The following is a 56,515-nucleotide window of genomic DNA, read 5'->3' on the forward strand; positions in this document are numbered from 1 at the left end:
AAGCGCCAGCCCATGCGGATGAAGCGCTGACCGTTGTTCTCTTCCATGTCCAGCTGGACTTCCTTGTCCTTCAGGTACTTCGCCAGGGTGTCCAGGGTCAGCAGCGCCGTTTCCATCGTCATTGAAACCATCCTCCTCGGTGGGTGAAGCACATCAGCAAATCGTCTGTCTGTGGTTGAAACCCGGCGCGATTCTAACACCCGCCCGGGTCAGGCTGGGGCTCAGGGCCGGCTCAGGACCGTCAGGGTCACGGGCGCCACCCCTTCGCTCAGAATTCCCAGGGCGGCGGCGGCCTCGTTCGACAGGTCAATGATCCGCGCGCCGTTGCCAAAAGGCCCCCGGTCGTTGATCAGCACGTCTACACTGCGCCCGGTGCGCGCGTGCGTCACCCGCACCCAGGTCCCAAAGGGCAGCGTGAGGTGTGCGGCTGTCATCACCGTGCGGCTGTCGCGCCGGCCTCCGTAGTACACCGCCTGCCCGCGCTGAAACACACTGGGCGCCGGCGCACTCATGGCCCGCACGGTGGCGGGCCGGGCCGGAATGGCCGCCACCGCCCCGCCCCCGCTGGCCGGCAGCTGCACCGTGGCCCCAGCGCGCAGCAGCCCGCCGCCCCCGTTCATGGCCTGCAGGGCCGCCACGCTCACCCCGCTGCGCCGTGCGAGGCTCCACCACGTGTCGCCCGGCTGTACCCGGTAGGGCGCGGCGCTCGCGGCGCCCAGCAGCGCGCAGGCCAGCAGCAGCGCCGCTCTCAAAGGCGCTCCTTTTCGCTGTGGCTCAGAACCTCAGCGCCGTCCTCGGTCACCAGCACCAGATCCTCAATGCGCACGCCGCCCACGCCGGGCAGATACGCGCCGGGCTCAATGGTAATGACCATGCCTGAGCGCAGGACATCCTCGCTGACCTTGCGCAGCCCCGGGCCCTCGTGCACATTCAGCCCAATGCCGTGGCCCAGCGAGTGCGCAAAGGCCTCGCCCAGCCCGTGCCCGGTGAGCAGGTCGCGCGCCAGCTTGTCCAGGTCGGCCGCCCGCACGCCGGGCCGCACCGCCGCCACCGCCGCTTCCTCGGCCTCCAGCACTGCACGGTACACCCGGCGCAGCTCCTCGCCGGGCTCGCCCACCGCCACCGTGCGCGTCATATCGCTGTTGTAGCCGCGCAGCTGCGCGCCCATGTCCACGGTCACCAGTTCGCCGTCCTCAATCACCCGCTCCGAGGCCACCCCGTGCGGCATCGCCCCGCGCGGCCCGCTGGCCACGATCACGTCAAACGCCACCGTCGCCCCCGCCCGGCGCAGGCGCGTTTCAATCTCAATGGCAATGTCCAGCTCGCGCACCCCTGCCCGGATCAGCGGGCGCACCTCGGCAAACACCTGATCGGTCAGCGTCTGCGCGTCGCGGATGGCCTCAATTTCCACCGCCGTCTTCACCATGCGCAGCTCGCGCAGCACCGGCCCCAGCGGCTCCAGCGCCGCGCCGGGCCAGTATTCGCGCAGCTCGTCCAGGGCCGCCACGGTCAGGTGCTCGGCCTCAAAGCCAATTCGCAGTCCCGCCACCTGCGCGGCGGCGTGCTCCAGGGTCTCGGGCGGGCGTGCAATAAAGGTGGGCACGCGCGTTTCCTCGCCCGCCTGCACCTCGTAGCGGGCGTCGGTGTACAGCGTCACGCCGCCCGGGGTGATCAGCAGCTTGGCGTCGGCGCCGCTCGTAAAGCCGCTCAGGAGCCGGATATGGGCCGGGTCACTGATCCACGCGCCGTCAAGGCCAGCCCCGCTCAGCGCCGCGCGCATCTGTTCCAGTTGAGTCATGACCGGCCCACGGTAACACGGCCGGCCCGCGCGCCCCCCACCTTGTCCCCGGTCTGGGGACAGCCGGGACGGGGCAATCCCTGGTGCGCTTATACTCATCTCTTGGGACAAACGAATCAGGGCTCACAGTCTGGGCCCCCACGCCCCCAAGGAGGGATCAGTCGTGAAACTTCACGAATACCAGGGTAAGGAAATCCTGCGCCAGTTCGGCGTGAACGTTCAGGAAGGCAAAGTCGCCCGCACCCCCGACGAGGTGCGCCAGATCGCGCGCGAATACGGTCAGCCGGTGGTCGTCAAGGCCCAGGTGCACGTGGGCGGGCGCGGCAAGGCGGGCGGCGTGAAGTTCAGCCCCACCGAAGACAAGGCCTATGAAAACGGCGAGAAGATCCTGGGCATGGACATCAAGGGCCTCACCGTCAACAAGGTCCTGGTCACCAAGGCCGTGGACATTGACGCCGGCACCGAGTACTACGTGGGCATGATCGTGGACCGCAATGTCCAGAGCTACACCCTGATGGCCAGCGCCGAGGGCGGCATGGAAATCGAGGAAGTGGCCGAAGCCACCCCCGAGAAGATCATCAAGCACCGCGTGGACCCCGTCACCGGCCTGCGCCCCTACGAAGCGCGCGAAGTGGCCCTCAAGGCCGGCTTCAAGGGCAACCTCAACAAGATTGCCGACATGATGGTCAAGATGAGCGAGGCCGCGCTGAAGCGCGACGCCGTGCTGGTCGAAATCAACCCCCTGTTCGTGGGCCCTGACGGCACCCCGCTGGCGCTCGACACCAAGTTCGAGATTGACGACAACGCCATGTACCGCCACAAGGACCTGGCCGACTGGCGCGAACTGGAAGCCGAGCACCCCCTGGAAATCGAAGCCAGCAAGTACGGCTTTGCCTACGTGAAGCTCGACGGCAACGTGGGCGTGCTGGGCAACGGCGCGGGCATCGTGATGACCTCGCTGGACGTGGTGAACCGCGCCGGCGCCAAGCCCGCCAACTTCCTGGACATCGGCGGCGGCGCCAAGGCCGAAGTCGTGTACAACGCCGTGAAGCTGGTCAGCAAGGACAGCGACGTCAAGGCCATTTTCATCAACATCTTCGGCGGCATCACCCGCGCCGACGAGGTGGCCAAGGGCGTGATTCAGGCGCTGAACGAGGGCATCCTGACCAAGCCCGTGCGCATGCGCATCGCCGGCACGGCCGAGGACGAAGCCAAGGCGCTGCTGGCCGAAGTCAACAGCCCCCTGATCCAGATGTACCCCACCATGTTTGAGGCCGCCGACGAGGCCGCCAAGGAGGCGAACAAGTAATGGGTATTCTCGTTGGCAAGGACAGCAAGGTCATCGTGCAGGGCATGACCGGCCGCGAAGGCGCCAGCCACTCCCGCGCCATGCGCGACTTCGGCACCCAGGTCGTGGCGGGCGTAACCCCCGGCAAGGGCGGCACCGACTTCGAAGGCTGGCCGATCTACAACTCCGTGGCCGAGGCCAAAGAGAAGCACGGCGCCAACGTGTCGATCATCTTCGTGCCCCCGGCCGGCGCCGCTGACGCCGTGCTGGAAGCCGCCCACGCCGGCATGCCCCTGATCGTGCTGATCACCGAGGGCGTGCCCACCGTGGACATGATGAAGGCCGTGCAGGAAGTCAAGGCCCTGGACGCCGACAACCGCGCCGCTGGCGGCGAAGGCATCCGCCTGATCGGCGGCAACTGCCCCGGCCTCGTGACCAACGGCGAAGCCAAGGTGGGCATCATGCCCAACAAGATCTACGCCAACCCCGGCCGCATCGGCCTGATCAGCCGCTCCGGCACGCTGACCTACGAAGCCGCCAAGCTGCTGAACGACGCCGGTATGGGCACCAGCACCACCGTGGGCATCGGCGGCGACCCCGTGATCGGCACCACCTTCGCCGACGTGCTGCCCCTGTTCGAGGCCGACCCGGACACCGACGCCGTGGTGGTCATCGGTGAAATCGGCGGCGCCGACGAGGAAGCCGCCGCCGAGTACATCGCTGCCAACATGAAAAAGCCCGTCGTGGCCTTTATCTCTGGCCGCAGCGCGCCCGCCGGCAAGCGCATGGGCCACGCCGGCGCCATCATCATGGGCAACGTGGGGACCCCTGAAAGCAAGCTCGCCGCCTTCAAGGCCGCGAACGTGCCGGTGGCTGACACCATGCCCGAGATCGTGGATCTGGTCAAGCAGGCGCTGAACAAGTAAGCGCACCTTCTGGAGGGGGGCGAGCTGGAGTTTATCCTCGGCTCGCCCCCCTCCAGTCTCCCCCCACCCACCGGTGAAGACGCCGTCAGCTTGCGTCACCCACCCGTCAGCGCGGCGCGTAGACTGAAGGCATGACCCCGCGTGCTCTTTTGCCCCTCACCCTTCTGCTCGCGGCCCAGGCCTCGGCCCTGACCATTCAGGGCACCGTGGAGGGCGCCGCCAGCAGCGACCTGCGCGTCGCGGCGGTGGTGGTCAACCCCTTTGGCCAGGCCGTGCAGGAGGTTTCCAGCGTGCCCGTCGAAGGTGGCCGTTTCCGCCTGGAACTGCCCACCACGGCGCCCACCGCCCGCGCCCAGGTGACCCTCACCCCGCAAAACGTCAACTGGCCCGGCGTCATTGACCCCATTCAGGTCAGCACCCAGGCCCAGGTGGCGGAGCTGAAGTTCTTCACCTACCGCGACCTGAACAACAATGGCCGCCGCGACGAGAACGAAGCCCTGCGCGACGTGACCCCAGAGACCACCCGGGGCAACCTTTTCGTGGCCTGGGTCAATACCGACGTGACGGTGAAAGCGAACCGTGGCTACGAGGCGATGTTCAAGCGCGGCTGGAACGCTTTCCTGGTGGATGTTGGCCGCGCTGTGAAGGTGCAGCCCTTTACCGACACCACCGTGGTGACGGTCCGCTTGGCCCGATAAGACGATTTCAACAGGGGCGGCCAATTGACGGCCGCCCCTTGCTGCTCACCGAACAAAAGCTTCACGAATTAGCATAATCGTGAATAGATTCACTAGCGATCAGTGAGGCTGGGATGTTTAGAGGGCGGGGGCTGGCTGGACCATCGAATCCAGCCAGCCCCCGCCCTTATCCCACCGTTTTCTCGTAGGCCCGCAGGTATTGCGGCACGATCAAGCGCGGGTGAAAGCGGTGGACAGCAGCGTGTCGCCCGGCCGCCCCCAGCTGCTGGTACAGGTCGCGGTTGCGCAGCACGCGCAGCGCGGCGTCGGCCATGTGGTCCACGTCGCCCACGTCTGCCAGGAAGCCAGTCACGCCTTCGTCCACGACCTCAGGAATCCCTCCGGCCCGCGCGGCGACCACCGGCACCTCGCAGCTCATGGCTTCCAGCGCCGCCAGCCCGAAGCTCTCCTGCTGGCTGGGCAGGAGAAAGAGGTCACTGATGCCCAGCACCGTCTCCACATCTGGAAAAGAGCCCAGAAAGTGCGTGCGGCCAATGACTCCCAACTGCTGGGCCAGCTCAAAGGCGCGCGGGCGCTCTGGGCCGTCCCCGATCATCAGCAGGCGGGCTGGGATCTCGCTGGCCACGCGGGCAAACACCTGCACCACATCCGCCGCGCGTTTGACCGGGCGGAAGTTGCTGACATGCACCAGCAGGGCTTCATCTGGGTGGGCGAAGCGGGCGCGGACCGCTGGATCGGTCACCCGCACGAAGCGCTCGCTGTCCACGAAGTTGTGAATCACCTCGATCTCGCGCTCCACCCCAAAGACCTCGCGGGTGTGTTCGGCCAGATAGTGCGACACGGCCGTCACATGGTCGCTGCGCTCAATGGCGTGGCGCGTGGTGTGCCGGAACGCCGGTTCCAGGCCCACCAGGGTCACGTCGGTGCCGTGCAGTGTGGTCATCACGCGCGAGCGACCCGTGATGGCCCGCGCATGAATCGCCGCCGTGGCATGCGGAATGGCGTAGTGCGCGTGGGCCAGCTCCACGCCGTGTTCCAGAATCACCTCGGTCAGGGTGTTCGCGGCGGCCAGCTCGGGGTAAGGCTGATCGAACAGGGCGTAGGCGTAGCCGCTGACCTGATGAAAGTAGGGGCCCCGCATCCCGCCGTGGCCGGAGAGCCGGAACGGCTGGGCCGAGCCCACGAAATGCACCTCGTGGCCAGCGCGCGCCACCTGCAGGCCCAGTTCGGTAGCGACCACCCCGGAGCCCCCAGCACTGGCGTGGCACAGCACCGCCACTTTCATGTCGGCTCCAGAAGCGGGTGGGAACAGGGGAGAGCTGACGCCTTCATGAGTGCGAAGTATAGTCGCCTGCTCCCAGCCCAACCGTCTGAGGCCATCCCATCCGGACAGCGGGGCGGTCTGAAAAATGCCCTCTGACACAACTCTGACAGACTTGGCGCAGCGCGTTAAGACGCGGGGGGCAATCAGGGGCAAAGGGAGATACTTCACAACGGCGCGGGTGTGAAGCGCCTAAAAAGTGGTTCATGATTGCCGTCGTCACCGATTCCACCTGCGATCTGCACCCCGACCAGGCCAAGGGGCTTGGCATCCATGTGGTGCCGCTGCAGGTCACCATGCAGGGCCGCACACTGCTCGACTGGCAGGAGGTGGACCCGGACGCGGTGTACGACCACATGCGCGCCGGTGGCGAGGCCACCACAGCCCCGGTTCCCGCTGCCACCTTTGCCGACCTGTACCGCTCGTTGCTCAAGACCTACGATTCGGTACTTAGTGTGCATCTGTCCTCACAGCTCTCCGAAACGTTCAAGCACGCCCAGCAGGCCGCCGCCAGCCTGGGCGAAGGCGGGCGCGTGCTGGTGATGGACAGCGAGGTGGCCGGCGCGCCCCTCGCTGAAATCGCCATGGCCGCCAGCGCCGTGGCCCAGCAGGGTGCCGACCTGAAAACGGCAGCGGCCCGCGCCCAGGCGGTGGGGCAGGCCCTGTACGCCGAAATGAGCGTGCCCTCGCTGGAATACCTGCGCCGGGGCGGGCGCATCAGCCGCGCGCAGGCGTTTTTTGGGAACATGCTGGGAGTGCGGCCGATCCTGGAATTCGATCATGGCAAGCTCAAACCCGCCCGCCGCGCCAAGGTGGATCAGGCGGCCGGCGACATGCTCGCCAGCCTCAAGGCCCGCTTTGGCGACACCCCCGTGAGCGCCACCATCATGCACGCGGGGCGCGACACCGCCCGCATCAGCGCCCTGCGCAATGCCATGAACGCCAGCGGCCTGAACGTGCAAAAAGGCCGCGTGCAGCTCATGGGCCCGGTGATCGGGGCCCACGTGGGCCCCGGCACCTTCGGCTTTCTGGCCGTGCCCATTGAATAAGTAGACGGAGGCTTGAACGCCGCGCTTGCTGCCGCTCAAGGCGGGCCCAGCGCGGCGCGCTGTGTTGGGGTGTGGTGAACAGGCGCCAGAGACCTCCGTGGCCTTGCTCGCCGCTGGCTCTGAAACTCTGGCGGTTGAGGGGAGTCAGAACGGCTTCTCCCTCTTCTGTTCGCTCCAGGGCAACCTTGCCAGCCGAAGCAGGTGGCACGACTGCTGCCGCAAAAGCTCCTGAGCAATGCGGCGAACCGTTCCCGTACCCCGGCTGGCGCGACTCCATGAACACGAGGATTCCTCCCGTGTCCTTTGTGGCGGACTCGCCGAGCTGCTCTGCAGACGTTCAGTTTCGGAAGGCGGCGGAGCAGCGGGCGGTAAGCGGGTCTGCTGTTCCTTGCGCTTCTTCCGCAGCCTCCGCTTCCACCGTCCTGAACATCACTGCGGACCGTGACCCTGCCCCCTTGCACCAACCCACCCATACAAAGAGAGCAGGCCGGGTCACCCCGGCCTGTCCCCTGTCTCACCTCAACGCCCAGCCTCAGTTGTGACTGACGACCTCCAGCCGTTCCAGATACGCGGTGCCGCCTTCCAGCTCGGCCGCGAAGCCGTCGGCGGGGCCAAACACCAGCGTCTCGGCCAGCGTTTCGCTCATCAGGTACTCCTGCCACGCCTCGGCGGCTTCCCGCGCGTCGCCGCTCAGGTTCAGGTGCAGGGCGATGCGGTCTTGCACCTCAAAGCCCGCCTTCTTGCGCGCGTCCTGAACCCCGCGCACGAGGTCACGCGCCAGGCCCTCCAGCTCCAACTCGCGCGTCAGCGTGGTATCGAAAGCCACCAGATAGCCGGCCTCCTCCTGGGCGGCAAAACCCTCGGGCGACTGGGCGTCCACCAGCACCTCGTCGGGCCCCAGCTCAAAGCGCTCGCCTGTGGGGGCCACCACCTCAAACTGCTTGCCGTCGCGCACAAACCGGGCCACCTCACTGGCGTCGGCCGCCCCCAGGGCCGCGCGCACCTGCGGCACCGCCTTGCCAAACTTCTTGCCCAGCACTGGCAGGTTCGGACGCAGCTGATAGCGCACCAGTTCGGTGAACTGGTCCATCAGCTCCACCTCCTTGACGTTCAGCTCCTCTTTGAGCTGCTCGGCAAAGCGCCCCAGGGCCTGGGTCTGCTCGGCGGTGCGCGCCCGCACCATCACCTTGGGCAGCGGCTGACGCTGGCGTAGGCTGGTCTTGCCCCGCACCGCGCGCCCCAGGCTGACCACCCGCAGCACCGCGTCCATCTCGCCCACCAGGGTGGGGGCCGCCAGGGCCTCATCTACCACTGGCCAGGTGGTCAGGTGCACGCTCTCCGGGGCGCCCGGGTCCACGGACCGCACGAGGTTCCCGTACAGCGTCTCGGCCAGAAACGGCGTGAACGGCGCCGTGAGCTTGGTAACCGTCACCAGGGCAAAGTGCAGCGTGGCGTAGGCGTTGTGATCCGCGCCTTCCTCGCCGCCCCAGAAGCGGCGGCGGTTGCGCCGCACGTACCAGTTGCTCAGGTCCTCCACCACGAAGTCCTGCAGCGCGCGGCTGGCCCCGGTGGGATCGTAGTTCTCCAGGCGCTCGGTGACGGTGCCGATCAGGGCCTGCACCTTGGCCACCAGCCAGCGGTCCACCTCCGGGCGCTGGGCCACCGGGGCGGCGGCCTGCAGGTCCGGCCGGTCCAGGTTGGCGTACAGCACGAAGAAGGAATAGGTGTTCCACAGCGTCAGGAAGTACGAGCGGAACGCCTCGCCCACCAAGTTCATGCCAAAGCGGCGGCTGAGCTCGGGCGGCGCCGAGACGTACATGTACCAGCGGGCGGCGTCGGCGCCGTACTGCTCGAACACGTCCCAGGGATTCACCACGTTCCCCTTGCTCTTGGACATCTTCGCACCCTTCTCGTCCAGGATGTGTCCCGAGCAGATCACGGACTTATAGGCCACCGAGTCAAAGACCATCGTGCCGATCTGGTGCAGCGAGTTGAACCACCCACGCGTCTGGTCAATGGCCTCGGCGATGAAGTCGGCGGGAAAGCCACCCGCCTCGAACCTGTCCTTGTTCTCGAACGGGTAGTGGTGCTGCGCAAAGGGCATGGCGCCCGAGTCGTACCACACGTCCATCACGTACGGCACGCGCCGGAAGGTCTTGCCGCCCACCTCGAAGGTGATGTCGTCCACGAACGGGCGGTGCGGATCAAAGTCCGGCCCCGTCAGCTCCGGGCGCCCACTCAGTTCCGCCAACTCGGCGTAGCTGCCCACCACGCGGTATTCGCCGTCCTCGGCCTCCCACACCGGCAGCGGCGTGCCCCAGTAGCGGCTGCGTGACACGTTCCAGTCAATCAGGTTTTCCAGCCAGCCCCCGTAGCGCCCATTCTTGATGTGCGGCGGGTGCCAGCCAATGGTCTGGTTCAGTTCGATCAGGCGCGCCTTGAGGCGGGTGTTGTTCAGGTACCAGCTCTCGGTGGCGTAGTACATCAGCGGGGTGCCGCAGCGCCAGCAGTGCGGGTAGGCGTGCAGAAAGTTCTTCTCGCGCCACATCAGCCCCCGGGCGCGCAGGTCGCGCACGATCTCGGTGTTCGCGTCGCGGAAGAACACGCCCTGCCACGGCCCAAAGCGGTGCTTGCCCTCGCTGTCCACGCCCACGATCACCGGGAAGCCGTAATTCCGCGCCAGCCGCATGTCGTCCTCACCAAACGCCGGCGCCGTGTGCACGATGCCCGTGCCGTCGCTGTCCGAGACATAGGTGTCCAGCCCGCTCAGCCACACCGGCTTGCCCTCGCCTTCGGCCTCGTACGCCTCGGTGAACAGCGGCTCGTAGGCCACGCGCTCCAGCTCGGCGCCCCTGAACGTCCTGACCACCTCGGCTTCTTCGCCCAGCACAGCGTCTTTCAGGCTCTGGGCCAGGATCATCACCTGCCCGTCCTTGTCCCGGGCGGCCACGTACGTAAAATCCGGGTGGATCGCCACGCCCACGTTGTAGGGCAGCGTCCACGGCGTGGTCGTCCACACCAGGAACGCCGCGCCTTCCGGCAGCTCCAGTGCCCCCGGGTCCTTCAGCCGGAACGGCACATACACGCTGGGGTCCTGGATGTCCTTGTAACCCTCGCTGACTTCGGCATTGGAGAGCGTGGTGCCGTCCTTGGGGCAGTACGGCGCCACCCGGAAGCCCTTGTACAGCAGTCCCTTTTCATCCAGCCCCTTGACGCTCCACCAGATGCTCTCGATGTAATCCTTGTGCAGCGTCAGGTACGCGTCGTCCAGGTCCACCCAGTAGCCCATGCGCTCGGTAAAGCGCCGCCACTCGGCCTCGTACTCGAACACGCTGGCGCGGCACTCGGCATTGAAGCGGTCAATGCCGTAGGCCTCAACCTCGCGCTTGGAATTCAGGCCCAGCTTCTTTTCCACGCCCAGTTCCACCGGCAGGCCGTGGGTGTCCCAGCCCGCCTTGCGCGGCACGTGGTAGCCCTGCATGGTGCGGAAGCGCGGAAACAGATCCTTGAAGCTGCGCGCCTGCACGTGGTGCACGCCCGGCTGCCCGTTGGCGGTGGGCGGCCCCTCGTAGAAGGTAAAGACCGGTCCATCCTTGGTCTGCGCCAGCGAGCGCTCGAAGATGCCCTTTTCCTTCCAGAAGGCCAGGATGTCCCCCTCCAGGGCAGGAAAGTTGGGGTTTTGCGGCACGGGTTTAAAGGTGGTCATAGGAACTCCGGGGAACAGGGAAGAGGCGAAGGGACATGGGGGGCCAGGGCAGCGGGGATCACCCGCCTCCGAATCGGGCCTCGAATTTGCACGGTGCTCATGCCTTCACCTCCAGAACCAAACAAAGCGGCGCGTCTCAGCTGATCTGCTGGGACGCGCCGCATGGAAGCGTGTGCGTGGTACCACCCAACTTCGCCGCGTGCACGCGGCCTCGTTGCAGCCCTCTGCCGGAGGGTGTCCGGGCGGGTCTAATCGGCGCCCCTGATGGTCTCAGGATGGGCCTTTCTTCCGCCGGCGCGGGAGGTGATCTTCCGTGGGTGCGGCTGGCTGGCCAGGCTCTCACCGTCCCTGGCTCGCTCTGTGCTGCCCTGCGCCCCGTACTGTCCTCTCGGTCGCCTGTGTGTTGTCTCCACCCCACACCGGGGTGGCTTCTCATGGTAGGACGCCCGGGGGCGAGCGGTCAATCTGACCTGCCTGCTGGGCCCGGACAGGGTATGCTCGGGGCCTGCGCCCCTTCTGACCCAGCCACCTTTCTCACCCCGCGCATGTGTTTTTCGCCCGCAGGTGTATACAATCGCTTTCAGGGAGAACGGTTTATGGAATTCTTTATCGATACGGCCATCACGGATGAGATCCGCGAAATCAATGAATGGGGCGTCCTGGCGGGCGTCACCACCAACCCCAGCCTGATCGTGGCCTCCGGGCGCGACTTCCGCGAAGTGGTGCAGGAAATTGCGGCCCTGGTGGGCGGCGCCATCAGCGCCGAAGTCACGGCCCTGGACGCCGAGGGCATGATCAAGGAAGGCCGCGAGGTGGCCGCCTGGAGCGAGCACGTCGTGGTGAAGCTGCCCCTCACGCCCGCCGGCCTGAAAGCCTGCAAGGTGCTGACGGGCGAGGGCATCCGCACCAACGTCACCCTGTGCTTCAGCGTGCCGCAGGCCCTGCTGGCCGCCCGCGCGGGCGCCACCTACATCAGCCCCTTCGCCGGGCGTGTAGACGACATCGGCTGGGACGGCACCGAACTGATCCGCCAGATCAAGGAAGCCTACGTCCTGGGCGGCATTGAGACCAAGGTGCTGGCCGCCAGCATCCGCCACCCCATGCATGTGGTGCAGGCCGCCCTGGCCGGCGCCGACGTGGCGACCATTCCGTACAAGGTCTTTACCCAGATGATCAAGCACCCCCTGACCCAGGCGGGCCTGGACGGCTTTATGAAGGACTGGGCCAAGCGGGCCGGCGCCAGCCCGGAAACCCCGGCCAGCGAAGCCGGCACGAACCCCACGAGTGGGGGCGTGACCGAGCAGGGAGGCAGCAAGCAGTGACGGAGCCGAGCGGCGCCCTGCCCTTTCACGAACTGCAGCAGAAAATTCTGCCCGAACTGCACCTGCTGGCCGCCGGGTACGGCATTGAAAACTACCGCAAGCTGAAAAAAGACGCCCTGGCCTTTGCCATCATGGAGCGCCAGGCCGACGCCGAGGGCCAGCTGCTGGCGCGCGGCTACCTGGACATCAGCGCCGACGGCTACGGCTTCTTGCAGGCGGACCTGCTGGACCCCGCCAGCCGCACGGTGCTGGTGACCGCCGGCATCATCAAGCAGTTTCACCTGCGCACCGGCGACGAGATCATTGGCCGGGCCCGCAAGCCGCGCGAGAACGAACGCTACGGCTCGCTGGTGCAGGTTGAAGCCGTCAATGGCCTGGACCCCGACACCGCCCGGCGCCGCCCCCGCTTTGACGACCTGACCCCCACCTTTCCCGAAGCCCAGCTGGTGCTGGAAGACCCCGGGATGGGCGAGGGCCTGTCACTGCGCGTGGTGGACCTGCTGGTGCCCATCGGGCGCGGGCAGCGCGCGCTGATCGTGGCGCCGCCCAAAGCCGGCAAGACCACCCTGCTCAAGAAAATCGCCAACTCCATCGTCAAGAACTACCCCGATGTGACGGTGATGGTGCTGCTGGTGGACGAGCGCCCCGAGGAAGTGACCGACTTCCGCGAAAGTGTGCAGGGCGCGCAGGTGATTGCCAGCACCTTCGACGAGCCCCCGCAGCACCACGTCCGCGTGGCCGAATTCGTGCACGAGCGCGCCCGCCGCATCGTGGAAGAGGGCGGCCATGTGGTGATTCTGCTCGACTCGATCACCCGTCTGGCCCGCGCAAACAACCTCGTGACCCCCCCGACCGGGCGCACCCTGTCCGGCGGTCTGGATTCCAACGCGCTGCACTGGCCCAAGCGCTTTCTGGGCGCGGCGCGTAACATCCGCGAGGGCGGCTCGCTGACCATCCTGGCCACGGCCCTGGTGGAAACCGGCAGCCGCATGGACGACGTGATCTTCGAGGAGTTCAAGGGCACCGGCAACGCTGAACTGGTGCTCTCGCGCCGCCTGGAAGAGCGCCGCATCTTCCCGGCCCTGGACATCCTGAAATCCGGCACCCGCCGCGAGGAACTGCTGCTGCAGCCCGAAGTCCTGAAGAAAATGTGGCTGCTGCGCAAGGTGATCAGCGACATGGATCCGGCCGACGCCATGGAAATGTTGCTCTCGCGCATGGGCAAAACCCGCAACAACGTTGAATTCCTGCAGGGTCTGGCGGGCGGGTAAAAACCCGCCGCGCCCCCCTTCCATTTTCGGAGTCTGCTCTTGTCTCGATCCCGCTTTCGCGGCCTGTCCCGTCTGGCCGCCCTCTGTGCCCTGCTGGGCGCTGCGTCTACACAGGCCACGCCTTTGCTGTCCTGGCTCGCCGAGCCCTCGCCCCAGGCCCTGGCGGCCAGCCCCGACGTGGTGCTGACCCGCGACACCGGCGAGCGTGCCCTGCAACTGGTGACCGACGGCCGCACCACCCCCGCCCAGCTGGCGCGGCGCTACGGCGTGCCCAGCGCCCACCTGACCCTGGTTGACCGCCAGCCCGGCGTGCGCACCTGGCAGCTGGCCCTGCCCGGCGCCGTGACCGAGCGCGCCCCGGAGCGCCCGGATTCGGTGCTGTCCTACCGCGTGCGCCCCGGCGACACCATGGCGGGCGTGGCGGCCCGTTTTGGCCTGCCGCTGGTGGACCTGCTGGGCATGAACCTGGACCGCACCAGCCTGGACCGCCTGCAGCCCGGCAGCCGCCTGAACGTCCCCACCGGGCCCCGGGGCCTGCTCGTGCGCATCAAGCCCGGCCAGAGTGCGCTGTCCCTGATCGCAGGCTACGGTGCCGACCTCGTCGAGACCGCCCGCGCCAACGACGTGCTGCCCACCGAACTGCAGGTGGGTGACGAGCTGCTGCTGCCCGGCATCCGCGCCACCGGCTTTGCCCAGCAGCTGGCCGACCGCCGCGAGGCCGAGCGCCGCGCCGCCCTGGCTGCGCAGCGTCAGGTTCAGTACGAGCGCTTCCTGGCCTGGAAGAAGGGCCGTGAGCGCGCCCGCCTGGAAGCCAGGTACGCCGCCCAGGCCAAGTATGAAGAGTACCTCGCCTGGAAAAGCAGCCCCGAGCGCCAGGCCCGCATCCAGGCCTACGAGCGCCAGGCCCAGTACGAGGCCGCGCAGGCGGCCGCTCAGGCCCGGGCTCGCGCGGCCGCCACCGCCCGCGCCATCACGGCCGCGCCCAGCACCCGCGCCGCCGCCACTGGTAGCCGCTCGCTGGTGTGGCCCATGCGCAACTACCGCCTGACCAGCCGCTACGGCGAGCGCGACATTGAATTCCACCGCCAGGTGTTCCACGGCGGCATTGACCTCGCCGCGCCCTACGGCACGCCCATCTACGCGGCGGCCGACGGCACCGTCTCCGAAAGCGGGTACGGCGACTACGGCCTGAACGTGTACACCCGCAGCGGCAACAGCCTGCTTATTTACGGCCACATGAGCCGTACGGCGGTGGTCGCCGGGCAGCAGGTGCGTCAGGGTGATCTGCTGGGCTATATCGGCTGCACTGGCATCTGCACGGGGCCCCACCTGCACTTTGAGGTGCGTCTCTCCGGGCAGACGGTGGACCCGCTGGCGATGCTGCCATGACCACCCCCGAAGCAGCTCCCCTGCGCCTGCTGGTCGTGGACGACGAGGCACAGATTCTGGAACTGCTTGAACTGACCCTGAGTCTTCAGGGTTTCGATGTCACCACCGCCCCCAACGGCCCGGCGGCCCTGGAGGCCTTGCCGGGCTGCGCCCCCGACGTCATCGTGATGGACGTGCTGATGACCCCCTGGGACGGCTTTGAGACGGTGCGCCGGATGCTGGCGGCGGTGGGTTCGTCGCTGCCCCCCGTGGTGTTTCTATCCGGTCTTGCCCGGCCCACCCCACCCGAACTGGGCCCGCGCATTCAGGAGCACTACCTCCTTAAGCCCTTCCGGCCCTCGCAACTGGTGGAAGCCATCCGCCGCGCGCACGCCGACGGCGCGGCCTGGACCCAAAACTGACCCCATCCATCTGGCTCGACTGGCCCTGGCGATGGGGTCAGTTTTTCGCCATACTGCCCCCATGAGCGACGTGCAGACTGGAACCCCCGCCCTGAAGCAGGGCTTTGCCGAGATGTTCAAGGGCGGCGTGATCATGGACGTGGTCACCGCCGATCAGGCCCGCATTGCCGAGGCCGCTGGCGCCACCGCTGTGATGGCCCTCGAGCGCGTGCCCGCCGACATCCGCAAGGACGGCGGCGTGGCCCGCATGAGCGACCCCAAGATGATCAAGGAGATCATCGCCGCCGTGTCCATCCCCGTGATGGCCAAGGTGCGCATTGGGCATATCGTCGAAGCCCAGATTCTGCAGGCCATCGGCGTGGATTTCATTGACGAGTCCGAGGTGCTGACCCCCGCCGACGACCAGTACCACATCCTGAAAACGGACTTCAAAGTGCCTTTCGTGTGCGGTGCCAAGAACCTGGGCGAGGCCCTGCGCCGCGTGGGCGAGGGCGCCAGCATGATTCGCACCAAGGGCGAGGCTGGCACCGGCAACGTCATTGAGGCTGTGCGCCACGCCCGCACCGTGCTGGGCGAAATCCGCGCCATTCAGGCCCGCCCCGCCGAGGAACTGATGACCGTGGCCCGCGACCTGCAGGCCCCCTACGAACTGGTAAAGTACGTGCACGCCAACGGCAAGCTGCCGGTCGTGAACTTCGCTGCCGGCGGCGTGGCCACCCCCGCCGACGCTGCACTGATGATGGCCCTGGGCCTGGACGGCGTGTTCGTGGGCAGCGGCATCTTCAAGAGCGACAACCCCGAGCGCCGCGCGCAGGCCATCGTGAAGGCCGTGACCCACTTCCAGAACCCCGAGGTGCTGGCCGAGATCAGCGAGGACCTGGGCGCCCCCATGACCGGCATCAACATTGACGACCTGATTCCCGCCGAGCGGCTGGCCACCCGGGGCTGGTAAGCATGTCTGCCGCTGGCCCCCGCGTGGGCGTCCTGGCTCTGCAGGGTGCGTTCCGCGAACACCGTGCGCGCCTGGAAGCCCTGGGCGCCGCCGTGGCCGAGGTGCGCCTGCCGGGTGATCTCGCCGGGCTCTCCGGCCTGATCCTGCCCGGCGGCGAGAGCACCACCATGGCCCGCCTGATGGGGGAGTTCGGCCTCTGGGCCCCCGTGCGTGATTTCCATGCGGCGGGCGGCCACCTCTGGGGCACCTGCGCCGGCGCCATCCTGCTGGCCCGCGAGGTGCAGGGCGCCCCCCCCCAGTTCGGGCACCAGGACAGCCTTGCCCTGCTGGACGTCACCGTGCAGCGCAACGCCTTTGGCCGCCAGATTGATTCCTTCACCACCGACCTGAAGCTTGAGGGCCTGGACGCCCCGTTGCCGGCCGTGTTTATCCGCGCGCCCGCCTTTGCCCGGGTGGGGGAGGGGGTCCAGGTGCTCGCGACCCACGAGGGCCAGACCGTGGCGGTACAGCAGGGCCGGGTGCTGGCCACCGCCTTCCACCCCGAGCTGACCGGCGACCTGCGCCTGCACGAGCTGTTCCTGAACCGTCTGAGGACACTGACCCCAGCCTGAACAACAACGAAGAGGTGAAGTTGCTCCCTACATTCCCTTTCCAGCCCCAAAAGAACGCCCGCAGCTCTGCTGGATGGCAACAGGGCACGCGGGGTTCACCTGGCAGTTGGGGGCTGGTCCTGCTGGCCGGCGGCGCCTACGCGGCCTACCGCTTTGTGCCCGCTGTCTAGGAGCAGGTCCGTGACCTGATGGGCCGGGTGAACCCGGGCGCCGAAGGCAACCTGCACCGCGCCAATGACGCCGCAAAAGACGCGGTACACGATATCTCCCAGGGCCGCAACCCCAGTGACGCGCTGGGTCAGGCGGGTGGTGAACTGCGCCGCGCTGGCGAGAAGACCGCCGACGCCCTGCGCGACGATGTTCGGCAGAACCTGCGGAGGAACGAAGCATGACCCTCGTTGATCACGGCACGGTCCTGACGCGCATCAACTGGACAGGCATCCTCGCCGGTCTGGCCGTGGGCGTGGTGACCCAGCTCGCCCTCAGTGCTCTGGGTGTGGCCTTTGGCGCCGCCTACGCTGACACGGCCGGCGGCCTCGCCATGGGCACGATTCTCTGGCTGGCGGTCTCACTGCTGATCTCCTCGTGGCTGGCGGGTCTGACGGCCGCCCGCGCTGCAGGTTACCTGACCCCGGCCCAGGGGCGTTTTAACGGCCTGCTGACGGGCGCCCTGCTCTCGCTGCTGACGACGCTGTTCCTGAGCAACGCCCTGACCGCTGGCTACCGCACGGCCAGCAACATCCTGGGCAGCGCTGCCGGGGCCGTGGGTGCGGCTGGCAACGCGGCCGTCAACGGCGGCGCCGGGCAGAGCGATGTTGTCCAGAGCGTGCTGAACGGCCTGGATGAGCAGGAAATCGGCCAGATTATTGGTGACAGCGCGCCCGAACTGAGCCAGGAGCAGGCCACGGCCGCCACCCGCGTGGTCAGCGGCATCATCCAGCGCGCCAGCCGTGATCTGGGGCGCAACCTGGGTGACATCAGCAACCTGGGCGACTTCGTGAAAAACCGCTTGGACAACATCAGCAGCGCCCTGCAGGGCCAGGACTTCGTGAACCGTCTGCAGCGCCAGGGCCTGAGCGCGCCCGAAGCGCAGGCCACCGCGCAAGCCATCAGCAAGCGGGCCACAGAAGTGTGCCAGCAGGCCGAAGAAGCTGCCGCCGCCACCGAACGCATTGTGCGCAAGACCGCCAACACGGCGGAGTGGGGCTTCCTGCTGGCCCTGGGCGTCATTCTGGGCTTTGCGACCCTCGGCGGTGGCATGGGCGCCGATGTGCCCAAACACACCGCTGTGACCACCGGCCGCGACCCCGAAACCCGCTTGTAAGCAAAAGTCCCCTCTTGAGGCCCCGTTCTGGGGCCTTTTCTGTTGTCGCAGGTTCAGGAAAGCCAGCGCCTGAACAGACTGGTCAGGGAAGAGACGGCATCATTCCAGAGAGCTGGCAGATAGGAGGTAGGCTCCTCCACGAGGATGGGCGCAAAATAATGTGCTGAAGATTGAAGGAGCAGGATCAGAAGACAGCCCTAATAGAAAATTCACGATCAGGCAAAATCGTGAATCTATTCACTTTTTAAGGCGGATTCCCACTCTCTTCCTCAACCTTCGCTGAGAGCCGATTCACTTCGCCTGCCCTATGCTGCAGCGATGGCGCAGAGCGTTTTCGAGCATCAGGGCGCGCGGCTCCATGTGGAGCACAGCGGCACAGGAGAGAGGCCGGTGGTCCTGATTCACGGCCTCAGCGGCTCGGGGCGCTGGTGGCGCTTCAATGTCAGCGCCCTCAAGGCCCACCACCACGTGTACACCCTGGAGCTCAGCGGCTATGGCCGAGCCCGGCGCCAGCGGGCCCTCGGCGTGCGCGAGGCCGCCGCCCTGGTCACCGCGTGGCTGGAGCACGAGAACCTGCAGGACGCGGCGCTGGTGGGCCACTCCATGGGCGGGCACGTCAGCATGCATGTGGCCGCGCGCTGCCCGGACCGCGTGAGCCGGCTGGTGCTGGTGTGCGCCAGCGGCCTGCTGCGGGCCAGTGCCGCCCGCACCGCTCTACACCTACCACGTGCCGCGCTGCTGGGTGACCGGCGCTTTCTGTCCACCATCCTGCTGGACGCCGCTCTGGCCGGGCCCATAAACCTGTGGCGCAACGCGGTAAACCTGCTGAACGACTCGGTGCAGGACGCTCTGCCCGGCATTCGCGCCCGCACGCTGATCATCTGGGGCGAGCGCGACGTGCTGGTGCCGCTGCCCCTGGGCCAGCTGCTGCATGAGGCGCTCCCTGGCTCGCGCCTGGAAGTGATCCCGCGCGCCGGGCATATTGTGATGGTGGACGCCCCCCGCGCCTTTAACCGCCTGCTACGCACCTTTCTCGACGAGCCGCTCGACCCGCAACCCGCTCCCCCTGGACCGGCGTGAGGGGAACGCCGGTTTTCTGTACCGTCAATGGCCTGCGCACCCACGCGCGGCGTCTGGGCCAGGGCCCACCACTGGTCTTGGTCCCCGGCCTGGGCTGCGCCGCCTGGATGTACCACCGGGTCGCCCACGAACTGGCCCGTGAGCGCACGGTCTATCTGTACGATCCACCCGGCCACGGTCTCAGTGAGGGCCGCGCGGACTTTCCCCTGTGCATTGAGCATCTCACGGACCACCTCGCTGCGTGGCTGGCGGCAATGGACCTGCGCGGCGTGCCGGTGTTCGGCCATTCGCTGGGGGGAGAGGTGATGTTCGACCTCGCCGCCCGTTACCCAGGGGCCACCTGCGCCCTGATCGCCTGCGCCCCCACCGGCATCCCGGAAAACCCTAGCGTGCGCGTGCAGTTCCTGCGCCTGCTGCTGGACCTGCCCCGCGAACGCTGGGGGCTGCTGCTGCCCGGCCTACGTGCCTACACCCGCTGCGGCGCCCGCCGCATGTACCATCTGGCCCGTGATCAGGAAGCGCACATGACCGGCCCGCTGCTGGGCCGCGTGGAAGTGCCCACCCTCCTGCTGGACGGCCTGGCCGACCCGGTGGTGCAGTCGTGGACCATCTGGCAGATCCATGAGGCCATTCCCCACACGGTGATCCGCCAGATCCCCGGCGCCACCCACGCCATGACCGACAGCTTTCCCCGTGCGGTGGCCCGTTACACGCTGGATTTCTTAAAGATCGTGGGGCAATGAAACGAAACATTCACGATCTGATATAATCGTGAATGTTTTCACTTATCTCTCAATAGACAAGAGGGCATCCGAGCCCTCTTCCCTTATTCGTCCTTTGCCACCTGCAGCCCCACCTCGGCCAGCTGCGCGCCCTCGACAGGGGAGGGCGCCAGGGCCAGCAGGTCCACACCCCGGTTGTTCTTCGGGAACGCAATCACCTCGCGGATGCTCGCCGCGCCGCTGAGCACCATCACCAGGCGATCAAAGCCCCAGGCGATGCCGCCGTGGGGGGGCGTGCCATATTCCAGGGCGTCGAGGAAGAAGCCGAACTTCTCGCGCGCCTGTTCAGGGCTCAGGCCAATGGCGGTGAACATCTGCCCCTGCACCGCCGGGTCGTGAATGCGGATGCTGCCGCCACCGATCTCGAAGCCGTTGAGCACGAGGTCATACGCCTGGGCGCGGATCTCACCCTGCCGCTCGGTGCCGAACAGGAGCAGATCGTCCGGGTGCGGCGCGGTGAAGGGGTGGTGCATGTAGGTCCAGGTGCCGGACTCTTCGTCGAATTCCAGCTGCGGGAAGTCGGTCACCCAGCTCACGTGGAACTGGGGCCCCGTTGCCGCGAGGTCCAACAGGTCACGCAGCGCCAGCCGCACTGCCCCCAGCGCCGAGACGGCCTTTTTCCACTCACCTGCCGCGAACAGCAGCGTGCCGCCCTGCTCGACCCCCGTGCGCTCGATCAGCGCCGCCGCCTGCGCGCCCACGAATTTGCTGATGCCGCCGGTAAAGCCCTCGCCGTCGCGCTTGAGCCACGCCAGCCCCCGCGCGCCGTTCTGCTTGGCCACGCGCTCCAGTTCGTCAATCTGCTTGCGGGTGAGTTCTGGGGCCGAAAGTACCTTCACGGTCTGCGCCTCGGCAAAGGCCTTGAACTCGCCGCCCTGAAACAGATCGGTGACGTCCACGAATTCCAGGCCAAAGCGCTGGTCCGGCTTGTCGGAGCCGAAGCGGTTCATGGCGTCCATGTACGGCAGGCGGGGAAAGGGGAGAGGCAACTGCACGCCCACCGTCTCGCGCACCACATGGGCCAGCAGCTCTTCTTGCGTGGAGAGCACGTCGTCCTGGTCCACAAAGGACATTTCCATGTCCAGCTGCGTGAAGTCCGGCTGGCGGTCGGCGCGCAGGTCCTCGTCGCGGAAGCAGCGCGCCAGCTGGTAGTAGCGGTCAAAGCCCGCGATCATCAGCATCTGCTTGAACAGCTGCGGGCTCTGCGGCAGCGCGTAGAATTCACCGGGGTTCTGGCGGCTGGGCACCAGAAAGTCGCGCGCGCCTTCGGGCGTGGACTTGGTGAGCATGGGCGTTTCCACCTGCACGAAGCCGGCCGCGTCCAGAAAGGCCGTCACAGCGGTCACTGCCTTGGAGCGCAGCAGCAGGCCGCGCTGCATCTCCGGGCGCCGCAGGTCCAGGTAGCGGTACTTTAGGCGGATGTCCTCTGACACCTGATCGCCCTTGTCCAGCTCGAACGGCGGAGTTTTGGCCGCGTTCAGCACCTTTACCCGCGTGGCGAGCACCTCGTAGTCGCCCAGGCCGCCCTTGCGCTGGCTTTCGGGGCGCAGTTGAAAGCGGCCCTCCACCTCAGCCACGTACTCGGCGCGCAGGCGGTCAGCGTCGGCAAACGCAGGCGAATCCGGCTCCACCTGCACCTGCACCGTGCCGCTCCGGTCGCGCAGTTCGGCGAAAATCAGCCCGCCCAGGTCGCGGCGGCGGCTGACCCAGCCCTGCAGGGTGACGGTCTGCCCGGCGTGCGTGTCGTTGAGGTGGCCCATCATGGCGGTGCGTTTCATGCGTGCTCCTGCGGGTGCTGGGCAAGTTGCCCCTGTAAGAAGGTGTGCAGGTCGCGGGTGTGCACGCTCGTCTGCGTGCCCGTGACCAGGTTTTTGATGCTGAGGGTGTCCCCCTCGACTTCCTGCGAACCGATGAGGGCCACGAGGCGCGCGCCCCGGCGTTCGGCGTCGCGGAAGGCCGTGCCCGGCTTCAGCGCGCGGTAGGCAAATTCTGCCCGGCCCACCCGGCGGGCGCCTAACGCCACCGTGGCGGCGTAGCCCACGTTCTGTTCGTCCAGCGCGGCCACGTACAGCAGTGGGCCTTCGGGGGCCGGCAGCGCGCGGCCTTCGGCCTCCAGCGCCAGTAGCAGCCGCTCCACGCCAAACGCCCAGCCGATTCCCGGGACCGTCTCCTTGCTGCCCAGTTCCTGCGCCAGACCGTCGTAGCGGCCCCCGCCCCCCAGCGCGGACTTGGCCCCTACGCCCTCGTGGTGCAGTTCCCAGGCCGTGCGCCGGTAATAGTCCAGCCCGCGCACGATGCTGGGGTCAAGGTCGTACGCCACGTCCCAGGTGTCCAGGTACCGCTGCACCGCCTCAAAGTGGGTTCTTGCCTCCTGGCCCAGGAAATCCAGCATGGGCCGCACGCCCAGCCGGGCAATCAGGGCCTGATCGTCCTCGCTCTTGGAATCCAGAATGCGCATGGGATTGCGGCCCAGGCGGTCTTTGGACGGCTCAGATAGAGCATCAATATGCGGCGTGAACACCCCGCGCAGATACTCGTTGTAGGCCTCGCGGTCTTCCGGGTCGCCAATGCTGCCCAGCTTGACCCGCACGCCCTTCAAGCCCAGGGCCTGCACCACCTGCACCATCAGGGCAATCGCCTCGGCGTCCACCAGGGCGTCCGCGCTGCCCAGCACCTCGTAATCCACCTGGTGAAACTGGCGCAGCCGCCCTGCCTGTACATTTTCAGCGCGGAACATAGGGCCGTGGGTCCAGAGCTTCAGCGGACTGGGCAGCTGCTTGAGCCCATTTTGCAGATACGCCCGGACAATCCCCGCCGTGCCTTCCGGGCGCAGGATGTACCCGCCGTGGTCCCCGAAGTAATAGACGGTGAACATCTCCTTGCGCACGATGTCGGTGGAGCCGCCCACGCCGCGCTTCACCAGTTCGGCTTCTTCAAACAGCGGCGTATCGATGCGCTGCGCGCCGGCGCGCTCCAGCACGCCGCGCGCGGTCTGCACCAGCCAGGCATGGGTTTGCGCCGAAACATCAAGCGTGAGTTTCGGGCTGCCGGCTGGCAGGTGGTCTTCGGTGCCCTTGGGGCGTTTGATCGCCATAACAGAGCGGAGCATAGCGCGGGGCGCCGGGGCAGATGGAGGCCAGGGGAGAGGTGAGGCCCCTTTCCACTCAGGCCGGCGCCGGCTCCAGCTCAAACACCACCACCTCGGCCGGGCAGGCCCAGCGCAGCGGCACGCCGGTCACCCCCAGCCCCTGCGACACAAAGCCCAGTGCCTCACCCGCCGGGGCCTGGGTGGGCTGGCCCTCGGCGGGCGACTGCACAATGCGGGTGCCCCGCACCCAGCCGCGCAGCACGTTCAGCAGTGTGGAGTGCTTCTTCAGCGCCCCGAACAGCGGCAGCCGCACCTGCCCGCCATGCGTATGCCCGCTGAGGGTCAGGCCCACCCAGGCCGGCACCTGGGTGAGGTAATCGGGGTTGTGCGCCAGCAGCACCACCGCGCCGCCCGCCCTGCCGCGCAGCGCCGCGTCCAGGTCCTGGGTGCCAAACCACCAGTCGTCCACGCCTGCCACGTACAGGTCGTCGCGCAGCTGCACGCCCGCGTTGTTGATCAGCCTGACCCCCGCCAGCCGCAGCCGCTCGGCAAAGGTGGTGCGCGCGGCGTTGGTGTTCAGGCTGGTCCAGTCGTGGTTGCCCCACACCCCGTAGACCCCCAGCGGCGCCTGCAGGCGCGAAAGTTCATCCAGCAGTTTGCGGTGACGCCGGGTGCCCACCCCACTGTCCAGAAAATCGCCGGTAATCACGATCACGTCTGGCTGCGTCTCCATGACCGCCGCAACCCAGCGCCGCACCGAGCGGTGCCCCACGAACAGGCCGTAATGCAGGTCGCTGAGCTGCGCCACGCGCACTGGGCGCGTGAGGCCGGGCAGCGCGACCCGTTGCCGGTTGACCACGAAGCGGTAGGAATTGGACACGGACGCGGCGCCCAGGGCCAGGGACCCCAGACCAGCAGCGCGCAGCACACGGGAAGCAGCCATGTCCCAGAGCTTATGCCCAAAGGGCAAAGGACCGCCGGCGCGAACACCAGCGGTCCCCAAAGAACGGTCCTTACTGCCGAACGCTGAAGGGCAGCCCCGTGGACTGCCGGCCCGCCACTTCCACGAACAGCCAGCTGCCGCCCACCGGGGCGTCGGCCGGCACGGTGAGCACGATTTCGCTGTCGGTCCACGAGCGCACCGCGCTGGCAGGGAAGAGGTAGCCACCCTGGCCGCGCTCGTCGGCGCCCAGGCGCACCCGGCCGGTGCTGGGCCCGCCCAGGTAGCGGCCCTGAATGGTGACGGTGCCGCCGCGCGCCGCCGCTTCGGACACCTTGATGAGCATGGGGGTCACCGTCACCATGGCGGTCTGCTGCGCAGGCGCGCAGGCCACCAGGGGCGCGGTCAACACTAAAGAAGCAACCAAGAAACGCAGCATGCTTAAGCCTCCGTGCCCGCAGTGTAATACATGCGATGACCGCCCCTGTGCCCCCCCTTGCCCCCCAGGGCCCCCTGCGCGGCCAGCGCGTGCTCGTGGTGTTCAACCCCAAGAGCGGCAGCGGCGACAGCCAGTTGCCCCTCTTTCTGTCCCTGTTGCGTGCCGAGGGCGCCGAGGTGACCGAGCGCGAGCTGAAGCCAGACACCCCCATGCACGAGTATGTGGGCGACCTCAAAGATTTTGACGTGGTCGTGGCCGCCGGCGGCGACGGCACCGTGAGCAGCCTCGCCTACGCTGCCCGGCACACCGACATTCCCCTGCTGGCCTTTCCGGCCGGCACCGCCAACCTGATCGCCCTGAACCTGGAGCTGCCCCATGACGCCGCCGCCCTGGTGGAGATCATGGCCCAGGGCCACACCCTGCGCCTGGACATGGGCGAGGTGAACGTCAAGGGTGAGACCAGCGGCTTTTGCATGCTGGCCGGTGCCGGCGCCGATGCCAGCATGATCCGCGACAGCGAGGACCTGAAAGCCCGCTACGGCGAACTGGCCTATGTGATCAGCGCCATGAAGCAGCTGAACCCCAAGAAGACCACCTTTCACCTGGAAATTGACGGGGAAAAACGCGATTTTGAAGGCATTGGCGTGATGGTGGCGAACTTCGGCATGGCGAACTACCGCCTGCCCATCACCAGTGCCATCAGCCCCGCCGACGGCCGCTTTACCGTCATTCTGATGAAGGCCGGGAATATCCTGCGCCTGCTGCCCAACATCATTGACTCGGTGCGCGTAAAGCTGAACTTAGGCGACCCCATCTTCAGCGGCAACCTCGAAACCCTGGAAGCCCGCACGGTGAAGGTGGACGCCGATGATCCTTTCCCGCTGCAGTACGACGGCGAACTGCACGTGGAAACCACCCCCTTTGAGGCCCGCATTCTCCCCGGCGCCGTGCGTTTTCTGACCCCCGCCCAGCGCACTGACTTGGAGACCTGAGCAAAGCCCGTCTGGGACGGCAAAAAACAGGCGGCCTCACAGGAGGGCCAGGAAGGGGCCTCGGCGCGCGGCTGAGGGGTAAAGTACGGGCATGGGCGCCGAGTTTCGCACCTGCCGTGTTTGTCAGCAACTCCTTTCGGTGGCGGCATTTCCCAAAAATCGCCCTGACGGGAGTCGGCACTATCGTTGCCTCAATTGTCAGGCAGCAGCCTACCGTCAGCGCTATGCCCAGGATGATCGGCGTCGCGTTTTTCAGATTGCCTACACTATGAATGGCAGTGTGCTCAGACGTTTTCCCCACTTCAGTCCTCTTGCACCGGAGATGTTGGTGGCATTGCTCTGCGAAACGCCAGCTTGTGCCTATTGCGGCCTGCCGAATGATCGATGTGGTCTGGGCTTCCAGATTGATCACATTCATCCTCTAAGTCGGGGCGGGCGTCACGAGATGGACAACCTCGCGCTCGCCTGCGCGCAATGCAACCGGGCCAAATGGGACCTCACCCGAGACGAGTTTGAGCGCTGGCTGGCGCGAGCTGCCCAGCGTCTCGCTGCCTCTCAATTCAATGTTCTATAATTCCACTTATGAAACATAAGGGATGGGGATGACGGGTGCCGCCCTGGTCCTGGCCTCACGTTGGGCCAGTGCTGCCAACCGCCGTCGTGAGGGCCTTCGGGCAGCCCACACTCAGGACGCCGCCGCCCTAACTGAGCTGCTCTATACCTATATGCGTCTGAAATCCAGCCGGGGTGGGCGGATCAGCGAACTCACGCTGGCGCACTACGCCGAGAGCGTGAGGCGCTTCCTAACCTTCACGGGGCCTCCCGAAGCCCCCGCGCACGCGCTGAACCAGTTGTCCAGCGAGGCGTTCGACCTGTGGCTGCTGCACCTGCAGGCCGAAGGGCTCGCGGCGGCCAGCGTGAAACGTCACCTCTATGGCGTCCGCAATCTGATGAAGGCCCTGGTGTGGGCGAACGTGCTGGATCATGACCCCAGCGCTGGGGTTCGCCCGCCTGCCGACGTCACGCCCGCCCACGCCCGCAAACGCGCCATAGAAGGAGCGCAATACCGCCAGTTGCTGGAGCTGCCAGAAGCGCTGCATCCCGCTCACCCCACGCGGGCCACCCGCGACCGGTTGCTGCTGCTGCTGGGCGGCAATCTGGGCCTGCGGGCCGCTGAAATCGTGGGGCTCAATATCGGGGACGCTGATCTGACGACCAGTTCCCTCCAGGTGCGGGGCAAGGGCAGCAAGTTGCGGCGGGTGCCTCTCACGGCGGGCATGAAGGCGGCCTTGCAGGCGTGGCTGACCTACCGGGTCGCCGTAACAGCCCCCAGCGGGCCCGACGCACCGCTGCTGGTCTCCCTGACACCCAGGAATCTGGGCGGACGCCTGACCACCAAAGGCGGGCGGGATATCGCGGCCCAGTACTATCAGGCGCTGGGCCTCCCGGCGGAGATGTGGGGCCTGCATACCCTGCGCCGGACAGCCGGTACCCAGCTCTACCGCGCCACCCGTGATCTGCACGTGGTCGCCGATGTGCTGGGGCACGCCTCAGTCAATACCTCGGCGATCTACGCCAAGATGGACACAGAGCTGCGCCGCGAAGCGCTGGAGGCTATGGAAGCGCTGCGGGAGAAGCCAAAGCCCTAAAGCCACGCCACCCGCCGCCGCCAGCCATACAGCACCATCAGCAGTGCCAGCCCCAGCGCCGGCAGGTCACCCACCTGCATGAACACGGTGGTGCCGCTCAGCAGCCTGGGGCGCACATCCAGCACCTGCACGGCCTGACCCGTGCTCACGGTCTGCACCGGCTGACCCAGGTCATTCACCGCGCCGGCCACGCCCAGGTTCACGCTGCGCACCAGCCAGCGCCGGGTTTCGATGGCGCGCACCCGGCCCATCTGGAAATGTTGCTGCACGCCCCAGCCCTTGTACCAGCCATCGTTGCTGGGGTTGACCAGCACCTGCGCGCCCCGGAGGGCCAGCGTGCGCGCCACCCAGGGGAACACGCTGTCATAGCAGACATAGGTGCCGTACTGGACCCCGTTCAGGGTCAGGGGCTCCAGGGTCTGGGCCGGCTGAATATCGCCCAGACCCAGGCCCAGCACCCGCTCCAGCAACCCATACAGGGGCGACAGAACGGCGTCGAAGGGCCGGGTTTCTCCAAACGGCACCGGCCGGGCCTTGAGATTGGCACTCTGTACCCGCCCCTGGGCATCGAGACTGGCGACCTGATTGAAGCGCCGCGCCGTGAGGCCGCCATTGGCGGTTGGCACGAACTCGGTGCCGCCTATGCCGCTGATACCGGGGCCGGGAAAGGTCGGCACCGGCAGGCCGGGCGTGGGCGCTGGGCCCCCTGGGAGTTCAATGGCGCCCTCGCTCCAGACCACCACGCTGCCGGGTGGGCGCTGCAGGCTGGCTTCACGCTGCACCCGCAACTGCGCATCTGCCGTGAGGGTGCCCGACGCGCGCTCAAACGCTGGAAACGCCATCCGCAGCACCCGCATGGGCTGTTCAGGCCCTTCACCGGGAAGGCGAGTCAGGCCGTAGCCCAGGGCGCCGCCCCAGGCCAGGGCGGCCAGCAGGACCGGCCGCAGAGCCCCTCTCCCCCGCCGCTCCAGCACCGCATGGGCCAGTGCCGCCGCCGTCAAGGCCACCAGCACGCTGCCCAGCAGCACACCGCCCAGGTCCGCGATCTGGATAGCGGGCGTGGGCAGCAGGGTGTACCCCAGGGTGGGCCAGGGAAAGGCCAGCGGGCCCAGAAAGCGCAGCCATTCCAGCAGCACCCAGCCGCCTGCCAGGGTCCAGACCCGACCGGTGGGCGAAGGGGTCAGGCGGGTGGCGATCAGGGCCATGCCCGCCAGGAAGGCCCCCTCCAGGGCGAACAGCAGCCCGGCCAGGGCGCCCATAGGCACGAAGCCCCGGAACAGGTCCACCAGAAAGGCCCCCAGCCACCACAGGTGCAGCCCCATGTAGCCGAAGCCTGCCCAGAACAGACGCCCGGCGGCCTGCCGGGGGGCTTCGGCGCGGGCGGTGAACGCCAGAATGGCCGCCAGCGGCAGGGCGCTCAGCGCACTCCAGGGCAGCGGCAGACCGCAGGCGGCCAGGGCCAGGCCCAGCAGCAGGGCGGTGACGGGAACAGGCATGGGGGCCATGATAGGGCCGCGCCCGGCCCATGTTTCGGCAGCAGGTGGCGAAGCCGCCGCACGACCTGCCCAGGCCACGAGGCTAAAGAGTGCCACAGGGGTCCCCCGTGGGTGGCATGGCGGCCACGCACCACAGATAAGGGCGGAATGTTCTAGGATACGTGCACCTTGCGAGTGGCCTTTATCAGTGACATACACGGCAACATTCACGCCCTGACGGCGGTGAAACGCTTCCTGAGCGAGAACATCGTCAATCAGGTGATCGTGGTGGGCGACCTCGTGGGCTACGGCGCCAGCCCCGGGCCGGTGATTGACTTCGTGCGGCGTGAGGGCTGGGTGACCGGCCTGGGGTCCAGCGACATGCGCGTGGCCATTGACCTGGGCGACCGCGCCGACCGGAAGGGCGTGGCCGATCAGGTGCTGACCTGGACGAAGAAGATCCTGACCCCCGAGCAGCTGGACTTTCTGCGCCGATTGCCGCCGGGCGGGCGCATTACCACGCCGATTGGCCGCGTGCGCTTCTTTCACGGCAGCCCCTACGCCCCGGACCAGCGCCTGGACCTGATGGCCCCCGAGCGCGAACTCGAAGAACTGGCCGATTCGCTGGGCGCCCGCGTGATCGTGGTGGGCGGCTCGCACGTGCCCTTTGTGCGTGTGCTGGGTGACACGACCTTCGTGGACCCCGGCAGCGTGGGCTTGACCCTGAACCACGAACCCGGCGCCGACGTGGCGATTGTGGACTGCGTGGGCCGCAAGCCCAAGGTGTCCCTGCACAAGGTGACCTATGACTTTGCGTCCAGCGCCTTTGACATCATGGCCTGGAACCTGCCGCCGGTGATTGCCGATGTGATTCGCACCGGGCGAATGGGGTAAAGGACAAAAGCAGAGGCGCGGCGGACCCAGTTACAGGTCCGCCGCGCTTTTCTGGGCTTTCTGGTCTTCAGGCCGGCACCGGGGCCAGCGCATCCAGAAAGCGCCCAGCGAGGCCGCGTTCGCCCAGCAGGTCTTCCAGCGCGCGCATCAGGGTCAGGTACGGCGCGGGGCGGGCGGTTTCGCCCATCAGGCCCAGGCGCCAGATCTGGCCGGCGGTGGGGCCCAGGCCGCCCGTCACGCTGATGCCGCGCTCGCGCAGGCGGCGGCGCACGTCAGCGTCATTCAGGTCCGTGGGGAGGCGCAGGGCCAGCACAGTGGGCAGCCGGGCTTCGGGGCGGGCTACGTACGGCGTAAAGCCCAGGGGCGCCAAGGCCCGTTGCACCGCCTGCCCAATCTCCGCGGCGCGCGCCTGGCGCACGGTCAGGCCTTCGTCCAGGGCGGCCCGCAGCGCCGCGTGCAGGGCGTAGTGGAGGTTCACCGGCACAGTGTGGTGGTAGCTCTGGCGGTCCCAGTAGTCGCGCAGGCCTTCAAAGTCGCAGTACCACAGCGGGGTGGGGGTCCGCCGCGCGGCAAAGCGTTCAAAGGCCCGGGCGCTGATCGCCACCGGGGCCAGCCCGGGGGGGGCCGAGAGGCACTTCTGCGCCCCGGTGTAGGCGTAGTCCACGCCCCATTCGTGCATGGCGAAGGGCTCCATGCCCGCCGTGGTCACCGCGTCCACCGTCAGCAGGGCGCCGCTGTTCCGCACCAGGGCCGCCAGGGCGGGTACCGGGTTCAGCACGCCGGTGCTGGTTTCGCCGTGCACCACCGCCACCAGCCGCACGCCGTCCAGCTGCGCGGCCACCGCTGCCGGGTCAATGGGCTCGCCGTGCGGGGCCTGCACCACGCGCACGCGGGCGCCATAGCGGGTGGCCATCTCGGCCATGCGCGCGCCGAACGAACCGTTGACACACACCAGCACCTCGTCGCCCGCCTCCACCAGATTGGCGAAACCCGCTTCCATGCCCAGGCTGCCGGTGCCGGCCAGCAGGGCGGTAAAGGTGTCCGGCGCCGCGCCGTACATGGCGCGCAGGTCGGCCTGAATCTCGCGGTTCAGGGCAAAGACCTCGGGGTCCATGTGGCCCAGCATGGGGCGGGTCAGGGCAGCCAGGGCGTCGGGGTGGATCGGCGTGGGGCCGGGCGTGAGGAGGGTGTGCTCGGGCGCAGGGGCGGACATGGCCTACAAGGTAGTGGAACGGGCAGGTTTTAGCAATGATATTGCGAATGAGTGAAGGACAAGCGATTTTGATGGGGAAATATTGCTCCAAGAATCAGAAGATGCCTTGCAAATTGCCCAGAATGAAAAGAGTCGTCACGGTGCAGTGCGCGGGGCTTTGCGGGGCTGTCCAGACACCTTCAGAGCTGAGCCTCTAGCATGGGGGGCATGAGTGAACCCAGCCTGCGCGCGGTGCTGTTTGACCGGGACGACACGATTGCCTACACCGACCCAGGCGTATACCGCGAGGCCGCTGCCTGGATGGCGCGCACGTACAGCGTTCCTATAGACGCCGCGCTGCAGGCCCTACGCGAGCAGTGGGCGGCGCGGGCGCTGACGTGGTGGGATCTGCGCTCCCAGGCCCAGGAAGACGCCTTCTGGGCCGACTACGGCACCGAGTTGACCGGCCGCCTGGGTCTGTCCCCCGAAGCAGCGCCGCAGCTGATGGCCGCCTATCCATACGAGGTCTACATGAAGCCGGTGCCGCATGCCCGTGAGGTGCTGCTGGAACTGCGTGCCCGGGGTCTGAAGGTGGGGGTGCTGAGCAACACCCTGCCCAGCATTGACCGCACCCTGAAGGCGGTGGGCCTGGACGATCTGGTGGACGTGGCGGTGGCCACCTGCGTGGTGGGCGTGCACAAACCGGACGCCGGGGCCTACCTGCACGCGGCCGAGGCCCTGGGGGTGGAACCTGCCGAGGTGCTGTTCGTGGACGACAAGGCCGAGAACGTTGAGGCGGCCCGCGCGCTGGGCATGCAGGCGGTGCAGATTGACCTGCGCGGCGAGGTGGCGGGCGCCCTGCACGACCTGCGCGCGGTGCTGGACCGGGTGCCGGGGCCCGCCCACGCGCCGTGAGGCCCGTGCGGATTGACGCCCACCTCGATCTCGCCATGAACGCCCTGGATGGGCGCGACCTCACCCTGAGCCTGGAAGCGCTGCGGGCCCGCGACCCGGTGAACGGCCAGACGGCCGCCGTCACGCTGCCGGAACTGCGGGCCTCGGGGGTGCAGGTGTGTCTGGGGACGCTGTTCGCTCTGCCGCGCACCCCGGGCAGTCCGCACGGGTACGTGGACCACGCGGGCGCCCGCGCGCAGGCCCTGGCCCAGCTGGACGTGTATCGCCGCTGGGAGGACGCCGGACTGGTGCGGGTGCTGACGAGCCGCGCCGGGGTGGCGGCCCACTTGCAAGACGAGCACGCGCCGCTGGGGGTGGTGCTGCTGATGGAAGGGGCCGATCCGGTGCGTGGCGCCGACGATCTTCCCTTCTGGGCAGAAAGGGGCGTGCGCCTCATTGGGCCGGCCTGGGGACGCACGCGCTACGCCGGGGGCACCGACGCACCGGGGCCCCTGACGGAGGCGGGGCGCGAACTGGTGACTGCCATGCGTGAGCTGGGCCTGACCCTGGACGCCTCGCACCTGGACGACGCGGCGTTCTGGGACGCGGCGGAGCTGGGGGTCGGCATGATCGCCTCGCACGCCAATGCCCGCGCGCTGGTGCCGGGCAACCGCCACCTGAGTGACGAGATGGCGCGCGCCGTGGCGCAGGCGGGGGGGGTGATTGGGCTGGTCTACCTGAACCGCTTTATTCGCCCGCTGCCCGAAGGGAGCCTGGAGCAGGTGCCGCTGGCCGAGCTGGCGGCGCACGCGCGGCACTACGCCGCTTTGGTCGGCTGGGACCATGTGGGACTGGGCAGCGATCTGGACGGGGGCTTCGGGGCCGAGAAGGCGCCGGCTGGCGTCACGCGCCACCGCGAGGTCTGGCGGCTGCTGGACGAATTGCCCGAGGCCGCGCGGGCGGGGGTGGCCGGCGGGAACTGGGCGCGCTGGCTGAGCACCCGGCTGTGAGGCCCGGCTAGCGGGTGTTCAGGGCGGTCCCAAACTGCTCGTTCAGGAAGACGGCCAGCGCCTGCGCAAAGCGCTCGTGGGCAAAGCTGCTGGGGTGAATGCCGTCCAGGCTGAAGCGGCGCCCAAAGGGGGCCGCCGCTGTGGGCAGCAGGGGCCGGCCTGGAAGACGGTCCAGCACCGCATTCACGTCGAACACCGGCACCGAATTGGCGGCGGCCAGTTCGCGGATCGCGTCGTTGTAGCCGCGCACGATCTGCTGGGCCTGGGTGTATTCGGCGGCGGTCAGGGCGGCCGGGCTGGTGCAGGACAGCGGCTGCTCACGGCTGGCCTTGGCCACCGTCAGCGTGCCGAAATACGCTTCCTGGCCCTGGCAACTGGCGTCCACCAGTCCGCCCAGGCGCAGCACCCGCACCGGGATCAGGGCAGGGACCCGGGTCATGTCGGGCAGCGTCATCACGACCAGATGCGGCACGCCGCCGTCCAGCAGGCGGGCCAGCAGCTCGGCGTAGTCGGCCCGGAACTGGGCCAGTGGGGTGGCCTGGTCCGGCTGCCCGCGCAGGGTGGGCAGCAGCGCGTCGTTGTTGCCAATCCACAGGGTCACAAACTGGGGCTGCCGCTGCAACGCCGCCTGCAGCTGGGTGGTGCCGGGGCCCAGAATCGCGCGGTACAGGTCCGGGTCGTACAGCAGCGGGTCGGGGTCTTGCGCCTGGGTGTCGGTGCTGCGCAGCACGTCGCCCACCCTGGCGCCGGGCACCGCCACCACCATGGCCTGCACGTCTGGACGGGCCCGCTGGCAGGTCTTGGCACCGCTCACGCCGATGGGTGGCGGGCAGCCAGGGGCCAGGACGTCGGGCATGGGCGTGTCCAGGCCGCCCCGCTGGCCCAGCAGGTGGGCGTAGGAGGCGTTCTGGGACTCGGCGGTGAGGCCGCCAGACTGGAAGCCGGCCGTGATGCTGTCGCCCATCGCCACATAGCGGGCAAAGGGCACAGCGGCGGCGCGTGGGCTGGGCGACAGGGCGGGCGTGCAGGCGGTGAGGAGCGCGAGGCAGACGAGGGCGGCTTTCATGGCACCACCTCCACAGACGCAGCGGCGGCGCGGGGCGGCCACCAGCGAATGTGGGTATACCACAGCCTTCCTGCGTGTCTGGGTGCGCTTGGCTACGACTTCCGAACCCATGCCGCTTCCCCGTGACGGCGCGTCTACGCCGCAGAGAAGGAAAAGACACAGATCCCGTTCATGTTCAGCCTGTTCCGCTGCCCCAGCTGTGGCCGTGCGCCCGCCCGTTTCGGCGTAGGCTGGAGCGCGTGACGGATCTCGCTCTGGACCCCCGCATTCACGCCTTTGATTCGGCGGCCCGGGTGGCCGAAAGCGCCCTGCGCGGGCAGTTGCCCGGCGAAGGCTGGCGCTACCTGGGCACGCGCCCCCTGTGGGCGGGCCCCGGCCGCCTGAGCCTGCTCGGTGCCCCCGAGGACGGCGCCGAGCAGGTCACCGAGGCCCTGCCGGGCGAGGCCCTGGCGCTGCTGTGGGAAAACCGCGAGGGCTGGGCGCGGGTGCGCACGGTGCATGACGGCTACCTGGGCTGGGTGCGGGTCCTTGAGCCGCAGCCGCAGCCGCCGGCGGCCGAGTTGCATCCTGTCACCGCCCTGCGGGCCCACGCCTACGCGGGGCCCAGCATCCGGCAGCCGCTGGTGGGCGAACTGGCGCTGGGGGCCCAGGTGGGCACACGGCCTGGCGAGGTGGTCGAGGAACAGGGGCGCCGCTGGGTGCCGGTCACGCTGGGCGACGGTGTGGAGGCCTGGGTGCAGGCGGCCGTGTTCTCCCCCATTCCGGGCGACGTGGCGGACCTCGCACTGCGCTTTCTGGACGCGCCGTATGTGTGGGGCGGGCGCAGCGCGTGGGGGCTGGACTGCTCGGGGCTCACGCAGGTCGTGTACGCGGCGCATGGGCGGGCCCTGCCGCGCGACGCCGACCAGCAGCAGGCGGCGCTGCAGGCGGTGGAGGCGCCGGTGCGCGGTGACCTCGCCTTCTTCCCGGGGCACGTGGGCCTGATGCTGGATGAACGGCGCATGGTGCACGCCAACGCCACGCACATGCGGGTGAGCATCGAGACGCTGGGCGAGGGCGAGTACGGCACGCGGCTGCAAGAGAGCCTGGAGGGCTTTGGGCGGTGGCCCGGGTGAGCCTAGGCTGGGAGACGCTGGAGCTGCACACTGCGCAGCCCTTTGGCATTGCCCGCTGGACGCACAGTGTGTATCCGCGCACCTTCGTGACCTTCACGCAAGACGGCGTGATGGGCCAGGGCGAGGCGGCCCCGAATGCCTTTTACGGCGAGACGCGCGCCACGGTAGAGGGCGTGCTGCCGCTGCTTTCGGGGGCCCTGGAGGACCCCTGGGACTGGGACGGGCTGGGCGCGCGCCTCGCCGCACTGATGCCGCAGGGGCACCCCAGCGCCAAGTGCGCTCTGGAGATGGCAGCGGTGGACTGGTGCGCGCGCGCCGTGGGCCGCCCGGCGTGGCAACTGCTGGGCCTGAGCCCGCTGCCACTGCCGGAAAGCAGCTACACGGTGGGCATCGCCCCGCTGGACGACATGCGCCGGCAGGCCCGCGAGGCTGTAGGCCGGGGCCACGGCGTGCTGAAGGTGAAGCTGGGTACCGACCACGACGAGGCGATTGTTCAGGCCCTGCGCGAGGAAGCGCCTGGGGTGGCCCTGCGGGTGGACGCCAACGCCGCCTGGACCCGCCCCCAGGCCCGGCGGATGCTGGACGTGCTCTCTGCCGCGCGCGTCGAATTGGTGGAGCAGCCCCTGGCGGCCGGCGATCTCGAGGGGCATGCGGCCCTGCGTGGGGTCTCAGCGGTGCCCCTCGTGGCGGATGAAAGTCTGCACCATGTGGGGGACGTGCTGGCCCTGGCGCGCGCCTTTGACGGCGTGAACCTGAAGCTGGCCAAGCTGGGCGGGCCGCTGCAGGCCCTGCGCGCCTTGCGGCTGGCGCGCGCGGCGGGGTTGCAGGTGATGATGGGCTGCATGATTGAAAGCAGCCTGGGCATTGCGGCGGCGGCGGCCCTGGCGGGCGCGTGCGACTGGGCCGACCTGGACGGCGCCCTGCTTTTGGCCGACGATCCATTTGAGGGACTGGTGTGGCAGGCGGGGCACTTGCAGCGGCCCACAGGCGCCGGCTGGGGCGTGACGCGGCGGTGAGCCTGCGTATCGCTCTTATCGGCTGCGGGAACCGGGGCGCGGACGTTTACGGGCGTTTACTGCAGGCCCAGGGCGCGCGGATCACCCACCTGGTCGAACCGCGCGCCGCACGCCTGGCCGAGGTGGCGGCGCGGCATGGGGTGGAACCAGAGGCGCAATTTGTCCACTGGGACGCCTTCTTCGCCCGGGGGCGGGTGGCCGACGCGGTGGTGATCGCCACCCCTGACGACGCGCATGTGGGGCCCTGTCTGCAGGCGCTGGCCCTGGGCTACGACGTGCTGCTGGAAAAGCCGGTCTGCCTGCACGAGCACGAACTGGCGTTGCTGCTCCAGGCCGAGGCGGCGTCGGCCGGGCGGGTCACGGTGTGCCATGTGTTGCGCGCCACGCCGTTTTTTCAGGCGGTGCAGGGGGTGCTGGACGGGGGCGCCCTGGGGCAGCTGGTGGGGATTCAGCACGCGGAGAACGTGGCGCACTGGCATTACGCGCATTCGTATGTGCGGGGCAACTGGCGCGCCACGCCGCCCGCCGCACCGTTCCTGCTGGCCAAGAGCAGCCACGACCTGGATCTGCTGCGCGCGTTTGCGGGTGCCCGGCCGCTGCGGGTCAGTAGCGAAGGCGGGCTGCACCACTTCCGCCCGGATCAGGCGCCACCCGGCGCCGCTGACCGCTGCGTGGTGTGCCCGGTGGTGGGCTGTCCCTCGGATGCCCGCCGGATTTATCTGGACCGTGATCCAGGGATCTGGCCGGTTACTGTGCTCACGGCCGGGGGGCAGGCGCTGGAGGACGCCCTGGCGCAGGGACCCTACGGCGAATGCGTGTACCTGGGCCACAACAACCAGCCGGACCATCAGGCGGTGACCGTGGTCTTCGAGGGTGGCGTGACCGCGCAGCTGACAGTGAGTGCGTTTACCCACAACAACACGCGCACGCTGAAGCTGCTGGGCACCCACGGCGAACTGCGCGGCCATATGGAACGCGGTGAGCTGGAGCTGCACGACTTTCGGAGCAGCGCAGTGACCCACTGGACAGTAGACACAGCAGGTATCCACGGCGGCGGTGACCTGGGCCTGGTGCAGGCGTGGCTGGCCTTCCTGCGCGGGGCGGCCCCTCCCCCAACGCCGCTGGCGCAGTCGCTGGATTCGCACCGGATGGCGTTTGCGGCCGAGCGGGCGAGGGTGGAAGGTCGCGTGGTGGAGTTGGAGTGAAGACAAGGTTTGCTTATAGAATACTAAGTGAAAGTATTCACGATTATATCAGATCGTGAAATTTTCGTCTCGTCGGTTGCTTTGAAGGCTCCATTCGCCGTTGAGCTTCTCCAGAAGCACATAGTCCGTATTACCCAGCACCAGTTCGCCCTGCATCCAGACCTCCTCGATATCCCGGCCCAGCAACGCGGCCAGGCCAATGCGCAGGATGCCGCCGTGCGAGACCACAGCGGCCTCCTGGTCCTGGGGCAACCCCTCCAGAGCCTGCACAAAGCGCGCGGCAATTTGCTCGAACGTCTCGCCGCCGCGAAAGCCCAGCCCGCCGCCGGGCAGGCGCAGGTCGTGGACAGCGGTTTTCAAGTCGGCGTAGGGGCGGCCAGCCCAGTCGCCGCAGTCCACCTCCTGCAGGTCGGGGCGCACCTGCACAGGCAAGCCCAGTGCGCGCGCCAGAGGCTCGGCTGTTTGCTGGGCGCGGCGGTAGGTGCTGGCGTACACGGCCTGGGGGCGTGGAGATGCGGCGGCAAGGCGCCCGGCCAGCGCCTGCGCCTGGGCGTGGCCCCGCTCGCTGAGTTCGTCGCCCGCGCTCGCCGCGCCGCGCAGAATGCCGGCCTGATTGCCGTGGGTTTCGCCGTGCCGGATGAGCCACAGGTGCATGGGGCGCAGTCTACGGAATCGGGAGGGAAAGCCAGGGCGCAGGTCTTCCCTTCCCTACGGTCAGGCGGGGCGCAGGGCGTCGGCTACAGCGGCGGCCAGCGGCGTGGTGGGGCGGCCGATCAGGCGGCGCAGGTCGCCACTGTCGGTCTTCAGTTCGCCGCGCGCCAGGCCGGCGTCGGAATCGGCCAGCATCTCGGCCAGGGGGGCGGGCAGGCCAAAGCTTTTCAGGGTCTGGGCGTACTCGGCCACCGGCAGGTTCTGGTAGGCCACCGGGCGCCCGCCCTGGCGGCTGAATTCGGCGGCGATCTGGGGCAGGGTCAGGGCCTCGTCGCCGCCCAGCTCGTAGGTGGCGCCCTCGTGGCCCTCGCCGGTCAGAACAGCAGCGGCGGCTTCAGCGTAGTCGGCGCGGGTGGCGGGGGTCACCTGACCGTCGCCGGCGGCACCCAGCAGTACGCCCTGGGCCAGGGTCTGCGCCAGACTGCCCGTGTAATTCTCGGTGTACCAGCCGTTGCGCAGCAGGGTGAAGGGGACGCCGGACGCGCGCAGAATCTCTTCGGTGGCCCGGTGGTCGGCGGCCAGCCCCATCTGCGCCGTGCCGGCATTCAGCAGGCTGGTGTACGCCAGGAGGGCCACGCCGGCCTCACGCGCGGCCTCGATCACCTGGCGGTGCTGACCGGGGCGGTCGTTCAGGTCGTTGCTGGAGACCAGCAGCAGGCGGCTCACCCCGTCCAGGGCGGGGGGCCAAGTTTCCGGCTGGGTGTAGTCAGCACGGCGCACCTGCACGCCCTGGGCAGCCAGGTCGGCGGCCTTTTCGGGGGAGCGCACCAGGGCCACCAGGGTCTGGGCGGGCACGCCGCGCCGCAGCAGGGCGTCCAGGGTCAGGCGGCCAAGGTGGCCAGTGGCACCAGTCACAGCAATCATGGGAACTCCTTCGGGATGAGGGGCGAGGTGTCGGCGTTTCACTTACATGTTGGAGAAAAAAATTTAGCCGGCCCGCTGGGCCAGGTCTGCCGTCACGTCGGCCAGGGTGGTCCGGGCCAGTTCGGCTTCCAGGGCGGCCTGGGCCTGGGCAAAGTGCGCCTCCAGGGTGGCCTGGATGTTGGCGCCCACCGGGCAACTGGGGTGCGGGTGCTCGTGCAGGCGAAACACCGACCCCTGACCCACGGCGCGGTACACGTCCAGCAGGGTGATCTGCGTGGGCGGGCGGGTCAGTTCAGCGCCGGCCACGCCCCGGCGGGTGCGCAGCAGCCCGGCGCGGCGCAGCAGCCCCGAGACGGTGCGGATCACCACCGGGTTGGTGCCCACACTGCCGGCCATCTCGGCTGAACTGGAGGCGTCCGGGAACTGATGAACCAGGGCCAGGATATGCACCGCCACAGAAAATTGACTGTTCACTGGCCCCACCTCCTCTCCAACGTGTCACAGTTTTGCTGACAAGTTAGGGGTTGTCAAGTCTTCAGCGACAGGGCGCTTTCCCTCACGGAGTCGCGCGCGCCCCTCCCCTATCCTGGGCAGGTGCATCCAGACGACCTGCCCGTGCTGCCCACCACGCCCGGCGTGTACATCTTCCGCAAGGGGGGCACGCCGATCTATATCGGCAAGGCCAAGAACATCCGCGCCCGGGTGGGGCAGCACTTCAAGGCAGGCGGCAAGAGCGGCAAGTTCACGGCGCTGGCGGACACGCTGGAATTCATCACGGCCCGCAACGAGGTCGAGGCGCTGGTGCTGGAAGCCAACCTCATCAAGCAGCACCGGCCGCACTACAACGTCACGCTGAAAGACGATAAACACTACCCGTTCCTGAAGCTGACGAACGAAGCGTTTCCCATGCTGGTGGTCACGCGCCGAGTCCTCAAAGACGGGGGCAGCTACTACGGGCCGTACCCGGATTCCTCGGCTGTACGGCGGGTCAAGCACCTGATTGACACCATGTTTCCGCTGCGCAAGAACTCTGGTCTGCCGCTGCAGAAAAAGGCCCGGCCCTGCCTGAACTTTCACATGGGCCGCTGCCTGGGCCCGTGTGTGGACCGCGCCGAGCCGACCGAGTACGCGCGGGTGGTGGAGGACGTGAAATCGCTGCTGGAAGGCCGCGCGGCGCCGGTGATTGCCCGCCTGAAGGCCGACATGAAGGTGGCGGCCCAGGGCCAGGATTTCGAGCAGGCCGCCCGGGTGCGCGACCGGGTGCAGGCGGTGGAAAAGCTCTTTGGCACCGAGCAGCACGCCTTTGTGAGCGACGAGACGGACCTGGATTTCCTGGGCGCGGCGCAGGCGGGGGAATACGCGATGGTGCAGCTGTTTCGCATGCGCGGCGGGCGCGTGGTGGGGCGCGACAAGCGCTTTCTGTCGGGCACCGAGGACGCGCCGCTGGGCGAGATTGTGGAAGCCTTTGTGCAGGACTACTACACCCAGGCCACCCATGTGCCGGGACTGATCCTGCTGCCGGCCGACTTTGAAGACGCCCCGGTGTGGAGCGAGTTTCTCTCGGAAAAGGCGGGGCGCAAGATCGAGATGCGCACGCCCAAGCGCGGCGACAAGGTGGACCTCGTGGAGATGGCGCAGCGCAACGCGGGGGCGGGCCTGGACTCCGAACTGGCGCTGCTGGAACGCCGGGGCGACCACCCGGGCCTGGACGCCCTGCGCGAGGTGCTGGCGCTGCCGGACCGGCCGTGGCGCATCGAGGGCTACGACAACTCGAACCTGTTTGGCACGAACATCGTCTCCGGCATGGTGGTCTTCGAGGGCGGGCGGGCACGCCGGGGTGAACACCGCCGCTTCAAGGTCAAGGGCCTGGACCACCCCGACGACTACACCGCCATGCGCCAGACGATCACCCGGCGCTTTACCGGCAGTCTGGCCGACAAACTGCCCCTGCCGGACCTGCTGCTCATTGACGGCGGGCGCGGGCAGGTGAACGCGGCGCTGGACGCTCTGAAGGACGCGAATCTGCAGATCCCGGTGGTGGGGCTGGCCAAGCGCGAGGAGCGCCTGATTCTGCCGGGGCGCTACGGGGCGCAGTGGTGGCTGGAAAGCGGCACCGAAATTGGCGTGGAGCGCGAGTTGCTGCTGCCGCACACCCACCCGGCGTTGCGGGTGCTGATCGGGGTGCGCGACGAGGTGCACAACTACGCGGTGACCTATCACCGCAAACTGCGCGGTCAGGACATGCTGCGCAGTGTGTTCGACGACCTGCCGGGCATTGGGCAGAAGCGCCGCGACGCGCTGCTGGAGCACTTCACCAGCCTGGAGGATCTGGCGGGGGCGCCGCTGGAACAGATTGCGGCAGTGCCGGGGATGACCATGCGGGCGGCGCAGAGTGTGAAGGCGTTCCTGGCGGAGCGGGCGGCGAATCAGGCTCCAGTGACACGGTAAAGGAATCGGGGTACGGATTCTGCTGGTTCGGCAGGTGAAACAGAAGGCGCGCAGGGGCGAATAATGGGCAGGCGAATGCTCTGCCTCGAAGGTCGGAAAACAGCGCCTCCCCATCCCTCTCCTTAAGATTGAGTGGCTCAAGGTTCGGCGTTGGGCCCTTTTGGCTGGACACGAGTTCGGGGTTTAGACCACTCAGTGAACCGGACATGGCACTATGCGGGGCGACACCACAGTACATGCGCCCGCTCCTCCAGACTCTGGCCTGGGGCTGGGCCGCACGCTGGCCGGGTGATCTTCACTGCCTGTCGTGTCTGGGAGACCTCTATGAAGCACACTTTTGCCCTCCTGCCGCTTACCACTCTTGCCCTGCTGGCCGGTTGTGCCGGGCAGACGCCGCTGCCCGAGAGCGCGGCCCTGAACCTGCAAGGGGGGCCCACCTTCCGCGTGGACCTGCGCGAAACGCCGCTGGCGGCCCTGGACGCCGCCGCGCGCGCCCGCCTGTCGCAGGAGGCGGCCGTGGAAATCACGCTGCGCAGCGGCACCACCCTGATGTACCGCAACGTGGGCGGCCATATCGTGGTGGACGGCGACATGCTGCTGGGCCGCTCGGAGGACGCCGCGCAGGTGCTCGCACGCCTGGACAAGGCGCCGGCCGGCAGCCTGGGCACCCAGAGCCTCTCGCGCTTTGCGGCGGGTGGCGGCAACTGGGCGAACAAAACGGTGCCGTATTTCTGGAAGCAGGGCGCCCTGACGGCCACGCAGGTGGCGGCGGTGAACGCGGCGGTGGAACGCTGGAACGCGCAGGCGGGCACCACCCTGCGCTGGGTCTGGAACCCGAACGCCGCCAACAAGGTGGAGTTCGTGGTGGGGGGCGGCGGCTGCGGGTCGTCGTACGTGGGGGCCATTGGGGGCACGCAGCCGCTGACCATTGCGCCGAACTGCTTTAACAACAGCACCATCATTCACGAGATGGGCCACGCCTCGGGCTTTCACCACGAGCACCAGCGCTGTGACCGCGATAACTACATTACGGTGGGCAGCGCCTACGTGGGCGACACCACCAATTTCGGCAAGACCTGCAACGCCTACACCCACGGTCCGTACGACTACGACTCGGTGATGAACTACTTCCCGCCGTACATCTACGCGCGCAGCCAGCCGGTGGGCACCTACAACGGCTCGCCGAGCAACCTGGGCAAGGTCTCGGAACTCAGCCGGGGCGACCTGTTCGCGCTGCAGGCCATCTACCCGGGCGGCACCACCCCGCCCCCCACCACGGGCCGCACCTACACCGGCACACTGAACAGCGGCGCCGCCACGGTGCAGCCGGGCTCCTCGGGCTTCTCGTACGCGGGGGGCACGCTGAAGGGCTCGCTCACCGGGCCGGCGGGCAGCGACTTTGACCTGTACCTGCAGCGCTGGTCCGGCTCGGCGTGGGGCACGGTGGCCCAGAGCACCAGCCCCGGCAATACCGAGACGGTCAGCTACGCGGCTGGGGCGGGCACCTACCGCTGGTACATCTACAGCTACAGCGGCAGCGGAACGTACAGTCTGACCGAGACGAAGTAAAGGTCGCCCACGGCCCCAACAGCGAGCCGCCCCTCTTCACTGGGAAGGGGGGCGGCTGGCGTTTCTGCGTTGGCGGGTGTGGGGGCGCGGCCCGTCACGCGGGGCTCAGGCGGTGCAGCAGGGCGCGGAGGTTCAGGGGCAGGCGCAGCAGGGGGGCTTTGGGCTGGGCGCGGGCGGCCTGACGGGCCAGGCGGGCCTGGGCGGCTTCGTCAAGCAGGGCCTGCGCGCGCCAGAGGTGGGGGTGCTGGTCGAGCATGGTGGGGGTCCTGTCGGCGGCGCCGCTGCCCCGGTGGCAGCCCGTGGTGGCGCGCGTCTGTGGCCCTTATAGTGCGCCCTAGCATGGGGGCAGCACATGCCGCACCTGGCTCAGCGGCCAGTGCGCCATTCTTCGTAGCGGCGTTAAGCCACCGGGGCTGGGTTATATGGCTTCCGAAAAATTCCGTAAGCCGTTACGGAATTTTTCCGACCGGACTGACCCAGCTGCGCAGCAGAGGGAGCAGGAAAAAGGACGGATTTCCGGGAATTGGACTGGCACAGCGCCGAAGGCGGGGAACATCCAGCTCTTTTCTAGATGTGACGGACATGGACGGCAGTCCGTATTAAGCATCGGGCAACGCACGCGGGGGCGCCCAGCGCCTGTAATGGGCAGATGCTCGCCCGACTGCGCCACGAGTTTGTGCCCTTCCTTCTGCAGCGCTGGCGCTCCCTGCTGCTGCTGTTGCTGGGCGTGATGGCGCCGCTGCTGCTCTTTACGCACCTGGCCCACGAGATCTTTGTCGAGGGGGGCTTCGCCTGGGACCAGGCGGTGCTGAACTGGTACGCCGCCCAGCGCACCCCGGGCCTGACCCGCGCGGCCGAAACGCTGGCGCAGGTGGCCGGGGTGAAGGTGCTGCCCTTTATCACGCTGGCCATTGCGTGGCTGCTGGGCAGCTGGCATGAAGGGCGCGGGCGCGCGCACGGCTGGTTTCTGCTGCTCAGCGTGCTGGGCGCGACCCTGCTGAACGTGGCGGCCAAGGTGGTGTTCCAGCGCCCCCGCCCCGATGAACTGACCGCTGTGCTGGCCGAACCCGGCTTCAGTTTTCCTAGTGGGCACGCGATGGCCAATGCGGCGTTTGGCATGGCGCTGGCCCTGGTGTTCTGGCGCTCGCGGGCGGGGTGGCCGGTGGCGGCGTTTGGGTTGGTCTGGGCCGTGACCGTGGGCGCCAGCCGCAATTACCTGGGCGTGCATTACCCGTCCGATGTGCTGGCGGGGATGACCGCCAGTGTGGCGTGGGTGGTGGGCCTGCGCCTGCTGATGGTTCGGCGCTGGCCCTCGCTGCGCCGTTCTCCGGCAGGGCAGCACGATACTCGGGAATAATGGGGGCCAGGTGGCGGCCCTTCTCCCCTGCTGTGCGGGCGCGGCGAGGGCCCTCCTGACTTCTCGGCTATAGTAAGTGAAAAGTGTCACGATTCTGCCAGCGCGTGAATTTTTTGTTTCGCTTACTGACTTAGATTGCTGTATGAGTTCGGCTCAGAGCTGAAAACCAGCGTGGACGGGGCCGTCTTCGGTGCGAAGGGGGCCGGAGCGCAGTTCTGCTTTCAGGAGCGCGCACCACCACGCACCCGGCGAGGTCCCCAGAAGAAAAGGGGGCCTCTAAAGCAGCTCCCCCCTCCCCTTTGCCCTCAAGCCTGGACTTTCTGGCCCAGGTCGAACGCCGTGTGAACGGCCCGCGTGGCGGTGTCCACATGCCCGCCCTCCACCGCCACCGAGACGTTCAGCTCGGAGCTGCCCTGGGAGATCATCAGGATGTTCACGTCCTGCGCGGCCAGCGCAGTGAACATGCGGGCCGAGACGCCGCGCTGGCCGCGCATGCCGCTGCCCACGATGGCCAGCACGGCCACGCCGGGCTGTTCCTCGATTTGCAGTTCCAGGCTGACTCCGGCGCGCAGGGCCGAGAGGGTGCGCTCGGCGTCGGCGGTCTGCACGGCCAGCGAGACGTTGCTCATGGAGGAGCTCTGCGAGACCATCAGCAGGGTGACGTTCTCGCGGGCAATAGCGTCAAAGACGCTGGCGATCACCTCGGGGATGCCCAGCACGCCGGCGCCGCTGACGTTGATGATGCTCACGTTGCGAATGGCGGTCACAGCCTTGACCGGGTGCCCGGCCTCATCGCGGGGTTCGGCCTGCACCAGGGTGCCGGGGAAGTCGGGGTCGGCGGCACTTTTCACGCGCAGGGGAATCCCACTTTCCTGCAGAGGTGTGACCGCCAGCGGGTGCAGCACCTTGGCGCCGAAATAGGCCAGCTCCATCACCTCGCCGTAGCTCAGAACCTCGATGTTGCGGGCGTCTTTGACCACGCGGGGGTCGGCGCTCATCACGCCGTCCACGTCCTTCCAGGCCCACACTTCATCGGCGCCCAGGGCCTTGCCCACGATGGTGGCGCTGAAATCGGTGCCGCCCCGGCCCAGGGTGGTGATGGCCCCCTTGTCGGTTTCGCCCATGAAACCGGCCACCACGGGCGTGACCCCGGCGGCCAGCAGGCCGCTGAGGCGGTCCTTGACGCGCTCGTAAGTGCCGGGCAGGGGCTTGGCGTTGCCAAAGTGCGTGTCGGTCAGGATGCCGGCCTCGCCGCCCGTGAGGTGGTGGGCGCGCAGGCCACCCTGTTCCAGGGCGAGGCTCATCAGGGGCGCCGAGAGGCGCTCGCCAAAGGCCACGATCAGGTCGCGCGAGCGCGGGGTGAGTTCGCGCAGCAAGTACACGCCGTACACGGCCTGGCGCAGGGTTTCGTGCATCTCGCGCAGTTCGCGCACCACGGCGCTGTCGGGGGCGGCGCCCAGTTCCTGAGCGGCCGTGAAATGCCGGGTGCGCATCAGGGCAATCTCGTCGTTGGCGCTGGCAATGTCGCCGGACTGCGCGGCGTCGGCCAGTTTCAGCAGGCTGTTGGTCACGCCCGCCATGGCAGAGACCACCACCACCACCTTGACGCCCTCGCGGATACTGCGCGCGGCCAGCGAGGCGCTGTGGCGCACGGCGCGGGCGTCTTGCATGTTTGTCCCGCCGAATTTCATGACCAGAAGCTCGTAACCCATGCCCAGAGTATGCCGCGTGCCTGGGGCAGCGGGTGGAGTGGCGTCTGGGCAGCGCAGCGCGAACGGCGTGAAGGGCCTGGGTGGATGAGCAGCACGGCTCATGGCGCAGGGCGAGCCGTCCGTGGGTGCTGTGGACGTGCGGCTGGACCAAGTGGCGGGGAGGAGTGTGCGCGAGGCAGGGCCAGTGAACACCGAGGAACGCAGGAAAACCATCACCTCCGCGCTGACCTGCGAGCTGCTGTTCCGGCCAGGAGGCGCGTTGCTTCTGGCCCTGTTCCTAGAGCGCCAGGGGCTGACACACCCCTTTCACCCGGTGTGTTAGGGTGCCGCCGTGCCGCGCGTCCTGATTCTGTGTACCCACAATTCCGCCCGGTCCCAGATGGCCGAGGCGCTGGTCCGCGCCGCCGCGCGCCGGGGGCTGGCCCTGGAGGTGCATTCAGCGGGCACCGAGGCCACGCGCGTGAAACCGGAAGCGGCCGTGGTGATGGCCGAGCTGGGCCTGGATCTCTCGGGCCACACCAGCAAGACGCTGTGGGACGTGCCGGACGCCCAGCGCTTTGATTACGTGGTGACGGTGTGCGACAGCGCGGCCGCCGGGTGCCCGGTGTATCCGGGGCAGACCGAGCGGCGGCACTATCCGTTCGTGGACCCCAGTGGCGGAAGCCTCGACCGCTGGCGGGCCGTGCGTGACCAGCTGGAGCTGCAGTTTGAGGCGTTTGTGCAGGCCCTGCAGGCGGGGCAGGCCGCGCCGCCCAGCTACGTGGACAGCCCCGCCGTGCCGGTGGCCTGAGGTGGCGCCTTCCCTGGCCCGCGCGGCGGTGGCAGAGGGGGTGGGCACCTTTGCCCTGGTGGTGCTGGGGCCCGGGGCCGCCGTGGTGCACGCGCAGACGGGCGCGCTGGGGCACCTGGGGGTGGCGCTGGTCTTCGGCCTCACCGTGGTGGGGGTGCTGGCCACGCTGGGGCCGGTCAGCGGCGCGCACATCAACCCGGCGGCCACCCTGGCCCTGACACTGGCGGGGCGCTTTCCCTGGGCGTGGGTGGCCCCGTATGTGGCGGCGCAGCTGACGGGCGCGGCGCTGGGGGCCCTGGTGCTCCTGGCCCTGCTGGGCCGCGTGGGCGACCTGGGGGTGACGGTGCCGGCGGGGCACGTGGGGCTGTCGTTTGCGCTGGAACTGGGGCTAAGCTTCTGCCTGCTGCTGGCGGCGCTGCGCTCGGGGCGACCCTGGGTGGTGGGCGGGGTGGTGGCCCTGGCGGCGGCCATCGGGGGACCGGTCAGTGGAGCCAGCATGAACCCGGCGCGCTCGTTTGGGCCGGCGCTGGTGAGCGGCATCTGGGCCGCACACTGGCTGTACTGGGCGGCGCCCGCGCTGGGGGCGGTGCTGGCAGCGGGGGTGCACCGGAGGCTGGAGAACCGGGCGCCTCTGGCTGCCCCGGCCGTGGTGGACCGTGGCGCTGCCGGCTGAGGGCCTGGGCCCTGGGGCACCGGAGCAGACCAGGGGCACCTTTCTGGAGGTGCTGCTGGTCTTTGGGCGGCTGGGCCTGACCAGTTTTGGCGGGCCGGTGGCGCACCTGGGGTACTTCCGCGAGGAATTCGTGCACCGCCGCCGCTGGCTGGATGAGGCCAGCTACGCCGAACTGGTGGCGCTGTGCCAGTTTCTGCCGGGGCCGGCCAGCAGTCAGGTGGGCATGGCCCTGGGGATTCAGCGCGCGGGGCTGCCGGGGGCGCTGGCGGCGTGGCTGGGGTTTACCCTGCCCAGCGCGGCGCTGCTGGTGCTGTTTGCGCTGGGGGTGCGCGCGGCGGGCGACCTGGACAGCGCGGGGTGGCTGCACGGCCTGAAGCTGGTGGCAGTGGCGGTGGTGGCGCAGGCGGTGCTGGGCATGGCGCGCAGCCTCACGCCCGACCGGCCCCGGGCCCTGCTGGCGCTGGGGGCCGCTGCCGTGACGCTGCTGGCCCCCTGGGCCCTGACACCCGTGCTGCTGATGGGCGCCGCTGGGCTGATCGGCTGGCGGTTTCTGAACCGGGGGGCGGCCCGGGAAGAGACGCCGCCGCAGACGGCGTGGCCGCTGGCCCTGTCGCGGCGGGTGGGGGCGGCCTGCCTGGGGCTGTTTGGGGCGCTGCTGCTGGGCCTGCCTCTGCTGCGGGAGGTGGTGGGCGGTCCAGTGCTGGGCCTGGTGGACAGCTTTTACCGCGCGGGTGCGCTGGTGTTTGGGGGCGGCCACGTGGTCCTGCCGCTGCTGGAAGCCGAGGTCGTGCCGCCCGGCTGGGTGACGCCCGACGCCTTTCTGGCCGGCTACGGGGCTGCGCAGGCGGTGCCCGGGCCGCTGTTTACCTTCAGCGCGTACCTGGGCGCGGTGGCCAATGTGGGACTGTCGCCGCTGGTGGCAGCGGGCCTGGCGCTGGGGGCTATCTTTCTGCCGGCCTTCCTGCTGGTGACGGGCGCCCTGCCCTTCTGGGGCCGCTGGCGCACGCGCCCGGGCGCGCAGGCGGCGCTGCAGGGGGTGAATGCAGCGGTGGTGGGGCTGCTGCTTGCGGCGCTGTACACGCCGGTGTTCACGGCGGCGGTGCGCTCGCCGCTGGACTTCGCTGTGGTCCTCGTGGCCTTTGCGGCGCTGGAACATGGGCGAATGCCCCCCTGGCTGGTGGTGGGGCTGGGGGCGCTGGTGGGGTGGATGCTGTAGCGGCGGGCAAAAGAGGGCTGCCTGTGGTGATCGTGGTCTCCAGAGGAGTCCCATCAGCAGCTCTGGGGCGAACGAAGTCAAAGACAGCAAGATGGGCGGCGTTGAGGGGTGCTTTTGACCCAGAGTGGAAAGAGCCGCCACGGTCAGAATCACCCGTTCTGGTCTGGATGTCTTCGACCTGCGGCGCTGGCCAAACCCACTTCCTGGAAATCCGCACTTTGAAGACCCTCTGCTCCAGGGCACTCCACCCACACCTCAGAGCGAAGTGCAGATCCTAAGACGACCCGTCGGGGGTGGGACTCAGGGTCAGGTCTGCGACCTGCAGGGCCACGTTGGCGCCGGCGCACAGGACCTCTAGCAGGAAGCCCTCGCCGGTGCCGGACAGCTGGACCCACTGGCCTTCGGACAGGGTGGGGACCAGCACCTCGGGGGCGGGCTCACCGGGGCGCTGCAGCCGCAGAGCGAAGGGGCGGTGGTGGGCCTGGGGATCGCGGCGCAAAACGCGGACGGCCAGCTGCCAGTGCCAGCGGGGGGCCGGGGGCGGGCCCACCTGCAGGGCCAGTTCGGGGGCGTGGTGCTCGGGGAGGCCGCAGCGCAGGAACGTGAAACCGCCGGGCGCCTGCAGCAGGTGGTAACCAAAGCCCAAGTGGCGCAGGCCGCCTTCGGGGTGCAGCGGCGGAACGTCCAGATCCAAGGTGAGGGGGTGAGTCGGCCAGGGCCGCGCTGGGCCGGCCAGGGCCAGCGGCTGCGGCACAGAAGCCCGCAGGCGGGTGCGCGCCGAGGCGTCCAGCAGCCCGGCCAGGGTGGCGCGCTGCAGTTCGCTGGCAAACGCCAGGGGCTGCTCGCCGTCCAGGGGCCGCACCGGGCGGTCCAGGGCCAGGGCCGCCTGAAAGGACGCCGGCACCCGTTCCAGAAGGCCGCCCTTCAGGGCCTCGCGCAGGGTGGCTTCGGCTTCGGGGGGCGTGGCGCCCTCCTGCACCAGCACCGTCAGGGCCTGGGCCTGAGCAAACGGCGCCGGCAGAGCCGCCAGAGGGGCCAGCCGGTCGGGGTCGGGCAGGGCGGCGCGCAGTTCGGCAAACAACAGGGTGCGCAGGGCCGGGTCCAGGCGGCGGCGCACGCCCAGGTCGGGAGTGGCGGCCAGGGCGCGGGCGGCGGGCCACCAGCCTTCAGACTGCCGCAGCACCTCCACGGCGGCCAGGGCGCATTCGGCGGGCAGCAGGGCCGCCACAGCGGCGGGGCTGAGGGGCGGGTGTTCGGCGGTGGTCAGGCGGCCCGGCGCGGCGGCGCTGCCCAGGTGGGCGCGCACGCGGCGCTCGCCCTGCGGGGTGGTGATCAGGGCCAGCAGCAGCGGGGCGGGCCAGTTGAGCATGAAGCCCAGGGCGCGGGCGGTGTCTTCGGTCAGGCTCTCGGCGCCGCGCAGCACAAAGGCCACCGGCTGCCCCAGGCGCAGCAGCAACTGGCACAGGGCCACCAGATCGCGCTCGGGGCCCGCACTGCTGCTTAGCAGGGCGTCGGCTTCGGTCTGCAGGGAGGGGGGCAGGTGCTCGCGCAGTTGCAGCACCAGAGAGGCCAGCAGGTGGGCCACCGAGGGCACGGCGGTCACGCCCACCGCGTGCCAGCCAGCCGCGCGCAGGGCGCTGCCCAGCAATTCACCCCGGCCGCTGGCGGCGCGGCCGGTGTAGATCAGGGCCTGCACCTCGTGGCGGGCGCGGGCCAGCACCGGGGCCAGGGCCGCGTCCAGGGCGGGGGGCGTCGGCGCGGGTTCGGGGGCGGGGTCCAGGGACCAGCCCAGGCTGGCGAGGCGGCGCCGGGCCTCGTCGGCACGGGCGGGGGGTTCCTGGTCCAGGCGGCGGCGCAGGGCGCGGCGCACCCGGGTGTGCAGGGCGGCGCGCTGGCGCTCCAGCCACGCGGCCAGTGCGGGGTGGCCCGAATCGTCCAGGCCCGAGAGCGGCGCGGGCCCCAGGGCGCCCAGCCAGCGGTCCAGTTCGGGGGCCAGGGCCTCTTCCCACAGGTCCAGGTCGGTGGGCAGGGCCGACTGCAGCAGGGCCGAGCGCGCCGGGCCCAGCGAGACGCCCACGCGGCGCAGGGCCGAGAGTTCCACGCGCAGGTTCTGCAGGCCGCCCTTCTGGGGCCACAGCAGCGCCGCCGCCGTTTCGCGGTGCAGCGGCTGCGCTTCCAGGCTCAGGTAGGCCAGCAGGGTCAGGCCCTTACGGGACACGGCGAGACGTTCGCCGCCGCGCAGAAGGTGCACGCTGCCCAGGACACTCAGCACAAGGGGTGCGTCGCGGTGGTCGGAACTCATCGTCAACCGGAACAGTCTAGCGTGTTCCCGGACAGGGCGCCGCCCAAAATGGAGGCGGGCGTCGGCCCCCTCTCGTGGGAACCGGCGCCCGGCGGCCAAGGGCTTTAGTAGAAGATCAGTTCGCCGCTTTCGCCGCTGGGACGCTCCAGCGCGTAGGTGTTCAGGGTGCCGCCGCCGCTGTAGGGGCTGGTGGTGCTCAGGCGCAGGGTGGCCAGGGGCAGCTTGCCGGCCAGTTCGGGCAGCGCGTGGGGGTCGGCGGGCACAAAGTTGCGGGTGCAGCGCAGGGTGATCTGCTCGGCGCTCTGGCTGTGCAGCTGGCACACGGCCTGCACGCTGACGCGAAAGTTCAGGGATACCGAACCGCTGCCCGCCGAGGCGACAGACGGCAGGATCAGGGCAAACAGAGTCAGGGCTCGCTTCATAGGGGCCTCCGTGAGGGATGCGTGTCCGGGCCCCGGGGGGGGTCAGGCAACGCGGAGTGCCCCCAGCGTAGAAAAGGCCCTGACACAGAGTTCTGTCAGCGGCGCACCTTCAGATGAAGTTTTATACGGAGGGTCAGGTGGCCAGGGAGGTGAAGCGGGTGAGGCGGGGTACGGTGTGGCGGCGCAAAAAACGCGCTGGGCGAGGTCTTTCAGTTGGCCCTCTGCTTCCGGCCCCTGGACTTCACTCGGCCTTCACGGCGGGGAGGCACAATGGACGACATGAAACGATTCTGGGCGGTGGGGGCGGCAGTCCTGGCAGGCACAGTGGGCGCAGTGGGGTACCGCGCCGACGACGGCACCGCCAGTTTTACCCATACGGTGCGCTTTATTCCGGTGCGCGGCACCATCGCTGGGGTCAGCGCGACCGTGGACCTGGACCCAGCCAATCTGGCGGCCACCACCGGCTCGGTGCGGGTGCCGGTGGTGAACCTCAAGACCGGAATTGGCCTGCGTGACAGCCACGCCAAGGGCGAAAATGCCCTGCACACCGCCAAGTACCCCAACGCCACCTTTACCCTGGAGAAATTGACAGGCGGGCGGCTGGTGGAGGGCCAAACGCTGGCGACCACGGCCACCGGCAAACTCACGGTCAAGGGCACCACCAAGACCGTCAGCGTGCCGGTGAAAGCCACGCTGCAGGGCGGCAAGGTGAACGTCAGCACCCAGTTCAAGTTCAACCCCTATGACTACGACGTGCGTTACCCGGGCAGCAGCGATTCGGTGACGGTGGACGTGTCGTTCACGCTGAATAAGGGGTAAAAGCGTGCGGCGCCTGTGGGCCGCGCTGCTGGCGCTGGGCCTGGGGTGGGCCGGGGCCACGCCCGCTCCCGTGCACCTCACGCTCTTTGTGTTCGTGAAGTCGCCCGTTTCAGCGCTGACCTGGGACAACATTCGGGCGCGGGTGGTGAACCTGGGGCCGGGCGCGGTGACGCTGGAGCTGGGCTGCGGGGCGGTGCGCCACCGTCTGTTGACGGCTGGGGGACAGGATGTATCGGCCTTCCGGGAGGACGTGGCGTGCGCTGGCAGTGCCCATGACGTTCTGCTGTTGCCGCGCTGGGGCACGCCGCTGAGCGGGTTTCCACCAGAGGTCACCGATCTTCCAGACGGGCGCTACGTGCTGGAAACCACCTTCGAGTATGGCCCCTGGCACCTGACCCGCCGGACGACCGTGGTGGTGCACAAAGAGGCCCCATCCCCCTCCACCCTGCCTTGAACTGCGTCTAAAAATCCCTTGGTGTCCAGAGGACACGAACTTCGTGTCTGAAATCAGGCGGTAGACTGCCACATGCGAGGTGACCCCCTCCCCCATCTGGGGGGGCCCCTCACGACTGGAGGCACAACATGAAAGTAGGGATTAACGGCTTCGGCCGCATCGGTCGTCTGGTGTTTCGTGTCCTGGAAGCGCGCGGCGTTGAAGTGGTCGCCATCAACGATCTGACCGACAACAAGACGCTGGCCACCCTCCTGAAGTACGACAGCACCGCCGGCAAGTTCGACGGCACGGTGGCGTACGACGAAGAGAGCCTGACGGTCAACGGCAAGAAGATCCATGCGCTCGCCGAGCGCGATCCCGCCAACATCAAGTGGGGCGAGATGGGCGTGGACATCGTCATTGAGTCCACCGGGATCTTTACCAGCCGCGAGGGCGCGGGCAAGCACATCCAGGGCGGCGCCAAGAAGGTCATCATCACGGCGCCTGCCAAGGGCGAGGACATCAGCGTGGTGCTGGGTGTGAACGAAGGCGACTATGACGCCGCGCAGCACCACATCATCTCCAACGCCAGCTGCACCACCAACTCCCTGGGCGCGCCCATGAAGCTGCTGGACGAGGCCTTTGGCATCGAGAAAGCCATCATGACCACGGTGCACAGCTACACCAACGACCAGCGCGTGCTGGACCTGCCGCACAGCGACCTGCGCCGCGCGCGCGCCGCCGCCGTGAACATCATCCCCACCTCCACGGGCGCGGCCAAGGCCGTGTCGCAGGTGTACCCCGCGCTGAAGGGCAAGTTCGACGGGACCAGTCTGCGCGTACCCACCCCCACGGGCTCCATCAGCGACGTGGTCGTGATTCTCAAGCGCGACGTGACCGCCGAGGAAGTCAACGCGGTGTTCCGGGCCGCCGCTGAAGGCAGCCACAAGGGCATCATCGCCTACACCGAAGACCCCATCGTGCTCAGCGACATCGTGGGCGATCCCCACAGCGCGATCATTGACGGCGGCCTGACGATGGCCATGGGCAGCCTCGTGAAGTTCTTCAGCTGGTACGACAACGAGTGGGGCTACAGCAGCCGCATTGCGGATCTGGTGCAACTCGTTCAGCAAAAAGGCTAAAGCGACGCCAATGGCAGAAAGCGAATGGCAGATGGCAAGGGGCGAGTCCTGGGCCATCTGCCATTTGCCATGCACCATTGGCTGGGAGAAGACATGCAGACTCTGAACCAACTTGATGTTCGCGGTAAACGCGTGCTGGTGCGCGTGGATTACAACGTGCCGGTCAGCGGCGGCGTGGTGCAGGACGACACCCGCGTGACCGCCAGCCTGCCCACCCTGAAGGCCCTGCTGGACGCGGGTGCGCGCAACCTGATTCTGATGAGCCACTTTGGCCGTCCGAAGAACGGGCCCGAAGAGAAGTATTCCCTGGCGCCTGTGGCGGCGGTGCTGGAAAGCACGCTGGGGCGCCCGGTGAAGTTCATTGCGGGCACAGCGGACAGCGGCGAAACCCTGGCGGCGGTGCAGGCCCTGGGCGAGGGCGAGGTGGCGCTGCTGGAGAACGTGCGGTTCAGTGCAGGCGAGGAAAAAAACGACGCGGCCCTGAGCGGGAAGCTGGCGCAGCTGGGCGACGCCTTTGTGCTGGACGCGTTTGGCAGCGCGCACCGGGCGCACGCCAGTGTCAGCGGGGTGGCGGGGCAACTGCCGCACGCCGCTGGCCTGCTGCTGCAGACCGAGGTGGACGCCCTGTCGCGCCTGATCGAGTCGCCGCAGTCGCCGTACGTGGTGATTATCGGCGGGGCCAAGGTCAGCGACAAGATCAAGGTGATTGAAAACCTGCTGCCCAAGGTGGACCGCATGCTGATCGGCGGCGGAATGATGTTCACGTTCCTGAAGGCGCGCGGCGGCCAGATTGGCCAGAGCCTTGTGGAAGACGACCAGGTGGAATACGCCCGGGGACTGCTGGACACCTACGGCGACAAGCTGATGCTGCCCACCGACGCCGTGGCCGCCGACCGTTTTGCCGCCGACGCTGAGACCAAGGTGGTTCCTGCCGACCAGATTCCCGAGGGCTGGATGGGCCTGGACATTGGCCCGGACACCCAGCAGGCGTACGCCCGGGCCCTGGAAGGCGCCAAAACCGTGTTCTGGAACGGACCGATGGGCGTCTTTGAATTCGAGAGGTTCGCGGCGGGCACCAACGCAGTGGCGGCGGCGGTGGGCAGCCTGAAAGATCAGGCGTATACCGTCGTGGGCGGCGGCGATTCGGTGAGCGCCATCAACAAAAGCGGCAAGGCCGACCAGATTGACCACATCTCCACGGGTGGCGGCGCCAGCCTGGAACTGCTGGAAGGCAAGGCCCTGCCCGGTGTGGAGGCCATGCGCTAAAAGCGACTGGGGGCGCACAGCAGGCCGTGCATGCCTTCCCCCCCAGCGCGCCCTCTCTTTTCCCTTGCTGAACGGAGCACCTATGCAAAACCTGCTGGCCCTGAACTGGAAGATGAACAAGACCCCCACCGAGGCCCGCGCCTGGGCCCAGGAACTGGCGGGAAAGCTCTCCCCTGGCCCGGCCGAACTGGCGGTCATGGCCCCCGCGATTACCCTCAGCACGCTGGCAGCCAACCTGCCGGCGGGCGTGGCGTTTGGCGGGCAGGATGTCTCGGCGCATGAGGCTGGGGCCTACACGGGCGAAATCAGCGCGGCGATGCTGAAAGACGTGGGGGCCACCTACGTGGTGGTGGGCCACAGCGAGCGGCGCGAGTACCACGGCGAAACCGACGCCGCCGTGGCCGCCAAGGCCAAGCAGGCGCAGCTCAGCGGCCTGATTCCCATTGTCTGCGTGGGCGAGGGGCTGGACGTGCGCGAGCGCGGCGAGCATGTGGCTTACACCCTGGCGCAACTGGACGGCAGCCTGAGCGGCGTGGGCCCCGACGTGGTGATCGCCTATGAACCGGTCTGGGCGATTGGCACCGGCAAAACCGCCACCGCCGACGACGCCGAAGAGCTGGCCGCCGCCATCCGCGAGGCCCTGACCACCCGCTACGGCAGCGACGCCGACGAGATTCGCGTGCTGTACGGTGGCAGCGTCAAGCCGGACAACATCGCCAGCATCTGCGCCAAGCCGAATGTGAATGGTGCCCTGGTGGGCGGCGCCAGCTTGAAGGTGGCCGACGTGCTGGGCATGAACGACGCTCTTAAGGGTTAAAGGCGAGATTGGGTCTGGTAGCGTCCAGACCCAGATCTTCTTCATCGCTAGTGATTATATTCACGATCTTACCGGCGCGTGAATTTTTTGTTCTCTGGCAGAGCTTTAGCCATTTCTCTCCTGATGACGGCCCACTCTAAAGTGGTAAGGGAGCTTGTACCACTGAGCGGAAGCCAGGCACGCCTTCAGCGCCCACAAGTCTACAGAGCAGCGGGGGATCTGCCATCAAGAGGCTAACTGACGGCGCAGCTCAATTTGCGATTACTGGCATGCCTCTCCTGCCCTGTCTTTCCCTGCTGCCCACCTTCAGAAGCTCTAACAAACCAAGAGCGCGAAATTGATTGGGGTTTTTGACGCCTGATTCTGCATCCTGGCCCACCCCAAATTATCCTCAGAGCAAGGTAGGGACTGCTGACCTTCCACTACAGTGTCGGCATGTCTTCCCTGTGGTCACGCTCGGCAGCAGACCTTCTGGACGCCACGGCCAGTGCCGAGGCCACGCCCGGCGGTGGAGCGACAGCGGCCGTGACCGGAGCCTTCGGCGCCGCGCTGCTGAGCATGGCGGTGGGCATCTCGCAGAAGAAAGGGGCCTCAGCAAGACTGGACGATGCGCTCAAGCAGGTCACGGCGCTGCGACAGCGCCTTCAGGCCCTCGCCGATGAGGACGTGCAGGCCTTTGGGCAGTACGTGGAGGCCAGTCACCTCTCTACAGACGACCCCCAGAGACCAGAGGCGCTGCAGGCAGCGGGCGAGGCGGCCATGCAGGTGCCACTCACTCTGGCCCGGGTCATCGTGGAAGGCCTGGACACGGCGCAGGCGCTGGCCCTCGCCGTTCACCAAGAAGTGGTAAGCGACGTGGGGGCCGGGGCCAGCCTGCTGCAAGGCGCCTTGCTGGCCGCGCTGCTGACGGTGGAAATCAACCTGCCCCATGTCGCTGCCGATGCCCGGGAGGCTATTCAGGCGGAGCACGACCGCTTGAAAGATCAGGGGCTGAAGCGGGCGCAGGCCACGCTGGACAGCTGCGCCGAGCGCCTCCGGGAGGCAGCGAGCACAGGGTAAATCAATGAAAGGACGGCAGAGT

At 68.3% G+C, this 56,515-nt stretch carries 54 protein-coding genes (1 of these 54 cut by a window edge); 35 read left to right on the forward strand and 19 right to left on the reverse strand.

Going from position 1 to position 56,515, the window contains the following annotated elements; all coding sequences use genetic code 11:
- The 3 genes from KMW22_RS04305 to KMW22_RS04315 form a co-directional block, all read right to left on the reverse strand.
- On the reverse strand, positions 1-122 hold the 5' end (the start) of the coding sequence (locus tag KMW22_RS04305; RefSeq protein WP_221088793.1) for a YbjN domain-containing protein. Its footprint begins 334 nt before the window's first position; the window shows 122 of its 456 coding nt (coding positions 1-122); the start codon lies at positions 120-122; its stop codon lies off the left edge, out of view.
- 99 nt (positions 123-221) lie between these two features.
- On the reverse strand, positions 222-752 hold the full coding sequence (locus KMW22_RS04310; protein ID WP_221088794.1) for an RlpA-like double-psi beta-barrel domain-containing protein: 531 nt from the start codon (positions 750-752) through the stop codon (positions 222-224).
- Positions 749-1,798: a M24 family metallopeptidase gene (locus tag KMW22_RS04315; protein WP_221088795.1), complete on the reverse strand. Its 1,050-nt coding sequence runs from the start codon at positions 1,796-1,798 to the stop codon at positions 749-751. The genes KMW22_RS04310 and KMW22_RS04315 overlap by 4 nt, the downstream gene beginning before the upstream one ends.
- Positions 1,799-1,961: 163 nt before the next feature.
- Here KMW22_RS04315 and sucC point away from each other — a divergent pair, with 163 nt between their 5' ends.
- From sucC to KMW22_RS04330, 3 genes are all read left to right on the forward strand, one after another.
- Positions 1,962-3,107 (forward strand): ADP-forming succinate--CoA ligase subunit beta, encoded by a 1,146-nt coding sequence (gene sucC, locus KMW22_RS04320; RefSeq protein WP_221088796.1) that lies wholly within the window; start codon positions 1,962-1,964, stop codon positions 3,105-3,107.
- A complete protein-coding gene (sucD, locus tag KMW22_RS04325) occupies positions 3,107-4,012 on the forward strand; it encodes a succinate--CoA ligase subunit alpha (RefSeq protein ID WP_221088797.1) in 906 nt (301 codons plus the stop codon). Before sucC ends, sucD begins: the two co-directional genes overlap by 1 nt.
- Positions 4,013-4,143: 131 nt before the next feature.
- Positions 4,144-4,710, forward strand: a complete 567-nt coding sequence (locus KMW22_RS04330) for a hypothetical protein (RefSeq protein ID WP_221088798.1) — start codon at positions 4,144-4,146, stop codon at positions 4,708-4,710.
- 166 nt (positions 4,711-4,876) lie between these two features.
- On the opposite strand, the gene bshA is transcribed toward KMW22_RS04330, so the two are convergent.
- Positions 4,877-5,995, reverse strand: a complete 1,119-nt coding sequence (gene bshA / locus KMW22_RS04335) for an N-acetyl-alpha-D-glucosaminyl L-malate synthase BshA (protein WP_221088799.1) — start codon at positions 5,993-5,995, stop codon at positions 4,877-4,879.
- A 242-nt stretch (positions 5,996-6,237) separates the two neighbouring features.
- Here bshA and KMW22_RS04340 point away from each other — a divergent pair, with 242 nt between their 5' ends.
- Positions 6,238-7,080, forward strand: coding sequence for a DegV family protein (locus tag KMW22_RS04340; protein WP_221088800.1), 843 nt, complete (start codon positions 6,238-6,240; stop codon positions 7,078-7,080).
- Positions 7,081-7,612: 532 nt separating this feature from the next.
- Here KMW22_RS04340 and ileS read toward each other — a convergent pair.
- Positions 7,613-10,786 (reverse strand): isoleucine--tRNA ligase, encoded by a 3,174-nt coding sequence (gene ileS / locus KMW22_RS04345; RefSeq protein WP_221088801.1) that lies wholly within the window; start codon positions 10,784-10,786, stop codon positions 7,613-7,615.
- Positions 10,787-11,382: 596 nt separating this feature from the next.
- Between ileS and fsa the strand changes: the two genes are divergently transcribed.
- From fsa to KMW22_RS04395, 10 genes are all read left to right on the forward strand, one after another.
- On the forward strand, positions 11,383-12,108 hold the full coding sequence (gene fsa / locus KMW22_RS04350) for a fructose-6-phosphate aldolase (RefSeq protein WP_221088802.1): 726 nt from the start codon (positions 11,383-11,385) through the stop codon (positions 12,106-12,108).
- Entirely contained in the window at positions 12,105-13,379 is a 1,275-nt protein-coding gene (gene rho, locus KMW22_RS04355; RefSeq protein ID WP_328774593.1) for a transcription termination factor Rho, read from the forward strand. The genes fsa and rho overlap by 4 nt, the downstream gene beginning before the upstream one ends.
- 39 nt (positions 13,380-13,418) lie before the next feature.
- Positions 13,419-14,768 carry a M23 family metallopeptidase gene (locus KMW22_RS04360; protein ID WP_235692559.1) on the forward strand — a complete coding sequence of 450 codons (1,350 nt, stop codon included), beginning with the start codon at positions 13,419-13,421 and terminating at the stop codon, positions 14,766-14,768.
- Positions 14,765-15,169, forward strand: coding sequence for a response regulator (locus tag KMW22_RS04365; RefSeq protein ID WP_221088803.1), 405 nt, complete (start codon positions 14,765-14,767; stop codon positions 15,167-15,169). The genes KMW22_RS04360 and KMW22_RS04365 overlap by 4 nt, the downstream gene beginning before the upstream one ends.
- A 61-nt stretch (positions 15,170-15,230) precedes the next feature.
- Positions 15,231-16,121 carry a pyridoxal 5'-phosphate synthase lyase subunit PdxS gene (gene pdxS, locus KMW22_RS04370; protein ID WP_221088804.1) on the forward strand — a complete coding sequence of 297 codons (891 nt, stop codon included), beginning with the start codon at positions 15,231-15,233 and terminating at the stop codon, positions 16,119-16,121.
- Positions 16,122-16,123: 2 nt separating this feature from the next.
- On the forward strand, positions 16,124-16,732 hold the full coding sequence (gene pdxT, locus KMW22_RS04375) for a pyridoxal 5'-phosphate synthase glutaminase subunit PdxT (RefSeq protein WP_221088805.1): 609 nt from the start codon (positions 16,124-16,126) through the stop codon (positions 16,730-16,732).
- A 188-nt stretch (positions 16,733-16,920) separates the two neighbouring features.
- Positions 16,921-17,124: a hypothetical protein gene (locus KMW22_RS04380; protein WP_221088806.1), complete on the forward strand. Its 204-nt coding sequence runs from the start codon at positions 16,921-16,923 to the stop codon at positions 17,122-17,124.
- Positions 17,121-18,056, forward strand: a complete 936-nt coding sequence (locus tag KMW22_RS04385) for a hypothetical protein (RefSeq protein WP_221088807.1) — start codon at positions 17,121-17,123, stop codon at positions 18,054-18,056. Before KMW22_RS04380 ends, KMW22_RS04385 begins: the two co-directional genes overlap by 4 nt.
- A gap of 318 nt (positions 18,057-18,374) precedes the next feature.
- Positions 18,375-19,136: an alpha/beta fold hydrolase gene (locus tag KMW22_RS04390; protein WP_221088808.1), complete on the forward strand. Its 762-nt coding sequence runs from the start codon at positions 18,375-18,377 to the stop codon at positions 19,134-19,136.
- Positions 19,133-19,879 carry an alpha/beta fold hydrolase gene (locus KMW22_RS04395; RefSeq protein ID WP_221088809.1) on the forward strand — a complete coding sequence of 249 codons (747 nt, stop codon included), beginning with the start codon at positions 19,133-19,135 and terminating at the stop codon, positions 19,877-19,879. The genes KMW22_RS04390 and KMW22_RS04395 overlap by 4 nt, the downstream gene beginning before the upstream one ends.
- Before the next feature lie 83 nt (positions 19,880-19,962).
- Here the strand turns inward: KMW22_RS04395 and aspS are convergent, their stop codons facing one another.
- The 4 genes from aspS to KMW22_RS04415 form a co-directional block, all read right to left on the reverse strand.
- Complete coding sequence (gene aspS, locus KMW22_RS04400) at positions 19,963-21,696, reverse strand: aspartate--tRNA ligase (RefSeq protein WP_221088810.1); 1,734 nt, start codon at positions 21,694-21,696, stop codon at positions 19,963-19,965.
- Positions 21,693-23,012, reverse strand: coding sequence for a histidine--tRNA ligase (gene hisS / locus KMW22_RS04405; protein WP_221088811.1), 1,320 nt, complete (start codon positions 23,010-23,012; stop codon positions 21,693-21,695). The genes aspS and hisS overlap by 4 nt, the downstream gene beginning before the upstream one ends.
- A 70-nt stretch (positions 23,013-23,082) precedes the next feature.
- On the reverse strand, positions 23,083-23,949 hold the full coding sequence (locus KMW22_RS04410; RefSeq protein ID WP_221088812.1) for a metallophosphoesterase: 867 nt from the start codon (positions 23,947-23,949) through the stop codon (positions 23,083-23,085).
- 70 nt (positions 23,950-24,019) lie between these two features.
- Complete coding sequence (locus KMW22_RS04415; RefSeq protein ID WP_221088813.1) at positions 24,020-24,385, reverse strand: IPT/TIG domain-containing protein; 366 nt, start codon at positions 24,383-24,385, stop codon at positions 24,020-24,022.
- A gap of 35 nt (positions 24,386-24,420) precedes the next feature.
- On the opposite strand from KMW22_RS04415, the gene KMW22_RS04420 reads away from it, so the two are divergent.
- The 3 genes from KMW22_RS04420 to KMW22_RS04430 all read left to right on the forward strand — a co-directional run bounded on the left by KMW22_RS04420 (position 24,421) and on the right by KMW22_RS04430 (position 27,026).
- Positions 24,421-25,377, forward strand: coding sequence for a diacylglycerol/lipid kinase family protein (locus KMW22_RS04420; RefSeq protein ID WP_221088814.1), 957 nt, complete (start codon positions 24,421-24,423; stop codon positions 25,375-25,377).
- A 91-nt stretch (positions 25,378-25,468) separates the two neighbouring features.
- Positions 25,469-25,951 carry an HNH endonuclease gene (locus KMW22_RS04425; RefSeq protein WP_221088815.1) on the forward strand — a complete coding sequence of 161 codons (483 nt, stop codon included), beginning with the start codon at positions 25,469-25,471 and terminating at the stop codon, positions 25,949-25,951.
- A 151-nt stretch (positions 25,952-26,102) separates the two neighbouring features.
- Positions 26,103-27,026, forward strand: coding sequence for a tyrosine-type recombinase/integrase (locus KMW22_RS04430; RefSeq protein ID WP_235692560.1), 924 nt, complete (start codon positions 26,103-26,105; stop codon positions 27,024-27,026).
- On the opposite strand, the gene lnt is transcribed toward KMW22_RS04430, so the two are convergent.
- Positions 27,023-28,522 carry an apolipoprotein N-acyltransferase gene (gene lnt, locus KMW22_RS04435; RefSeq protein WP_328774594.1) on the reverse strand — a complete coding sequence of 500 codons (1,500 nt, stop codon included), beginning with the start codon at positions 28,520-28,522 and terminating at the stop codon, positions 27,023-27,025. The two genes, KMW22_RS04430 and lnt, sit on opposite strands and share 4 nt — an antisense overlap.
- Positions 28,523-28,690: 168 nt before the next feature.
- Here lnt and KMW22_RS04440 point away from each other — a divergent pair, with 168 nt between their 5' ends.
- Complete coding sequence (locus KMW22_RS04440) at positions 28,691-29,395, forward strand: metallophosphoesterase family protein (protein ID WP_221088818.1); 705 nt, start codon at positions 28,691-28,693, stop codon at positions 29,393-29,395.
- Positions 29,396-29,462: 67 nt separating this feature from the next.
- Here KMW22_RS04440 and KMW22_RS04445 read toward each other — a convergent pair whose 3' ends face one another.
- Positions 29,463-30,608 (reverse strand): aminotransferase class V-fold PLP-dependent enzyme, encoded by a 1,146-nt coding sequence (locus tag KMW22_RS04445; RefSeq protein ID WP_221088819.1) that lies wholly within the window; start codon positions 30,606-30,608, stop codon positions 29,463-29,465.
- A 207-nt stretch (positions 30,609-30,815) separates the two neighbouring features.
- Between KMW22_RS04445 and KMW22_RS04450 the strand changes: the two genes are divergently transcribed.
- Together KMW22_RS04450 and KMW22_RS04455 are read left to right on the forward strand one after the other, a co-directional pair.
- On the forward strand, positions 30,816-31,502 hold the full coding sequence (locus KMW22_RS04450; protein WP_221088820.1) for an HAD family hydrolase: 687 nt from the start codon (positions 30,816-30,818) through the stop codon (positions 31,500-31,502).
- Between the two features lie 5 nt (positions 31,503-31,507).
- Positions 31,508-32,491, forward strand: coding sequence for a dipeptidase (locus KMW22_RS04455; protein ID WP_221088821.1), 984 nt, complete (start codon positions 31,508-31,510; stop codon positions 32,489-32,491).
- Positions 32,492-32,498: 7 nt separating this feature from the next.
- Here KMW22_RS04455 and KMW22_RS04460 read toward each other — a convergent pair whose 3' ends face one another.
- Entirely contained in the window at positions 32,499-33,557 is a 1,059-nt protein-coding gene (locus tag KMW22_RS04460) for an SGNH/GDSL hydrolase family protein (protein WP_221088822.1), read from the reverse strand.
- A 239-nt stretch (positions 33,558-33,796) separates the two neighbouring features.
- On the opposite strand from KMW22_RS04460, the gene KMW22_RS04465 reads away from it, so the two are divergent.
- From KMW22_RS04465 to KMW22_RS04475, 3 genes are read left to right on the forward strand one after another with little or no spacing between them, the layout of a single operon-like run.
- Positions 33,797-34,672 (forward strand): C40 family peptidase, encoded by an 876-nt coding sequence (locus tag KMW22_RS04465; RefSeq protein WP_328774595.1) that lies wholly within the window; start codon positions 33,797-33,799, stop codon positions 34,670-34,672.
- A complete protein-coding gene (locus tag KMW22_RS04470) occupies positions 34,660-35,688 on the forward strand; it encodes a dipeptide epimerase (RefSeq protein WP_221088823.1) in 1,029 nt (342 codons plus the stop codon). The genes KMW22_RS04465 and KMW22_RS04470 overlap by 13 nt, the downstream gene beginning before the upstream one ends.
- On the forward strand, positions 35,685-36,893 hold the full coding sequence (locus KMW22_RS04475) for a Gfo/Idh/MocA family protein (protein ID WP_221088824.1): 1,209 nt from the start codon (positions 35,685-35,687) through the stop codon (positions 36,891-36,893). The genes KMW22_RS04470 and KMW22_RS04475 overlap by 4 nt, the downstream gene beginning before the upstream one ends.
- A 48-nt stretch (positions 36,894-36,941) precedes the next feature.
- Here KMW22_RS04475 and KMW22_RS04480 read toward each other — a convergent pair whose 3' ends face one another.
- The 3 genes from KMW22_RS04480 to KMW22_RS04490 form a co-directional block, all read right to left on the reverse strand.
- Complete coding sequence (locus KMW22_RS04480; RefSeq protein ID WP_221088825.1) at positions 36,942-37,547, reverse strand: histidine phosphatase family protein; 606 nt, start codon at positions 37,545-37,547, stop codon at positions 36,942-36,944.
- A gap of 60 nt (positions 37,548-37,607) precedes the next feature.
- Positions 37,608-38,468 carry an SDR family oxidoreductase gene (locus KMW22_RS04485; protein ID WP_221088826.1) on the reverse strand — a complete coding sequence of 287 codons (861 nt, stop codon included), beginning with the start codon at positions 38,466-38,468 and terminating at the stop codon, positions 37,608-37,610.
- Between the two features lie 63 nt (positions 38,469-38,531).
- Positions 38,532-38,942, reverse strand: a complete 411-nt coding sequence (locus tag KMW22_RS04490; RefSeq protein ID WP_221088827.1) for an Rrf2 family transcriptional regulator — start codon at positions 38,940-38,942, stop codon at positions 38,532-38,534.
- Between the two features lie 120 nt (positions 38,943-39,062).
- On the opposite strand from KMW22_RS04490, the gene uvrC reads away from it, so the two are divergent.
- A complete protein-coding gene (gene uvrC, locus KMW22_RS04495; protein WP_221088828.1) occupies positions 39,063-40,916 on the forward strand; it encodes an excinuclease ABC subunit UvrC in 1,854 nt (617 codons plus the stop codon).
- A gap of 324 nt (positions 40,917-41,240) precedes the next feature.
- Positions 41,241-42,485 (forward strand): M12 family metallopeptidase, encoded by a 1,245-nt coding sequence (locus KMW22_RS04500; protein WP_221088829.1) that lies wholly within the window; start codon positions 41,241-41,243, stop codon positions 42,483-42,485.
- Between the two features lie 94 nt (positions 42,486-42,579).
- Here the strand turns inward: KMW22_RS04500 and KMW22_RS04505 are convergent, their stop codons facing one another.
- Positions 42,580-42,741 carry a hypothetical protein gene (locus tag KMW22_RS04505; protein WP_221088830.1) on the reverse strand — a complete coding sequence of 54 codons (162 nt, stop codon included), beginning with the start codon at positions 42,739-42,741 and terminating at the stop codon, positions 42,580-42,582.
- Positions 42,742-43,134: 393 nt separating this feature from the next.
- Between KMW22_RS04505 and KMW22_RS04510 the strand changes: the two genes are divergently transcribed.
- On the forward strand, positions 43,135-43,842 hold the full coding sequence (locus KMW22_RS04510) for a phosphatase PAP2 family protein (RefSeq protein ID WP_221088831.1): 708 nt from the start codon (positions 43,135-43,137) through the stop codon (positions 43,840-43,842).
- Positions 43,843-44,147: 305 nt separating this feature from the next.
- On the opposite strand, the gene KMW22_RS04515 is transcribed toward KMW22_RS04510, so the two are convergent.
- Positions 44,148-45,554: an aspartate kinase gene (locus KMW22_RS04515; RefSeq protein WP_221088832.1), complete on the reverse strand. Its 1,407-nt coding sequence runs from the start codon at positions 45,552-45,554 to the stop codon at positions 44,148-44,150.
- A 331-nt stretch (positions 45,555-45,885) separates the two neighbouring features.
- Here KMW22_RS04515 and KMW22_RS04520 point away from each other — a divergent pair, with 331 nt between their 5' ends.
- From KMW22_RS04520 to chrA, 3 genes are read left to right on the forward strand one after another with little or no spacing between them, the layout of a single operon-like run.
- A complete protein-coding gene (locus KMW22_RS04520) occupies positions 45,886-46,344 on the forward strand; it encodes an arsenate reductase ArsC (protein WP_221088833.1) in 459 nt (152 codons plus the stop codon).
- Position 46,345: 1 nt separating this feature from the next.
- Positions 46,346-47,017: an MIP/aquaporin family protein gene (locus tag KMW22_RS04525; RefSeq protein WP_221088834.1), complete on the forward strand. Its 672-nt coding sequence runs from the start codon at positions 46,346-46,348 to the stop codon at positions 47,015-47,017.
- On the forward strand, positions 47,001-48,233 hold the full coding sequence (chrA, locus tag KMW22_RS04530) for a chromate efflux transporter (RefSeq protein WP_456236883.1): 1,233 nt from the start codon (positions 47,001-47,003) through the stop codon (positions 48,231-48,233). Before KMW22_RS04525 ends, chrA begins: the two co-directional genes overlap by 17 nt.
- A 274-nt stretch (positions 48,234-48,507) precedes the next feature.
- Here chrA and KMW22_RS04535 read toward each other — a convergent pair whose 3' ends face one another.
- Positions 48,508-50,541 carry a hypothetical protein gene (locus tag KMW22_RS04535; protein ID WP_221088835.1) on the reverse strand — a complete coding sequence of 678 codons (2,034 nt, stop codon included), beginning with the start codon at positions 50,539-50,541 and terminating at the stop codon, positions 48,508-48,510.
- 98 nt (positions 50,542-50,639) lie between these two features.
- Entirely contained in the window at positions 50,640-50,957 is a 318-nt protein-coding gene (locus KMW22_RS04540; protein ID WP_221088836.1) for a hypothetical protein, read from the reverse strand.
- Positions 50,958-51,236: 279 nt separating this feature from the next.
- Here KMW22_RS04540 and KMW22_RS04545 point away from each other — a divergent pair, with 279 nt between their 5' ends.
- From KMW22_RS04545 to KMW22_RS04570, 6 genes are all read left to right on the forward strand, one after another.
- The gene (locus tag KMW22_RS04545; protein WP_221088837.1) at positions 51,237-51,776 is read left to right on the forward strand and encodes a YceI family protein; all 540 of its coding nucleotides are present in this window, start codon (positions 51,237-51,239) and stop codon (positions 51,774-51,776) included.
- A 4-nt stretch (positions 51,777-51,780) separates the two neighbouring features.
- A complete protein-coding gene (locus KMW22_RS04550; RefSeq protein WP_221088838.1) occupies positions 51,781-52,230 on the forward strand; it encodes a hypothetical protein in 450 nt (149 codons plus the stop codon).
- Between the two features lie 128 nt (positions 52,231-52,358).
- Positions 52,359-53,351 carry a type I glyceraldehyde-3-phosphate dehydrogenase gene (gene gap, locus KMW22_RS04555; RefSeq protein ID WP_221088839.1) on the forward strand — a complete coding sequence of 331 codons (993 nt, stop codon included), beginning with the start codon at positions 52,359-52,361 and terminating at the stop codon, positions 53,349-53,351.
- Between the two features lie 93 nt (positions 53,352-53,444).
- Positions 53,445-54,617, forward strand: coding sequence for a phosphoglycerate kinase (locus tag KMW22_RS04560; protein ID WP_221088840.1), 1,173 nt, complete (start codon positions 53,445-53,447; stop codon positions 54,615-54,617).
- Between the two features lie 82 nt (positions 54,618-54,699).
- The gene (gene tpiA / locus KMW22_RS04565; RefSeq protein ID WP_221088841.1) at positions 54,700-55,434 is read left to right on the forward strand and encodes a triose-phosphate isomerase; all 735 of its coding nucleotides are present in this window, start codon (positions 54,700-54,702) and stop codon (positions 55,432-55,434) included.
- 435 nt (positions 55,435-55,869) lie between these two features.
- A complete protein-coding gene (locus KMW22_RS04570) occupies positions 55,870-56,493 on the forward strand; it encodes a cyclodeaminase/cyclohydrolase family protein (RefSeq protein WP_221088842.1) in 624 nt (207 codons plus the stop codon).
- The last annotated feature ends 22 nt before the right edge of the window (positions 56,494-56,515 follow it).

The organism is Deinococcus aquaedulcis (genome assembly GCF_019693445.1).
GTDB lineage: Bacteria > Deinococcota > Deinococci > Deinococcales > Deinococcaceae > Deinococcus > Deinococcus aquaedulcis.

Coding starts and splice junctions, on each gene's coding strand:
- KMW22_RS04315 (WP_221088795.1), bottom strand. CDS start 1,798: ATGACTCAACTGGAACAGATGCGCGCGGCGCTGAGCGGGGCTGGCCTT.
- sucD (WP_221088797.1), top strand. CDS start 3,107: ATGGGTATTCTCGTTGGCAAGGACAGCAAGGTCATCGTGCAGGGCATG.
- KMW22_RS04330 (WP_221088798.1), top strand. CDS start 4,144: ATGACCCCGCGTGCTCTTTTGCCCCTCACCCTTCTGCTCGCGGCCCAG.
- bshA (WP_221088799.1), bottom strand. CDS start 5,995: ATGAAAGTGGCGGTGCTGTGCCACGCCAGTGCTGGGGGCTCCGGGGTG.
- KMW22_RS04340 (WP_221088800.1), top strand. CDS start 6,238: ATGATTGCCGTCGTCACCGATTCCACCTGCGATCTGCACCCCGACCAG.
- ileS (WP_221088801.1), bottom strand. CDS start 10,786: ATGACCACCTTTAAACCCGTGCCGCAAAACCCCAACTTTCCTGCCCTG.
- fsa (WP_221088802.1), top strand. CDS start 11,383: ATGGAATTCTTTATCGATACGGCCATCACGGATGAGATCCGCGAAATC.
- KMW22_RS04365 (WP_221088803.1), top strand. CDS start 14,765: ATGACCACCCCCGAAGCAGCTCCCCTGCGCCTGCTGGTCGTGGACGAC.
- pdxS (WP_221088804.1), top strand. CDS start 15,231: ATGAGCGACGTGCAGACTGGAACCCCCGCCCTGAAGCAGGGCTTTGCC.
- pdxT (WP_221088805.1), top strand. CDS start 16,124: ATGTCTGCCGCTGGCCCCCGCGTGGGCGTCCTGGCTCTGCAGGGTGCG.
- KMW22_RS04380 (WP_221088806.1), top strand. CDS start 16,921: ATGGGCCGGGTGAACCCGGGCGCCGAAGGCAACCTGCACCGCGCCAAT.
- KMW22_RS04385 (WP_221088807.1), top strand. CDS start 17,121: ATGACCCTCGTTGATCACGGCACGGTCCTGACGCGCATCAACTGGACA.
- KMW22_RS04390 (WP_221088808.1), top strand. CDS start 18,375: ATGGCGCAGAGCGTTTTCGAGCATCAGGGCGCGCGGCTCCATGTGGAG.
- aspS (WP_221088810.1), bottom strand. CDS start 21,696: ATGAAACGCACCGCCATGATGGGCCACCTCAACGACACGCACGCCGGG.
- hisS (WP_221088811.1), bottom strand. CDS start 23,012: ATGGCGATCAAACGCCCCAAGGGCACCGAAGACCACCTGCCAGCCGGC.
- KMW22_RS04410 (WP_221088812.1), bottom strand. CDS start 23,949: ATGGCTGCTTCCCGTGTGCTGCGCGCTGCTGGTCTGGGGTCCCTGGCC.
- KMW22_RS04415 (WP_221088813.1), bottom strand. CDS start 24,385: ATGCTGCGTTTCTTGGTTGCTTCTTTAGTGTTGACCGCGCCCCTGGTG.
- KMW22_RS04420 (WP_221088814.1), top strand. CDS start 24,421: ATGACCGCCCCTGTGCCCCCCCTTGCCCCCCAGGGCCCCCTGCGCGGC.
- KMW22_RS04425 (WP_221088815.1), top strand. CDS start 25,469: ATGGGCGCCGAGTTTCGCACCTGCCGTGTTTGTCAGCAACTCCTTTCG.
- KMW22_RS04430 (WP_235692560.1), top strand. CDS start 26,103: ATGCGTCTGAAATCCAGCCGGGGTGGGCGGATCAGCGAACTCACGCTG.
- lnt (WP_328774594.1), bottom strand. CDS start 28,522: ATGCCTGTTCCCGTCACCGCCCTGCTGCTGGGCCTGGCCCTGGCCGCC.
- KMW22_RS04445 (WP_221088819.1), bottom strand. CDS start 30,608: ATGTCCGCCCCTGCGCCCGAGCACACCCTCCTCACGCCCGGCCCCACG.
- KMW22_RS04450 (WP_221088820.1), top strand. CDS start 30,816: ATGAGTGAACCCAGCCTGCGCGCGGTGCTGTTTGACCGGGACGACACG.
- KMW22_RS04460 (WP_221088822.1), bottom strand. CDS start 33,557: ATGAAAGCCGCCCTCGTCTGCCTCGCGCTCCTCACCGCCTGCACGCCC.
- KMW22_RS04480 (WP_221088825.1), bottom strand. CDS start 37,547: ATGCACCTGTGGCTCATCCGGCACGGCGAAACCCACGGCAATCAGGCC.
- KMW22_RS04485 (WP_221088826.1), bottom strand. CDS start 38,468: ATGATTGCTGTGACTGGTGCCACTGGCCACCTTGGCCGCCTGACCCTG.
- KMW22_RS04500 (WP_221088829.1), top strand. CDS start 41,241: ATGAAGCACACTTTTGCCCTCCTGCCGCTTACCACTCTTGCCCTGCTG.
- KMW22_RS04505 (WP_221088830.1), bottom strand. CDS start 42,741: ATGCTCGACCAGCACCCCCACCTCTGGCGCGCGCAGGCCCTGCTTGAC.
- KMW22_RS04510 (WP_221088831.1), top strand. CDS start 43,135: ATGCTCGCCCGACTGCGCCACGAGTTTGTGCCCTTCCTTCTGCAGCGC.
- KMW22_RS04515 (WP_221088832.1), bottom strand. CDS start 45,554: ATGGGTTACGAGCTTCTGGTCATGAAATTCGGCGGGACAAACATGCAA.
- KMW22_RS04540 (WP_221088836.1), bottom strand. CDS start 50,957: ATGAAGCGAGCCCTGACTCTGTTTGCCCTGATCCTGCCGTCTGTCGCC.
- KMW22_RS04545 (WP_221088837.1), top strand. CDS start 51,237: ATGAAACGATTCTGGGCGGTGGGGGCGGCAGTCCTGGCAGGCACAGTG.
- gap (WP_221088839.1), top strand. CDS start 52,359: ATGAAAGTAGGGATTAACGGCTTCGGCCGCATCGGTCGTCTGGTGTTT.
- KMW22_RS04560 (WP_221088840.1), top strand. CDS start 53,445: ATGCAGACTCTGAACCAACTTGATGTTCGCGGTAAACGCGTGCTGGTG.
- tpiA (WP_221088841.1), top strand. CDS start 54,700: ATGCAAAACCTGCTGGCCCTGAACTGGAAGATGAACAAGACCCCCACC.
- KMW22_RS04570 (WP_221088842.1), top strand. CDS start 55,870: ATGTCTTCCCTGTGGTCACGCTCGGCAGCAGACCTTCTGGACGCCACG.